The organism is Amycolatopsis sp. NPDC043887, from assembly GCF_056435665.1.
Window position 1 is genome coordinate 1 of the sequence record NZ_JBWKEB010000018.1, and the last position, 55555, is coordinate 55555.

The 55555-nt window shown below is 67.5% G+C and carries 58 protein-coding genes and 2 pseudogenes; 34 read left to right on the forward strand and 26 right to left on the reverse strand.

Going from position 1 to position 55555, the window contains the following annotated elements; genetic code table 11:
- Positions 1 to 314: 314 nt before the first annotated feature.
- Both AC069H_RS35375 and AC069H_RS35380 read right to left on the reverse strand, forming a co-directional pair.
- A complete protein-coding gene (locus tag AC069H_RS35375; RefSeq protein WP_478235233.1) occupies positions 315 to 1820 on the reverse strand; it encodes a PH domain-containing protein in 1506 nt (501 codons plus the stop codon).
- Positions 1817 to 2359, reverse strand: a complete 543-nt coding sequence (locus tag AC069H_RS35380) for a PH domain-containing protein (protein WP_478227351.1) — start codon at positions 2357 to 2359, stop codon at positions 1817 to 1819. The genes AC069H_RS35375 and AC069H_RS35380 overlap by 4 nt, the downstream gene beginning before the upstream one ends.
- Positions 2360 to 2435: 76 nt before the next feature.
- Between AC069H_RS35380 and AC069H_RS35385 the strand changes: the two genes are divergently transcribed.
- Entirely contained in the window at positions 2436 to 3032 is a 597-nt protein-coding gene (locus AC069H_RS35385) for a TetR/AcrR family transcriptional regulator (RefSeq protein ID WP_478227352.1), read from the forward strand.
- Here AC069H_RS35385 and AC069H_RS35390 read toward each other — a convergent pair.
- From AC069H_RS35390 to AC069H_RS35405, 4 genes are read right to left on the reverse strand one after another with little or no spacing between them, the layout of a single operon-like run.
- A complete protein-coding gene (locus AC069H_RS35390; protein ID WP_340683997.1) occupies positions 3017 to 3379 on the reverse strand; it encodes a winged helix-turn-helix transcriptional regulator in 363 nt (120 codons plus the stop codon). The two genes, AC069H_RS35385 and AC069H_RS35390, sit on opposite strands and share 16 nt — an antisense overlap.
- Positions 3380 to 3414: 35 nt before the next feature.
- Positions 3415 to 3996: a TetR/AcrR family transcriptional regulator gene (locus AC069H_RS35395; protein WP_340688768.1), complete on the reverse strand. Its 582-nt coding sequence runs from the start codon at positions 3994 to 3996 to the stop codon at positions 3415 to 3417.
- Between the two features lie 51 nt (positions 3997 to 4047).
- Positions 4048 to 4485: an SRPBCC family protein gene (locus AC069H_RS35400; RefSeq protein ID WP_478227353.1), complete on the reverse strand. Its 438-nt coding sequence runs from the start codon at positions 4483 to 4485 to the stop codon at positions 4048 to 4050.
- 30 nt (positions 4486 to 4515) lie between these two features.
- A complete protein-coding gene (locus AC069H_RS35405) occupies positions 4516 to 6309 on the reverse strand; it encodes a CocE/NonD family hydrolase (protein ID WP_478235234.1) in 1794 nt (597 codons plus the stop codon).
- A gap of 73 nt (positions 6310 to 6382) precedes the next feature.
- Between AC069H_RS35405 and AC069H_RS35410 the strand changes: the two genes are divergently transcribed.
- From AC069H_RS35410 to AC069H_RS35455, 10 genes are all read left to right on the forward strand, one after another.
- Positions 6383 to 6751 carry a hypothetical protein gene (locus tag AC069H_RS35410; protein WP_478227355.1) on the forward strand — a complete coding sequence of 123 codons (369 nt, stop codon included), beginning with the start codon at positions 6383 to 6385 and terminating at the stop codon, positions 6749 to 6751.
- The gene (locus tag AC069H_RS35415) at positions 6748 to 6912 is read left to right on the forward strand and encodes a hypothetical protein (RefSeq protein ID WP_340684001.1); all 165 of its coding nucleotides are present in this window, start codon (positions 6748 to 6750) and stop codon (positions 6910 to 6912) included. The genes AC069H_RS35410 and AC069H_RS35415 overlap by 4 nt, the downstream gene beginning before the upstream one ends.
- Positions 6913 to 6924: 12 nt before the next feature.
- Positions 6925 to 7614: a response regulator gene (locus AC069H_RS35420; protein ID WP_478227356.1), complete on the forward strand. Its 690-nt coding sequence runs from the start codon at positions 6925 to 6927 to the stop codon at positions 7612 to 7614.
- Entirely contained in the window at positions 7611 to 8960 is a 1350-nt protein-coding gene (locus tag AC069H_RS35425; protein WP_478235235.1) for a HAMP domain-containing sensor histidine kinase, read from the forward strand. The genes AC069H_RS35420 and AC069H_RS35425 overlap by 4 nt, the downstream gene beginning before the upstream one ends.
- Positions 8961 to 8964: 4 nt before the next feature.
- Positions 8965 to 9873 (forward strand): LysR family transcriptional regulator, encoded by a 909-nt coding sequence (locus AC069H_RS35430; protein WP_478235236.1) that lies wholly within the window; start codon positions 8965 to 8967, stop codon positions 9871 to 9873.
- Between the two features lie 186 nt (positions 9874 to 10059).
- Positions 10060 to 11217: a CaiB/BaiF CoA transferase family protein gene (locus AC069H_RS35435; RefSeq protein ID WP_478235237.1), complete on the forward strand. Its 1158-nt coding sequence runs from the start codon at positions 10060 to 10062 to the stop codon at positions 11215 to 11217.
- Between the two features lie 10 nt (positions 11218 to 11227).
- Positions 11228 to 11992 (forward strand): crotonase/enoyl-CoA hydratase family protein, encoded by a 765-nt coding sequence (locus AC069H_RS35440; RefSeq protein ID WP_478235238.1) that lies wholly within the window; start codon positions 11228 to 11230, stop codon positions 11990 to 11992.
- A 1-nt stretch (position 11993) separates the two neighbouring features.
- Positions 11994 to 12740, forward strand: a complete 747-nt coding sequence (locus tag AC069H_RS35445) for an acetoacetate decarboxylase (protein ID WP_478235239.1) — start codon at positions 11994 to 11996, stop codon at positions 12738 to 12740.
- Entirely contained in the window at positions 12737 to 13666 is a 930-nt protein-coding gene (locus AC069H_RS35450) for a 3-hydroxyacyl-CoA dehydrogenase NAD-binding domain-containing protein (RefSeq protein WP_478235240.1), read from the forward strand. The genes AC069H_RS35445 and AC069H_RS35450 overlap by 4 nt, the downstream gene beginning before the upstream one ends.
- Position 13667: 1 nt before the next feature.
- Positions 13668 to 14837, forward strand: coding sequence for an acyl-CoA dehydrogenase family protein (locus AC069H_RS35455; protein WP_478235241.1), 1170 nt, complete (start codon positions 13668 to 13670; stop codon positions 14835 to 14837).
- A 73-nt stretch (positions 14838 to 14910) separates the two neighbouring features.
- On the opposite strand, the gene AC069H_RS35460 is transcribed toward AC069H_RS35455, so the two are convergent.
- Positions 14911 to 16287 carry a neutral zinc metallopeptidase gene (locus tag AC069H_RS35460; RefSeq protein ID WP_478235242.1) on the reverse strand — a complete coding sequence of 459 codons (1377 nt, stop codon included), beginning with the start codon at positions 16285 to 16287 and terminating at the stop codon, positions 14911 to 14913.
- Positions 16288 to 16599: 312 nt separating this feature from the next.
- Here AC069H_RS35460 and AC069H_RS35465 point away from each other — a divergent pair.
- Positions 16600 to 17745, forward strand: a pseudogene (locus AC069H_RS35465) (DUF222 domain-containing protein).
- Between the two features lie 363 nt (positions 17746 to 18108).
- Here AC069H_RS35465 and AC069H_RS35470 read toward each other — a convergent pair.
- Positions 18109 to 19299, reverse strand: coding sequence for an LCP family protein (locus AC069H_RS35470; RefSeq protein WP_478227364.1), 1191 nt, complete (start codon positions 19297 to 19299; stop codon positions 18109 to 18111).
- Between the two features lie 174 nt (positions 19300 to 19473).
- Positions 19474 to 20217 carry an SDR family NAD(P)-dependent oxidoreductase gene (locus AC069H_RS35475; protein WP_478235243.1) on the reverse strand — a complete coding sequence of 248 codons (744 nt, stop codon included), beginning with the start codon at positions 20215 to 20217 and terminating at the stop codon, positions 19474 to 19476.
- Between the two features lie 100 nt (positions 20218 to 20317).
- Between AC069H_RS35475 and AC069H_RS35480 the strand changes: the two genes are divergently transcribed.
- Positions 20318 to 20944: a TetR/AcrR family transcriptional regulator gene (locus AC069H_RS35480; protein WP_478235244.1), complete on the forward strand. Its 627-nt coding sequence runs from the start codon at positions 20318 to 20320 to the stop codon at positions 20942 to 20944.
- An 87-nt stretch (positions 20945 to 21031) separates the two neighbouring features.
- Positions 21032 to 22546, forward strand: coding sequence for an MDR family MFS transporter (locus AC069H_RS35485; protein ID WP_478235322.1), 1515 nt, complete (start codon positions 21032 to 21034; stop codon positions 22544 to 22546).
- Between the two features lie 99 nt (positions 22547 to 22645).
- Here AC069H_RS35485 and AC069H_RS35490 read toward each other — a convergent pair whose 3' ends face one another.
- Positions 22646 to 22897 (reverse strand): WhiB family transcriptional regulator, encoded by a 252-nt coding sequence (locus tag AC069H_RS35490; RefSeq protein WP_478235245.1) that lies wholly within the window; start codon positions 22895 to 22897, stop codon positions 22646 to 22648.
- A gap of 188 nt (positions 22898 to 23085) precedes the next feature.
- Between AC069H_RS35490 and shbA the strand changes: the two genes are divergently transcribed.
- Complete coding sequence (gene shbA / locus AC069H_RS35495; RefSeq protein ID WP_478235323.1) at positions 23086 to 24261, forward strand: RNA polymerase sigma factor ShbA; 1176 nt, start codon at positions 23086 to 23088, stop codon at positions 24259 to 24261.
- Here shbA and AC069H_RS35500 read toward each other — a convergent pair.
- Positions 24248 to 25651, reverse strand: a complete 1404-nt coding sequence (locus AC069H_RS35500) for an MFS transporter (RefSeq protein WP_478235246.1) — start codon at positions 25649 to 25651, stop codon at positions 24248 to 24250. The two genes, shbA and AC069H_RS35500, sit on opposite strands and share 14 nt — an antisense overlap.
- Before the next feature lie 58 nt (positions 25652 to 25709).
- Between AC069H_RS35500 and AC069H_RS35505 the strand changes: the two genes are divergently transcribed.
- On the forward strand, positions 25710 to 26102 hold the full coding sequence (locus AC069H_RS35505) for a MerR family transcriptional regulator (RefSeq protein ID WP_340684016.1): 393 nt from the start codon (positions 25710 to 25712) through the stop codon (positions 26100 to 26102).
- Positions 26103 to 26110: 8 nt separating this feature from the next.
- On the opposite strand, the gene AC069H_RS35510 is transcribed toward AC069H_RS35505, so the two are convergent.
- Positions 26111 to 26641 (reverse strand): hypothetical protein, encoded by a 531-nt coding sequence (locus AC069H_RS35510; protein ID WP_478235247.1) that lies wholly within the window; start codon positions 26639 to 26641, stop codon positions 26111 to 26113.
- A gap of 199 nt (positions 26642 to 26840) precedes the next feature.
- Between AC069H_RS35510 and AC069H_RS35515 the strand changes: the two genes are divergently transcribed.
- The 5 genes from AC069H_RS35515 (at position 26841) to AC069H_RS35535 (ending at position 30538) form a co-directional block, all read left to right on the forward strand.
- Positions 26841 to 27110 carry a DUF3892 domain-containing protein gene (locus tag AC069H_RS35515; RefSeq protein WP_478235248.1) on the forward strand — a complete coding sequence of 90 codons (270 nt, stop codon included), beginning with the start codon at positions 26841 to 26843 and terminating at the stop codon, positions 27108 to 27110.
- Positions 27111 to 27490: 380 nt separating this feature from the next.
- Positions 27491 to 29110: a TROVE domain-containing protein gene (locus AC069H_RS35520; protein WP_478235249.1), complete on the forward strand. Its 1620-nt coding sequence runs from the start codon at positions 27491 to 27493 to the stop codon at positions 29108 to 29110.
- A 65-nt stretch (positions 29111 to 29175) separates the two neighbouring features.
- Positions 29176 to 29322 (forward strand): hypothetical protein, encoded by a 147-nt coding sequence (locus AC069H_RS35525; RefSeq protein WP_478227371.1) that lies wholly within the window; start codon positions 29176 to 29178, stop codon positions 29320 to 29322.
- A 305-nt stretch (positions 29323 to 29627) separates the two neighbouring features.
- Positions 29628 to 29843 (forward strand): hypothetical protein, encoded by a 216-nt coding sequence (locus AC069H_RS35530; RefSeq protein ID WP_478227372.1) that lies wholly within the window; start codon positions 29628 to 29630, stop codon positions 29841 to 29843.
- Positions 29843 to 30538 (forward strand): winged helix-turn-helix transcriptional regulator, encoded by a 696-nt coding sequence (locus AC069H_RS35535; RefSeq protein ID WP_478235250.1) that lies wholly within the window; start codon positions 29843 to 29845, stop codon positions 30536 to 30538. Before AC069H_RS35530 ends, AC069H_RS35535 begins: the two co-directional genes overlap by 1 nt.
- 282 nt (positions 30539 to 30820) lie before the next feature.
- Here the strand turns inward: AC069H_RS35535 and AC069H_RS35540 are convergent, their stop codons facing one another.
- A complete protein-coding gene (locus AC069H_RS35540; protein ID WP_478235251.1) occupies positions 30821 to 31381 on the reverse strand; it encodes a hypothetical protein in 561 nt (186 codons plus the stop codon).
- Between the two features lie 230 nt (positions 31382 to 31611).
- Between AC069H_RS35540 and AC069H_RS35545 the strand changes: the two genes are divergently transcribed.
- Entirely contained in the window at positions 31612 to 32823 is a 1212-nt protein-coding gene (locus AC069H_RS35545; RefSeq protein WP_478227375.1) for a cation:proton antiporter, read from the forward strand.
- Between the two features lie 21 nt (positions 32824 to 32844).
- Complete coding sequence (locus tag AC069H_RS35550; RefSeq protein WP_478235252.1) at positions 32845 to 33063, forward strand: hypothetical protein; 219 nt, start codon at positions 32845 to 32847, stop codon at positions 33061 to 33063.
- Positions 33064 to 33067: 4 nt separating this feature from the next.
- Here the strand turns inward: AC069H_RS35550 and AC069H_RS35555 are convergent, their stop codons facing one another.
- The 4 genes from AC069H_RS35555 to AC069H_RS35570 are packed head-to-tail and all read right to left on the reverse strand — an operon-like array spanning position 33068 to position 37020.
- Positions 33068 to 33925, reverse strand: a complete 858-nt coding sequence (locus AC069H_RS35555) for an SAM-dependent methyltransferase (protein ID WP_478235253.1) — start codon at positions 33923 to 33925, stop codon at positions 33068 to 33070.
- A 21-nt stretch (positions 33926 to 33946) separates the two neighbouring features.
- On the reverse strand, positions 33947 to 34609 hold the full coding sequence (locus AC069H_RS35560) for a potassium channel family protein (protein WP_478235254.1): 663 nt from the start codon (positions 34607 to 34609) through the stop codon (positions 33947 to 33949).
- On the reverse strand, positions 34599 to 35963 hold the full coding sequence (locus tag AC069H_RS35565) for a TrkH family potassium uptake protein (RefSeq protein ID WP_478235255.1): 1365 nt from the start codon (positions 35961 to 35963) through the stop codon (positions 34599 to 34601). The genes AC069H_RS35560 and AC069H_RS35565 overlap by 11 nt, the downstream gene beginning before the upstream one ends.
- 34 nt (positions 35964 to 35997) lie before the next feature.
- Positions 35998 to 37020 (reverse strand): ion channel, encoded by a 1023-nt coding sequence (locus tag AC069H_RS35570; protein WP_478235256.1) that lies wholly within the window; start codon positions 37018 to 37020, stop codon positions 35998 to 36000.
- A gap of 264 nt (positions 37021 to 37284) precedes the next feature.
- Here AC069H_RS35570 and AC069H_RS35575 point away from each other — a divergent pair.
- From AC069H_RS35575 to AC069H_RS35590, 4 genes and pseudogenes are all read left to right on the forward strand, one after another.
- Positions 37285 to 37638: pseudogene (locus AC069H_RS35575) on the forward strand (NAD(P)-binding protein); the annotation flags it as partial.
- 210 nt (positions 37639 to 37848) lie between these two features.
- Positions 37849 to 39867: an APC family permease gene (locus AC069H_RS35580; RefSeq protein ID WP_478235324.1), complete on the forward strand. Its 2019-nt coding sequence runs from the start codon at positions 37849 to 37851 to the stop codon at positions 39865 to 39867.
- A 157-nt stretch (positions 39868 to 40024) separates the two neighbouring features.
- Entirely contained in the window at positions 40025 to 40519 is a 495-nt protein-coding gene (locus AC069H_RS35585; protein WP_478235257.1) for a helix-turn-helix domain-containing protein, read from the forward strand.
- A gap of 27 nt (positions 40520 to 40546) precedes the next feature.
- Positions 40547 to 42988 (forward strand): PEP/pyruvate-binding domain-containing protein, encoded by a 2442-nt coding sequence (locus AC069H_RS35590; protein ID WP_478235258.1) that lies wholly within the window; start codon positions 40547 to 40549, stop codon positions 42986 to 42988.
- Between the two features lie 6 nt (positions 42989 to 42994).
- Here the strand turns inward: AC069H_RS35590 and AC069H_RS35595 are convergent, their stop codons facing one another.
- From AC069H_RS35595 to AC069H_RS35610, 4 genes are read right to left on the reverse strand one after another with little or no spacing between them, the layout of a single operon-like run.
- Positions 42995 to 43477, reverse strand: a complete 483-nt coding sequence (locus AC069H_RS35595; RefSeq protein ID WP_478235259.1) for a DUF6653 family protein — start codon at positions 43475 to 43477, stop codon at positions 42995 to 42997.
- A gap of 13 nt (positions 43478 to 43490) precedes the next feature.
- Positions 43491 to 44759, reverse strand: a complete 1269-nt coding sequence (locus AC069H_RS35600; RefSeq protein ID WP_478235260.1) for a glycosyltransferase — start codon at positions 44757 to 44759, stop codon at positions 43491 to 43493.
- The gene (locus AC069H_RS35605; RefSeq protein ID WP_478235261.1) at positions 44756 to 45367 is read right to left on the reverse strand and encodes a TetR/AcrR family transcriptional regulator; all 612 of its coding nucleotides are present in this window, start codon (positions 45365 to 45367) and stop codon (positions 44756 to 44758) included. The genes AC069H_RS35600 and AC069H_RS35605 overlap by 4 nt, the downstream gene beginning before the upstream one ends.
- 57 nt (positions 45368 to 45424) lie before the next feature.
- Entirely contained in the window at positions 45425 to 45871 is a 447-nt protein-coding gene (locus AC069H_RS35610; RefSeq protein ID WP_478235262.1) for a CBS domain-containing protein, read from the reverse strand.
- Positions 45872 to 46084: 213 nt separating this feature from the next.
- Here AC069H_RS35610 and AC069H_RS35615 point away from each other — a divergent pair, with 213 nt between their 5' ends.
- Both AC069H_RS35615 and AC069H_RS35620 read left to right on the forward strand, forming a co-directional pair.
- Positions 46085 to 47581 carry a SulP family inorganic anion transporter gene (locus AC069H_RS35615; RefSeq protein ID WP_478227389.1) on the forward strand — a complete coding sequence of 499 codons (1497 nt, stop codon included), beginning with the start codon at positions 46085 to 46087 and terminating at the stop codon, positions 47579 to 47581.
- Positions 47578 to 48069 (forward strand): beta-class carbonic anhydrase, encoded by a 492-nt coding sequence (locus AC069H_RS35620; RefSeq protein ID WP_478227390.1) that lies wholly within the window; start codon positions 47578 to 47580, stop codon positions 48067 to 48069. Before AC069H_RS35615 ends, AC069H_RS35620 begins: the two co-directional genes overlap by 4 nt.
- On the opposite strand, the gene AC069H_RS35625 is transcribed toward AC069H_RS35620, so the two are convergent.
- Positions 48070 to 48516 (reverse strand): CBS domain-containing protein, encoded by a 447-nt coding sequence (locus AC069H_RS35625; RefSeq protein ID WP_478227391.1) that lies wholly within the window; start codon positions 48514 to 48516, stop codon positions 48070 to 48072.
- Positions 48517 to 48987: 471 nt separating this feature from the next.
- Here AC069H_RS35625 and AC069H_RS35630 point away from each other — a divergent pair, with 471 nt between their 5' ends.
- Positions 48988 to 50280, forward strand: coding sequence for an ArsB/NhaD family transporter (locus AC069H_RS35630; protein ID WP_478235263.1), 1293 nt, complete (start codon positions 48988 to 48990; stop codon positions 50278 to 50280).
- Between the two features lie 94 nt (positions 50281 to 50374).
- Here AC069H_RS35630 and AC069H_RS35635 read toward each other — a convergent pair whose 3' ends face one another.
- The gene (locus tag AC069H_RS35635) at positions 50375 to 50530 is read right to left on the reverse strand and encodes a hypothetical protein (RefSeq protein ID WP_478227393.1); all 156 of its coding nucleotides are present in this window, start codon (positions 50528 to 50530) and stop codon (positions 50375 to 50377) included.
- A 189-nt stretch (positions 50531 to 50719) separates the two neighbouring features.
- Between AC069H_RS35635 and AC069H_RS35640 the strand changes: the two genes are divergently transcribed.
- The 4 genes from AC069H_RS35640 (at position 50720) to AC069H_RS35655 (ending at position 53841) form a co-directional block, all read left to right on the forward strand.
- Positions 50720 to 51229 (forward strand): hypothetical protein, encoded by a 510-nt coding sequence (locus AC069H_RS35640; RefSeq protein ID WP_478235264.1) that lies wholly within the window; start codon positions 50720 to 50722, stop codon positions 51227 to 51229.
- 97 nt (positions 51230 to 51326) lie between these two features.
- A complete protein-coding gene (locus AC069H_RS35645; protein WP_478235265.1) occupies positions 51327 to 52007 on the forward strand; it encodes a response regulator in 681 nt (226 codons plus the stop codon).
- On the forward strand, positions 52004 to 53386 hold the full coding sequence (locus AC069H_RS35650; RefSeq protein ID WP_478235266.1) for a sensor histidine kinase: 1383 nt from the start codon (positions 52004 to 52006) through the stop codon (positions 53384 to 53386). The genes AC069H_RS35645 and AC069H_RS35650 overlap by 4 nt, the downstream gene beginning before the upstream one ends.
- Positions 53387 to 53625: 239 nt before the next feature.
- A complete protein-coding gene (locus AC069H_RS35655) occupies positions 53626 to 53841 on the forward strand; it encodes a hypothetical protein (RefSeq protein WP_478227397.1) in 216 nt (71 codons plus the stop codon).
- Between the two features lie 162 nt (positions 53842 to 54003).
- On the opposite strand, the gene AC069H_RS35660 is transcribed toward AC069H_RS35655, so the two are convergent.
- From AC069H_RS35660 to AC069H_RS35670, 3 genes are all read right to left on the reverse strand, one after another.
- Positions 54004 to 54387, reverse strand: a complete 384-nt coding sequence (locus AC069H_RS35660) for a hypothetical protein (protein ID WP_478235267.1) — start codon at positions 54385 to 54387, stop codon at positions 54004 to 54006.
- Positions 54388 to 54543: 156 nt separating this feature from the next.
- Positions 54544 to 55071 carry an SRPBCC family protein gene (locus AC069H_RS35665; protein WP_478235268.1) on the reverse strand — a complete coding sequence of 176 codons (528 nt, stop codon included), beginning with the start codon at positions 55069 to 55071 and terminating at the stop codon, positions 54544 to 54546.
- 99 nt (positions 55072 to 55170) lie between these two features.
- Entirely contained in the window at positions 55171 to 55542 is a 372-nt protein-coding gene (locus AC069H_RS35670) for an SPW repeat domain-containing protein (protein WP_478227400.1), read from the reverse strand.
- Between the last annotated feature and the right edge of the window lie 13 nt (positions 55543 to 55555).

Here is a 55555-nt window from a genome sequence, read left to right on the forward strand (position 1 = left end):
ACGCCGCTGCCCCACCCAGCCCACCTCTCACCGAAGATCAACGAGACACGGCATCAAACCACACCCCAAAGGTCATTCTGTTAGGACCCCTTAGTGCCATATGCGCGGTTTCGCGTGGGGGTCGTGAGTGGCGATTCGTGTTCTAACCCGAATCGTCACTCACGACCCCCACGCAAAACCCACCCAAGGCACCCCAATCGGTCACCTTGTCCTAACGCGATGTCCCTTATGGACAGTCATGAACACGCCAGGCCAACCGCTCCCGGCGAAGTTGCGAAAGTGGCTTTCGCAACACGGTCGCCCACCTTGAAGCGTCAGGCCCGTTCCAGGAAGGGCGTCAACAGCTCCGGCACGGACTCCTCCGCGAAAAGCAGGCCCTGCTCCTCTCCCGCGTCGTACACGGAGTACGCCCCGGCACCGGCGGCCGTGGTCGCCACGACGGTCAGCAATCCCTTGCGCCGCTGGAAGATCGATTGTTTCACCGTCCAGCCGATCACGCCTTCGCGTTCCAGGGCGAACGTGCTCCGCCGCACGGTCCCGTGCCGTCCGACGAGGTACCGCCCGGTGATCCCGTGCCCGAGGTTGCGATAGGCGTCCAGCGCCAGCAGCACCGACGCCGGCAGCAGCACGACGCCGAGCGCGGCGCCGATCACCAGGAGGACGTCGGTCAACAGGAAGCCGAGGAGCGCGAAGATCGCCAGCAGGACGACCACCGAACCGACCCACCAGCGCAGCAGCCGTCCCCGCGCGGCGCGGGGGTGTCCGGTGAGCCGGACGGCTTCGGTCGGCGAGACCGGTTCGCGCAGGACTGACGCGGCGACCCGGTTGGCCGTCACGACGGGCGCGGCGGGCAAAAGCGTGTGGTAGTCGGTCTTGTCCTTGTCGTCGCTTTGCCGCATGCCGGTGGCGATCGCGTCGACGCGCGCCGCGCCGGAGATCCGGTTCCCGAGCGGCTCGACGAGGTCGATGCCGCGCATCCGGCGTTCCTCGATCGAGATCGAGCGCGTGGTGAACAGGCCTCGGCGCACCCGCAGGGTGCCGCCGGGTTCACGGTCGAGCCGGAAGTTCCACCACATCTCGATCCACAGGCCCAGCGCGCCGATCAGGCCGACGACCATCGCGATCGCCAGCAGGATCAGGATCGCCACCACCAGCGGGATGCCGCGGAACAGGCCGATCACCCAGTCGATCAGGCCTTTCTGCAGTCCCACCCATTCGGAGACCTGCATCAGGCCGCCGCCCGCGGCCAGCCCCAGGGTCGGGGTCAGGAACGACATCGGTGCGTAGCGGATCCAGCTCCGGTCCAGCTCGGCGAGCGGCGCGTTCTCGTCGGCCTCCGCGATTTCCGCGCGGCGCAGCAGGTCGGCGCGCAGCCGTTCGGCCTCGGCGCGTGAGACGGGGTTGAGCTTGATCCGGCCCTGCCCGCCCGACTCGTGCGACCCGGTGCCGATGGTCACCACCGCGACGCCGAACAGCCGGTGCAGCGGGTTCGCCGTCAGGTCGACGTTGCGGATCCGTTCCCGCTGCAGGGATTTCCGCGACCTGAAGACCAGGGTGAACGCCGTCTCCAGCCGGTCCGGCGTGACCCGGTAGCGCACGCCCTTCCAGTAGAAGAGCTCCACCAGTACGCCGCCGCCGATGAGGACCACCCCGCCGGCGACGACCCAGACGAGCGCGACCCAGAAACTTCCCCCGCCGCTCACGATCGCGGCCGCGGTCGGGATCGCGGCACCGACGGCCGCGCCGGTCATCATCAGCGCGGTGACGGCGAGCGTCCGTTTGTCGAGTGTGTTCCAGCCCTCGAACTCGCCCGAGGTCATGTCGCGTCCCCCGGCGTCGCCTGCGTCGTTTCGGTGAGCTGCTCCGCCAGGCTCGCGGCCAGTTCGTGGTCGAGCCCGCGGATCTTGACCGCGCCCCGCGCCGACGCCGTGGTGACCGTGACGGTCGCGAGCTTGAACAGCTGCTGCAGCGGACCGCGCAGGGTGTCCACGGTCTGGATCCGCGACATCGGCGCGACGCGCCACTCCTGCCAGAAGAACCCGGAGCGGGCGTACACCGCCGTCTCCGTGACCTCCCAGCGATGCACCTTGAACCACCACAGCGGCATCGCGATCACCCAGACCAGGCCCAGCACCGCGAATACCGCCGCCGGTGTCAGCAGCCAGAAGCGCGCGGGCGTGATGAGCAGCCCGAGCACCACCAGTACCAGCACCGGCGCGCCCCAGAAAAGCGTTCCCTGCAGCCTCCACCAGCCCACGACCCGCTGATCCAGCGCGTTCCGCGGCGGCCTCAACCGCACCTTCCCCCGTTCGGCTTCCACCGAAATCACCCCCGACGAGCGTTTACAATGCGATCGCATCGTAATAGCGTCGGACAGTAGTGGCAATGCGATCGCATGGCAAACAGCGGAACGGGCGGTGAAGGTGCCGAAGCAGGTGGATCACGCCACGCGACGAGCGGAGATCGCCGAGGCGCTGACGCGGCTGACGGCCACGCGAGGCCTCGAAGGAGTCAGCCTCCGGCACGTCGCCGCCGAAGCGGGCATGTCGATGGGTTTGGTGCAGCATTACTTCAAGACCAAGGACGAGATGCTGCTGTTCGCCGTCGAACGCCGCTCACAGGTCTACGAAGAGCGCATCAAGGCCCAGCTGGAAGCCGGCGAACTGCCGTCGGCACCGAAGGCCATCATCCGCGCGATCATGACCGAGATCCTGCCGCTCGACGAGCGCGGGCGCGGCGACTGGCTGATGGGCGTCGCGTTCTTCATCCGCGCGATCTCCGATCCGTCGTTCGCGGCCGCGTTCACCGACGGCGTCCCGCAGCTGTTCGAACTGTTCGCCGTCCTGATCCGCCAGGGCCAGGAGGCGGGCGATGTCGACAAGTCGGCCGACCCGATGCACGAATCCGCGATCCTCTGGGCACTCGCCGATTCGCAGGGCACCAACATCGTGATGAACCACCGCACGCCCGAGGAGGCGCTGTCCACTGTGGACTACTACCTCGACCGGCTGTTCGGTCAGGCCGAGAGCTGACCGTCGTGGTTCTTGCGCGCGTCGAGCACTTCGCCCATGTGGACACGAGCCCACTGGTCGAGCATCTCGAGCGGTTCGGCGAGGTTGCGGCCGAGCGCGGTCAGCTCGTACTCGACGTGCGGAGGGATCTCCGGGTACGCGGTGCGCGTCAGGATGCCGTCGCGGACGAGGCTGCGCAGCGTCTGGGTGAGGACCTTCTGCGAGATGCCGCGCACGCGTTTGCCGATCTCGGTGAACCGGAGCGGACCGTCGCCGAGCACGCCGACGATCAGCACGGTCCACTGATCGCCGATGCGGTCGAGCAGCGCGCGGGTGGGGCAGTCGGGGTCGTACGGGTTTCCGAGCACGTGACCTCCTCACTCTCCTGAGGAGAGTAACACGCCTAGTGAGAGGGAGTGGGCCGCATCAGCGCCTCGAACAGCAGGATGAGATGACGGCGGCCACGCTCCCAGCGCGCCTCCAGCTCGGTCTGGTCGCGGGTCGCCCAGCTGGCGATGAGGATGCCGCGGACGACGTCCATCGCCGTGTACACCGCGTGCAGGAACTCCGGATGCGCCGAATGGTCCGGCAGCAGCGCCTTGCCGAACTCGACCAGGCTGCTCGTCGCGATCGGCTCGACCACCGCCATCTGGGCGCGCAGTTCCGCGTCGGTCCGCGACGCCACCCACAGCTCAACCGTCGCCGAGAAGACCGGCCCCTGGTGCATCTCCCACAGCAGTTGCAACGCGTCCCCGACCGGATCCGCCGAGGCCTTGAGCCGGTCGATCTCCGCCATCGCGACCTCGGTGCGTTTGGCCGCGAGATGCCGGATCGCGGAGGTGACGAGGTCGGTCTTGGTCGGGAAATGGTGCACCTGCGCGCCGCGGGTCACCCCGGCGCGATCCGCGACGCGGGTGGTCGTGGTGCCCGCGTAGCCGTATTCGACGAGACAGTCGATCGTGGCGTCGAGCAGCCTGACGCGCATCGCGGCGCTGCGTTCCTCCTGGGTGCGTCGTGGCGCTGCCATGCGCCTACTTTATGGTGCGCCACGCGAGGCGCGCGCCACGAGGCTCTCGACCATACGCCCGATGAAGTGGCCGAGGAACCGGCGATAGAACCAGCCGGTGCCCGGGATCTTGGCGGTGAACGTGGAATGCCAGTGGATCGCGGTGCCCTTCCGCTCGGGAGTGAGGTCCACGTAGGCGCGGTAGTCGCGCAGCGGGAGCCCCTTCTTCAGGGCGTAGCCGAAACGCTTGCCGGGTTCGAGCGCGATGACCTCTTCGCAGCTGTGGACGCCGTTGGTGCTGAAGACGCCGACGGCACCGAGGCCGTTCTCGTCCCCCTTCTGGAGCAGGCGGAACGCGCCCATGGGTGACCAGTCGGGCCAACGCTCGCGGTCTTCGAGGAGGGCGTAGACGGCTTCGGGGCTCGCGCTCGTGTGACCGTGGACGGAAATGCGCTGGATCTTCGCCATCCGTGCTCCTTCTCTCTCGCATTCAGAGGACTAAATGCGCCCGGCGACCGGCACCGAGAGCGAAGTCGCGCCCAGCTCGAAGGTCACCCGGGCACCGAGCGCGGGCAGCGCCGGGTCGAACATGTCCCCGTCGGTCCCGCCCAGGACGAGGGCCAGCCGGTGCCCCGCCGGGACGACGTGGTCGAGGCTGCTCAGCCGGAAGGTCATCGTGTACGCCTTGCCGGGAACGAGCGGTTCGCCCCGCCACAGTGAGCGGTGGTGGCCGAGGTCCGCCCAGCCGGTCGCCACGATCCGTTTGTCCACAGTGGTCAGATCCGCGACGGTGTCGAGGAAGCAGCCGGTGTCCGCGGCGGTGCCCGCGCCCCAGCAGGAGCGGGTGGTCAGGTTCTTCGTACCGAGCGCGGGGAATTTCGTGTTCCGCGCGGTCGCGGGGCCGTAGTCGACCAGCACCGCGCCGATCCGTGCGGCGGGTTTGTCCGAGCGGGCGGTGACCGTGACGGTGGCCGTCCCGGCGACGCGGGTATCCGCCCGCACTGGCTCACCTGCGAAAACGACCCGATCCGGACTCGCCTCCGACGGGTTCTCCACCCACTGCGACGCTCCGCGCGCCGGATCGTCGGTCACCGCGGCGGAACCTGACGAAGGCCGGTTCCCCAGCCCACCCGACACCGTGGGCCACAGGGTGCGTGACCGCGAGTCCGGGGGCCAGCGGCGTTCGTCGGTCCAGCGGTCCGGGGTGTGCTCGATCCGGATCGCGGGCTCGGTCTCGACACCGTTGCGGACGCCGAGCAGCCAGCGGTCGAACCAGCGGTGCAGCGTCCGCACGAACCGCGACCGGTCGAGGTCGAACGGGTCGACGTGCGCCGCCTGGTGCAGCCACGCCTTGCGCGGCACGCCGTGCGCGTTCAGCGCCTCCCACCAGGGTCCGAACTGGATGGGGTTCACGTTGAGGTCGTGGAAGCCCATCGACGCGAAAACGCTCGCACGCACCTTGCCGGTCTTCGCCACGTAGTCGAGCTCGCGCCAGTAGTCGTTGAAGTTCCCGTCCGTCCCCGCGCGGCGCGCGTTGTCCTCTTCGAACGGACGGCACAGCTTCCCGGCACGCTCGTTGTAGAAACCGGGGCCGCCCGCCCAGCCGAAATAGGCGCCGTGCGAGTTGTGGACCTCGTAGTACGAGCTGACCCCGGCGATCGGCACGATGGTCTTCAGGCCTTCGATCCCGGACGCGGCCATCCCGATCGCGGTCGCCCCGTCCTGCGACTTCCCGATCGCGCCGACCGCCCCGTTCGCCCACTCCGCCCGCACACGCTCGAGGCCGGACGGCGTGCGGAAAGCCTGAGCGCGCCCGTTGAGCCAGTTCACGACGCCGTTGCCGGACGCGACGTCGTCGAAGCACCCGGACGAGCGATTGGTGCCCCCGACGTCGACCAGCACGACCGCGTATCCGCGCGGGACGAAGTAGTTGTCGTAGAAGAGCGGGAACTGCGACGGCGTGCCGTCGGGGAGGTACGTCTTCGGCTGACGCTCGTTGCCGCGCCCGACCTTCTCGTAGTACGGGCTCACGTCCATGATCACCGGAACGCGCTGACCGCGCGCGGCCGGTTCCGCCGGGCGGATGATGTCGGCGGCGACCCGGTCGGTCCGCCCGTCGCGGTCGAGGTCCTGGCCGGTCTCGACCCAGGCGGTCTCCCGGATGGCCTTCTCGTAGGAGAACACCGGCTCGCTGACGCCGTCACGCAGGACGAACGCGGGTGACGCGACGGCGGGTGCGGCGGTGAGCAGCAGTGTCGCCACGACGGTGGCGGTCAAGGTCTTGAGCCCCATCGTCCGAGTATCGCTTACGAAACCCGAACATTTCCCCCACATTCCTCGTATCCGGCCGCGCGACGCTCTTCGCATGCTGAAACACACCATCGCCGTCTGCCTGACCGCGGCCGGCCTCGTCGCTCTCGCTCCCGCGGCCTCGGCCCAGGCACCGATCACCCTGAGCCCCGAAGAGTCCCAGCAGTTGTGCGCCGAATGGCTGCCGAAGCTCACCCAGCGCACCACCAAACTCACCGAACGCATCAACGGTGGCCCCGAGATCCGCGGTTCGGTGGCGAATCTCAAGGCCAGGGCCGAGGGCCAGCGTAAGAAGGGGCACAACGACGCCGCCGACAAGCTTCAGAAGCGCGCCGACAAGCGCAACGGCAGGCTGCCCGAGCTCACCGCGGCGAAGCAGAAGCTCGACGCGTTCGCGGGCGCGCACTGCAAGGCGGGCAAGTGAAACGTCTCCTGGCGGCCGGTTTGACCGCGCTCGCGCTCTTCGGCGCGGTCGCGTGCACCGACGACGAACCCGCTTCGAGCCCGGCGCCGGGTGAGCTGAGCGACGTCCAGCACACGCTCGACTCGATCGAGCAGGACATGGCAGGCGACCCCGCCCCGTGACAGGATCGGCCGGTGACGACACAACCGGGACGCGGGCTGGTGCTGGTCGTCGAGGACGACCCCGCGATCGCCGAACTCGCTTCGCTGTACTTGCGGCGGGACGGGTTCGGCGTGCACGTGGAGGCGGACGGCGGCGCGGCACTGGCCACGATCCGGCGGCTGCGCCCGGTCGCGATCGTGCTCGACATCGGACTGTCCGGAATGGACGGTATCGAGATCTGCCGGACGCTGCGCGCGGACGGCGACTGGACGCCGGTGCTGTTCGTGACCGCGCGCGACGACGAGCTGGACCGCTTGCTGGGCCTGGAGATCGGCGCCGACGACTACCTGACGAAACCGTTCAGCCCGCGTGAGCTCTCGGCAAGGGTCCGGACCGTCCTGCGCCGCGCCGCCGGAGCGCCTTCGCGCGCCGAGACCTACACGGCGGGCGGCGTGCGCGTCGACGTCACCCAGCGTCGTGCCTGGGCCGCCGATACCGAGATCACGCTGACGTCGACCGAGTTCGATCTGCTCACCCATCTGGTGCGACGGCCCGGTCAGGTGTTCAGCCGCGAGCAGTTGCTCAGTTCCGTCTGGGGCTACGCGGCGTCGGCGGGCACGCGGACCGTCGACGTCCACATCGCCCAGCTGCGCGGGAAACTGGGCGAGCACAGTCCGATCAGGACGGTCCGCGGGATCGGTTACGCGGCGGACACCGGATGAACCGGACCTCGCTCGCGTTGCGGATCACCGTGATGTGCCTCGCGGTCGCCGCGGTCGCGGTGGTGGTCGCCGGGCTGGTCGCGGCCCGGCTCATCCGCACTACGGGCAGCGACGTGCTCCGGCAGTCGCTTTCGGCACAGGCCGACGTGGTCGCGAGCCAGCTCGACGAGACCGGGATCGGCAACCGGCTCCGCGTCGGGAGGGCCGCGGAAGTCGTTCGGGGACAAGGGATCGACGTCGTCGTCCGCCGTCCGAACGGGACGATCGACGGCGACGGGACGGTCGCGGCCATCGCCGCCACCAAAACGGGGTTCACCCGCTCGGGCACAGTGGTGGTCGAAGGCAGGCAGTACCTCGTCGAAGTCCGCGCGGTTGGCGCGAGAGGTGCCGCGTTCGCCCTGGTCCAGTCGACGGAGATCGGTGAAGCGCGCGGCAGGACGTTGGTGCGCAACACCGTGCTCGCACTCGGCGCCGGGCTGGCGGTCGCCGCGATCGCCGGGCTGCTGCTGAGCCGGATGCTGTCGCGGCCGCTGCGCCGGGCCGCGTCGGTGGCGAACGGGATGCGGGCCGGGCGCCGTGACCTGCGTGTTCCGGTGGAAGGGCCGTCCGAGGTCGCGGACGTGGCGAAATCGGTCAACGAACTGGCCGACGCCCTGCAGTACAGCGAGGCTCGGCAGCGCGAGTTCCTGCTTTCGGTGTCGCACGAACTGCGGACACCGCTGACCGCCGTCACCGGGTTCGCGGAGGCGATCGGTGACGGCGTGGCCGAAGGCGAGGACGCGCGGCGCGCCGGGAGGACCATCCATCGCGAGGCGGAACGGCTGGAACGACTGGTCAGCGACCTGCTGGAACTGGCACGGCTCGGCGCGGACGAGTTCCGCCTCGACCCGGCGCGCCTCGATCTCGCGGCGCTGCTCGACGAATGCGCGGACGTCTGGCGGCTGCGGTGCGCGCGGCAGGACGTCACGCTGCTGGTCGAGCGGCCGCCCGGCGAGGTCCCGGTCGTCGCCGATCCGCGGCGGCTCCGCCAGGTCGTCGACGGGCTGGCCGAGAACGCCCTGCGCGTGACCCCGGCGGGCGCGCCGATCATGTTCTCCCTGGTGGCGGCCGGCGGGCAGGCCCGGCTGGCGGTGCGGGACGGCGGGCCCGGTCTGGCGCCGGAGGACTACCCGGTCGCGTTCGAGCGCGGGGTGCTGAACCAGCGCTACCGCGACCGCCGCCCGGTCGGTTCGGGTATCGGGCTCGCGCTGGCGCACGGGCTGATCACCCGCATGGGCGGGACGCTGACGGCGGGCCCGGCGCCCGAAGGCGGCGCCGCGTTCACCGTGGCTCTGCGGTTAGGGTGAGCACGTGGAGATGTTGCACCTGCGGTATTTCGTGGCCGTCGCCGAGGAACTGAACTTCTCCCAGGCGGCCCGAAGACTGCATATGGCCGCCTCCCCGCTGAGCCAGCGCATCAAGGATCTCGAACACGAACTGGGTCACCGGCTGTTCGACCGCAGCACGCATCACGTCACGCTCACCGCGGCGGGCTCCGCGCTGCTGCCGATCGCGCGGGACGTCCTCGAACAGGTCAACGCGATCCCTTGGCGGTTGAAGGAAGCGGTGAAACCCCAGCGCAGCACCGTGTTCATCGGCATCCCCGCCGGCGTGCACCCGGCTCTGCGGGAACGGGTCAAACGCCTCGAAGAACGCTGCCGCGACCGCTTCGAACTCAAGCGCTGGCCGGGCACGACACCCGATCTGGTCGCCGCGGTGCACGAGGGCAAACTGGCGTTGTCGCTGGTCCGGATGCCGGTCGTCGATCCCGCGCTGGAGATCGTCCCGGTGCAGGTGGAGCGGCTCGGCGCCGTCGTCCCGGCGGACCGGTTCGCCGGACGGGAGACCGTCACCATCGCCGAATTGAGCGATCTGTCCTATATCCCGTCCGCATCGGAAAGCATTCCGGCCTATTCGGACGATATGGACCACACCCTGTCGAAGGCGGGCATCAGGAAAAGGCTCAGAGTCGGCGGAACCGAATATTCGGGCATTTCCGAGCTGGTCGCGAACGGTTCGTCGTTCTCGATCACGATGCTGGATCCGGCCAGCCCGATGCATCTGTTCCTTGTCGACGGCGCCACCATCCTCCCCTTCTCGGATTTCCGGCCCCAGCTGGAGACCGCACTGGTCTGGCGGCGCGACCGCGCCGAGGAGGGCGACCTCGCCGGACTGGTCGAAGCGGTCCGCGAGATCTTCGCCGAACCGCTTTCGACCTGAGGCGGCAAAGGTCCAGCTCGGGGCCCGTGAGTGGTAAGGACGGTTCTAACCGTCCTTACCACTCACGAGTCACGAAGAATGGTATGACCACCGCGGTCATACCATTCTTCGTTTCTTGATCATTCCCTTTCCCGCTATTCGCGCCTAACTTCGGTTGTAGAGCGAACAACGGCGAAGGGAAGCAAAATGACTCAGACCGCCACCGGCCCACTGGACGGCGTTCGCGTGATCGACCTCTCGACGGTGGTCATGGGGCCGTACGCCGCGCAGATCCTCGGCGACCTCGGCGCCGACGTGATCAAGATCGAGTCCCCCGCCGACACCGTGCGGGTGGGCAGGTTCCGCACGACACCGGGGATGACGCCGCTCAACCTGAACGTGAACCGCAACAAGCGCAGCGTCGCCCTCAACCTCAAGGACGAAGAGGAGCGAGAGCAGGCGCTCAACCTGATCGACACCGCAGACGTGCTGATCACCAATATGCGTCCCGGCGCGCTGAGCAGGCTCGGCATGAATTACGCAGACCTCGCCGCGCGCAATCACGGCCTGATCTACGCCCACGCGCAAGGGTTCCGCGGCGATTCCGACCGCGCGGGGCACGCCGCCTACGACGAGACCGTGCAGGCGTCGTCCGGGCTGGTCGACGTCGCGAACCGCGCACTGGGCAAGCCGGTCTACCTGCCGACGATCATCGGCGACAAGGTCTCCTCCCTGACCATCGCCTACACCGTGCTCGCCGCGCTGGTGCACCGTGACCGGACCGGCGAGGGCCAGCGGGTCGAGATCCCGATGACCGACACGCTGATCGCGTTCAACCTGGTCGAGCACCTCGCCGGGCACGTCTTCGAGCCCGCGGAGGGCCCGACCGGCTTCGGCCCGTCGCTGAATCCGGGCCACCAGGCGGTGCACACCAAGGACGGCATGGCCTGCGTGATCCCGTACAACCCGCGGAACTTCCGTGACTTCTTCCACGCCGCCGGACGGCCGGAACTGGCCGAGGACCCACGGGTCAACGACGACGCGATCGACGGCGCCGACCACGAGGCGCTGGCCGCGATGATCGCCGAATGCGCCCCGGCGCTGACCACCGAGGAGTGGACCGAGGTCTGCGCGAAGCACAGCATCCCGATGGCCCCCGTCCTCGAACTCGACAAGGCGCAGGACGACGAATACGTCCGCGACGGCCACCTGCTCGACGTCGTCGAGCACCCGAGCGAGGGCTCGATCCGCACCATCGGCATCCCGGTGAAGTTCTCCGCGACCCCCGGCTCCGTCCGGCGGCTGGCTCCCCTGCCGGGGCAGGACACCGAAGAAGTCCTGCGCGAACTCGCCACCACTCGCTGAGGAAGAAACCATGAGCACCGAAGTACGTACGGAACGGGTCGGCGGCACGCTGCTGATCACGATCGACCGGCCCTCGGCCCGCAACGCGGTGAACGCCGCCGTCGCCGCCGGTCTGGCCGAGGCACTCGACCTGCTGGAGTCCGAACCCGCGCTGCGGGCCGGAGTCCTGACCGGCGCGGACGGTTCGTTCAGCGCCGGGATGGACCTCAAGGCGGCGCTGAAAGGTGAATCGCCTGAGATCCCCGGCCGCGGGTTCGGCGGGCTGACCGAGGCCGAACTGTCGAAGCCCCTGATCGCGGCCGTCGAAGGGTGGGCCATGGGCGGCGGCTTCGAACTGGCGCTGGGCTGCGACCTGATCGTCGCCGCCGAAGACGCGAAGTTCGGGCTGCCCGAGGTGAAACGCGGGCTGATCGCCGCCGGTGGCGGCGTGATCCGGCTGCCGAAGCGGATCCCGCACCACCTCGCGATGGAGTTCCTGCTCACCGGCGAGCCGATCGGCGCCGCACGCGCCGGAAGCCTCGGTCTGGTGAACCGGGTCGTCCCGAGCGGCGAGGCCGCCGCCGTCGCTCTGCAACTCGCGGAACAGATCGCCGCCAACGCTCCCCTGGCGCTGGCCCTGGTCAAGAAGATCGTCCGCGCCGCCGACGGAGTTCCCGACGCGCAAGCGTTTGCCACCCAGCGTGCGGACCTCCCGGCGCTGATGAACTCGGCCGACGTCCGCGAGGGCATGCAGGCCTTCGCCGAGCGCCGCGCTCCACAGTGGACAGGTGAGTGAGATGAAACAGCAAGAAGTCCTCCGGCACGTGACCACGCCGCTCACGAATCCGGCGTACGCGCCGGTGGTCCCCCGGTTCACGAACCGTGAGTACCTGAACATCGTCTACCGCACCGACGCCGACGCCCTGCGCGCCATCGTGCCGGAGCCACTGGAGATCGACGAGCCGCTGGTGCGGTTCGAGGTGATGAAGATGGGCGACGTCAGCGGTTACGGGCCCTACACCGAGTCCGGGCAGGCGATCCCGGTGAGCTTCGAGGGCGAGCGTGGCGAGTACCTGCACGCGATGTACCTCGACAACTTCCCGGCCACCGCGTCCGGCCGCGAGATCAGCGCCTACCCGAAGACCATCGGCTCGCCGAGGCTGTTCGCCGAGAACGGCGCGCTAGTCGGGACGCTCGACTACGGCAGCCAGCGCGTCGCGACCGCGACCATGGGTTACAAGCACCACCGGCTGGACGTCCGCGAGGCCGAAACGCAGATCACCGTGCCGACGTTCATGCTCAAGACCATCCCGGACTACGACGGATCGCCCCGGGTCTTCGAGCTGGTCCGCACCGAGATCACCGACGTGGTGGTCAAGGAAGCGTGGACCGGGCCGGCGCGGCTGCAGCTGTTCCAGCACGTGCTGGCCCCGCTCGCCGATCTCCCGGTGCTCGAGGTCGTTTCGGCGAGCCACATCCTCACCGACCTGACACTCGCCCCGGTCAAGCCGGTCTTCGACTACTTGAAGGGAGCACGGTCATGACTTTTCGGAACGCCGCGGTGATCGGCGCGGGCACCATCGGTCTTTCGTGGACGGCGTTGTTCGCCGCGCACGGCATGGAGGTCCGGGTCTCGGACCCGCGACCGGATCTCGCCGACGCCGTCGCCGGCGCGCTGGAGGCGTTCGCCCCGCATCTCGGCCGGACCGTCGCTGACCTCGCCCCTCGCGTCCACCTCGCAGCGGACGTCTCCGAAGCGGTCTGGAGCGCGGATGTCGTGCAGGAGAACGGGCCCGAGAACGTCGAGTTCAAGAAGGACCTGTTCGCGACGCTGGTCCGCGAAGCGCCGTCGCACGCGCTGTTGCTCAGCTCGTCGTCCGCGATCCCCTCGACGGCGTTCGCCTCGGCACTGGACGACGCGTCACGCGTGCTGATCGGACACCCGTTCAACCCGCCGCACCTGATCCCGCTGGTCGAGGTCGTCCCCGGCGAGCGCACGAGCGCGGAGTCGGTCGGGCGGGCCGTGGGGTTCTACCGGTTCGTCGGCCGTACGCCGGTGGTGGAACGCAAGGAGATCCCCGGCTTCGTCGGCAACCGGCTGCAGAACGCGCTGAGCCGCGAAGCGATCTACCTGGTGGAACAGGACGTCGTGTCACCGTCCGAACTGGACGCGGTGATGACGAACTCGCTCGGCATCCGCTGGTCCACGGTCGGGCCGTTCCTCGGCTCGCATCTGGGCGGCGGCCCCGGCGGGTACCGGCACATGGCCGAGCACATCGGCAAGTCGATGAAGAAGATGTGGGCGGGCCTCGGCACGCCCTCGCAGACCCCCGAAGAACAGGAACGGCTCATCGAAGCCGTGGAATCCGCTTACGGCTCCTCCACGTACTCGGAACTCGCCGAGGCGCGCGACCGCAAGCAGCTCGCGGTGCTGTCCGCTTTGGACAGTGCCGACAAGGAGGAGAACTGACATGACCGCCGACTTCTACGCCTACGAGGACCTGCTGCCCGAGGAGGAGCGCAAGCTGCTGCTCAAGACGCGTGACTTCATGCGCGCCGAGGTCAAACCGTTCGTGAACGAGTACTGGGCAAAGGGTGAGTTCCCGCACGAACTCGTCGGCAAGTTCCGTGAACTCGGCGTCGCCGGGCTGCCCTATGAGGGCTATGGCGAGCACCTTCCGGCCACCAGCCACCTGCTCAACGGCATGATGGCGATGGAGATGACCCGCACGGACCCATCGGTGGCGACCTTCTTCGGTGTCCACAACGGACTGGCGATGTACAGCATCTATTCGGGCGGCGACCAGGAACAGCGCGACCGCTGGCTCCCGTCGATGGCCGCGATGGACAAGATCGGCGCCTTCGCGATGACCGAGCCGCTCGGCGGTTCCGACGTCGCGGGCGGCATGCGGACGACGGCGCGCCGCGAAGGCGACACCTGGATCCTCAACGGCGCCAAGAAGTGGATCGGCAACGCGACCTTCGCGGACCTCGTCATCGTGTGGGCCCGCGACGAGGAGGACAACCACGTCAAGGGTTTCGTGGTCGAGAAGGACTCGCCCGGGTTCGTGCCGGTCAAGATCGAGAACAAGTTCGCGTTCCGGATCGTCGAAAACGCCGAGATCACGCTGACCGACGTCCGGGTGCCGGAGGCCAACCGGCTGCAGGGCATCGACTCGTTCCGCGACGTCGCCGAGATCCTGCGCGCGACCCGCGGCGGCGTGGCCTGGCAGGCGCTGGGCGTGATGATCGGCGCCTACGAACTGGCGCTGGACTACGCCAAGGAACGCCAGCAGTTCGGCCGTCCGATCGCGCGGTTTCAACTGGTGCAGGACCTGCTGGTGAAGAGCCTCGGCAACATCACCGCGTCGTGGGGCATGCTGGTGCAACTGGCGAGGCTGCAGGACGCCGGGATCTTCAAGGACGAACACTCGTCACTCGCGAAGGCCTTTGTGACCTCGCGGATGCGGGAAGTCGTCGCCTGGGGCCGCGAGATCTTCGGCGGCAACGGGATCGTGCTGGATAACGACATCATGCGGTTCTTCACCGACGCCGAGGCGATCTACTCGTTCGAAGGCACGCGGGAGATGAACACGCTGATCGTCGGAAAGGCGATCACCGGCCAGAGCGCTTTCGTATGACCTGAGGGCCAAGTCCGTGAAGGCCTCCTTCACTACCTTGAGGGTAGGGAAGGAGGCCTTCACGGACTTGCGTCTAGCGGTACTTGTCGCCGCAAGTCCTTTGGCTGCCGGAGGAAAAGCCGTCACGGAAGGCGGCGACCCTGGCGAAGCCTGCCGGGAGTGTCCGGCCCCGGACGTCCGCGGCGATCAGGCTGTTCCGCGTCAGCATCTCGGCGATGGCCTCGTCGAGGTCGCCCGGTGACAACGTGAGCGCCCCGCCGTCCACGATGGTCGACGCCCAGAAGCCGGTGAGGCAGGCCGTGCGTTGCGCGGCCACCGGACCGTCGAGCCGGAACCCGCCCTCCTGCTGGACCGCAAGCGTGTAGCGCGACGCGACCTCCGCGAACGCGGCGAAGTCACCGATGCCGCCCTGCCGCCCCCGGCGCGGCGGGGTGCCGATGCGGACGAGGCCGTCGAGGTCGAGGTTGATCTGGTTGGACTCCGAGCAGTACGACGCGAGCGCGTCCTCCGCCGTCACACCGCAGGCCGCTCCGGTGGTGAGCGTCGGCGGGGTGGCCGCGAGCCGGAAAGCCTGCCGCAGACTGGTGGTGAGGTCGGCGAGTGCCTGACGATCGTCGAGGCGGACGTTCTCCCCGGCCGAACCGAATCCGCCTTGTGTGCTCCGGCCTTCGATTTCCCGCTCGTCGATCTCGGCGCACCGGGCGGGCCCGTCGGTGAAGCCGAACTGGAACGCGGAAACCCGATCGAACGCGTTGCCGTGCGCGTCGTCGTCGTCGAAAGCCACCCCGGCGGAGTCACGGATCTGGAACAGTGCTGTGAGCACCTCATTGAGCCCGCGGCCGGTGGAAACCTGGAACATCGGCGACCTGCCCTCGGCGACCCAGCGAAAGTACGCCCCGGTGTAGCAGTCGGCCTGCTGCTCCTTGACGATCGACGGGCTCGCGGCGGGCAGACCCAGCCGGAACTGGACGGCGTGGCCGATCTCGTGGGCGAGTACGGCCATGACCGCCGCCGGGCCGATGGAGTCGTTGAGTGTCGGCAGCAACTCCCCGCGATCCCACGCGACGACGTCTTGCCCCGAGCAGTAGAAGGCGTTCACCAGCCCGGCCGTCGAGGCCCCGCAGATCTCCCGCCCGCGACCCGCCGAATCATAGGAGACGAGAGTGGCCAGCGGCCGGAACTCGCGGTCGAAGGTCGCGGGCAGATACTCACGCCAGTACCGCTGGACGTCGGCCACGGCGTTGGCCGCGAGCCTGTCGATCTCCCCGCCGTCACCACCGTCGACCGGGAGACCGGCGTCGAGCACGCCGGGTTTGAGACCACTGGGGCCGTCGGTGATCTCGAGCCCGGCGACCCGGGTGGGATCCACCGGTTGCGCCACCCCGCCCACGGTCGCGGCACAACCGGCGAGGCAGAGGGAGAGACTCACCAGAATCGTCCAGCGCTTCATCACACCATCCCCGTCTCGGCGACTTCCCCGACGCCAGTGACACGGACGGCGGCGCGGCGCGGTTCAAAAGAATCTTGGGGCCGGTTTCCGTGGTGGCCGCCTCGTGCCCCGTCTTCGCAATTAGCCGGCTACTTGCTCCCGGCCTGCTCGCTCCCGGCGGAACGTGTGCGTCGTCCCGCGCAACTAGCCGACTAATTGCTTTAGGGTAGTCGTGGTTTCGCGACCGAATCACCCTTCAGTGTTGTTCGCGCGTTTCGCTTGTTGCTTAAAATTGCGAACGCTTGTTCGATTGTTTTGCGGTATTGTTGAGGGGTGTCCGAGGCTTTCCTTCCCGAGTTGCCGCAGGAGTTGTGGCGTGCCGGCAAGCTGGAGCTTGCGCATGGCGTGCAGCGGTCTGGCGGAGATCGAGTCTCGGGGCGTCAAGGACTTGTACGGGTATGGCCGCACGGCCAACTGGTTCGCCGATATCGCGGGGTTGTCGGTCGGTGAAGCCCGTTCGGTGGTGAACCGGGCCATCGCGCTGAATCCCACGCGTGCGTTGGACGGCACCGAGGTTCCTGCCGTGGCACCGGCTACTGCCGTTGTCGCCGCCGAAGGCTTGGTCGGGGACGAGCGGATCGATCAGATCCTGGAGTTCTTGAAGAAACTCCCCGCCGACACCTCCGCAGAGGATCGGGCGAGTGCGGAGAAGATTCTCGCCACCCTCGCCCGCGACGCCGGTCCTCGCCAGTTGGCGGAAGCTGAAGCGAATCTGCTGGCGTTGCTGGACCCGGACGGCAACGAGCCAAAGGATCCCGAACCCAAAGAGCCGCGCCGGGAAATCACCCTGGAGCGTCGCAAGGACGGGTTCTGGAAGCTGACTGGTCTGCTCGATGACGAGACCGGTGCCCGCACCGCCGCCGCACTGGGAGCCTACGCCCAGCCCCGCCCAGTCGACGAGTTCGGCCAAGCGGATCCGCGGATGAAGTGCGAGCGCATGGGTGATGCCTGGGCCGACATCCTCGACCTGGCCATCGCCTGCCCCGACCAGCCCGGCACCAGCGGCTACCGCACCCTCGTCAATGTCACCATCGGCCTCGACGAACTCAAAACCGGCCTCGGGACCGCGTGCCCGGACTTCGCCGGCACGATGACCGCCCGCGAAGCCCGGCTGGCTGCCTGCGATTGCCTGATGCTTCCCGTGGTGATGAGCGCCGCCGGAGAACCCCTCGATGCGGGACGGCTACGACGCTTCATCACGCCAGGCCAACGACGTGCGTTGAACATCCGCGACAGCTGTTGCGCATTCCCCGGGTGCCACCAGAAACCCAAGCACTGCCACGCCCATCACATTCATCACTGATCCACCACGGCGACTGGCAAGCCCGCATGACAGCCGACGGGCTACCGGAATTCATCCCGCCCCAATACCGAGATCCGCTCCGAAACCCTCGGCGTAACACCCTGCATCACCGCTGAACCCCGAAGAGCCCGCCAGCCACACCGGCGACGGGCCCCTCGGCATGTCCAAAGTTCAGACAAGCCCTCCGGCGGCGAGCTGAGCACCCAGACCATCACCGTCGACGGCCGGGCGCACCTGGTGGCTGAGGGCGGCATCGGATCACTCTTGGTCTACAGCACGATCTGCGAGCAATTCGCGGCGCTACATCCCGCCCGCAGCCCAGCGGAACCGATCGAAGCGATGACCGGCACCCGTGCGCTCCGGTATCCCGGGCCCTCGCGTCTCACGAGCAACCAGCGGCGAGATCGTGCCTGACACCCAGGTCAAGTTGGGCCCCGCGATCGTCGACGGCCGGACGAAACTGGCCGAAAGCTGACCGCTCAGTTCACGCAGCCCGCCATCGCGGCCGGTGTGGAAGACGAAGGCGGCGCTGCAACGGAAGAGGTGGCCGCGACCGGTTTGATCCCGATCCCGCCGGTCGGCTCCCCCACCGCGGCGACGCTCGTCGAGTTCAGCGCGGCCTTCACGAACGCCTGCACCTCGGCCGGATCCACCTTCACCGCGTCGCCGTCCGACGGCGTCGGCAGGGAGAGACTCTGGACCGGGATCGTCTGGAACTTCAGCGCCCCGGAACTCATCCCCCGCAATTGCTGCGCGAAGCTGAGCACGTCCCAGCCGCGGTCGAGCACGACCGAACCCTGCACCGCGCCGACCAGATCGCTCAGCTTGGTGGGATCGGTGAACGTCCCGGCGTCCAGGACGGTCTTGGCCATGCTCGAAAGGAACGCCTGCTGCCGCGCGATGCGGTCGAGGTCGCTGGGCAGCCCGTGCCGCTGCCGCACGAAAGCGAGCGCCTGCGGCCCGGAAAGCAGCTGTTTGCCCGCCGGGAACGACGCCCCGGAGAACTTGTCCTGCACCGCTTCGTTGAGGCAGACCTCGACCCCGCCGACGGCTTCGCTCAGCGCGGAGAACCCGGCGAGGTTGACCGCCGCGTAGTGGTTGATCGACAGCCCGGTGAACTGCTCGATCGTCCGGATCGTGAGTTTGGCGCCCGCCTCGTTGGCCTTGACCTCGAGCTGCGCACCGGAGAGCCCCTGCGCGCGCAGAGAGTTCATCGCGGCGTTCTTGCCGCGACTGTACGCCGAATTGATCTTGTGCTTGCCGAGCCCGCCCGCGATGTCCACATAGGAATCGCGCGGGATCGAGATGGCCGTCGCGCCCGCTCCGCCCGCCGGGATGTGGACCACGATCATGGTGTCGGTGGTGTCACCGCCGTCGTCGCTGTCCCCGGCGTGCAGCGCGTCGAGGACGTTCTGCGGCAACGGGTTCCCGTTCGTGTCGGTGCGGGAGTCGATTCCGACGAGCAGGATGTTCTGCGCCACCTTCAGCGGTTCACCCGCCGGCCCTTCGGGCACCTGGGCGGACGGCGCGATGACATCGGCCGTGACGATCGCTTGGTCCAAACGGCTCAACTGGGTCCACGCGAAACCCGTGACACCCAGTACGGCCGTCGACACCAGGCCCAGTGCGACGCGGCCGCCGATCCGCCGTCCTCGCGACGTGAGCAGCACGACTTCTCCCCGCTTCCGTGAATGATCCCCCGTGATCGAGGATCACCGCGTTAGCTGGGAATTACCTGAGAAACGTGTCATAACCGGGTCTTAAAGCCCGTTCGGACCAGCCGGAGTGATCAAGCAGACAACCGGCCGCGACACCGAGTGCCGGACCGACCGCGCAGCGCTCCCCTACCGGGGCATCCGGCGCCAGATCGCGCGTGGCACCACGCGCATCACCGAGAACACCAGCCTCAGAAGTCCCGGCACCCACACGGTTCCCCGGCGCTTCCGGAGCGCGGCGACCGTCGCGTCGGCGACCTGGTCCGGGGTGCTGGAGAACGGGGCGGGCGACATTCCCTCGGTCATCCGCCCGATCACGAACCCCGGCCGGACGAGAAGAAGGTGCACGCCGGTGCCGTGCAGGGCGTCGGCCAGGCCGCTCGCGAAACCGTCGAGACCCGCTTTCGCCGAACCGTAGACGTAGTTCGCCCGTCGGACCCGCACCCCGGCGACCGACGAGAAGACCACCAGGCTTCCGTTTCCTTGCTCACGAAGCACATTGGCCACATGCGTCAGCACACTCACATGAGCCACATAGTCCGTGTGCACGATCGCGACGGCGTGAGCGGCGTCCGCTTCGGCGCGCGCCTGGTCGCCGAGGATCCCGAAAGCGGTGACGACGACGTCGAGGGGCCCGTGTTCCGAGACGACCTTCTCGAGGAACGGGCCGTGCCCGGCGAGGTCGTCGGCGTCGAACTCGACGGCTTCGACGGTTTCCGCCCCCGCGGCAAGCAGTCGCCGGGACTCCGCGCCGAGGTCCGCGCTCCGTCGCGCGGCCAGCACGATCCGGCGCGCCCCGCCCTTGGCGAGCCGTTCCGCGACCGCGAGGCCGATCTCGCTGCGTCCGCCCAGTACCAGCACCGTTCCGCTCACCCGCCGCAGTCTGCCAGGCGACCCGGCGCCGTCCACCAGTGGCACGTTTCACAGACTGCAATTTTGCAGTATCTGCATTTTCGGGCGTATCGTGGTGCTCATGCCCGAACCCGTCAAAGGTCTCCGCGAGCGCAAGCGGCTGGAAACCCACCGCGCGCTGGCGACCATCGCCGTCCGGCTCGTCGCCGAACGCGGCCTGGACCAGGTGACGGTCGAGGACATCAGCGCGGCGGCGGGGGTTTCACCGCGCACCTTCTTCAACTACTTCGCGTCCAAAGAGGACGCTGTCGTCATCGCGCACGCCGACACCGCCGAGCGGACCCAGCGCACCATCGACAAATTCCTTGCCACACCGAAGGAAGTCAGCACTCCACGCGCCTTTGCCGACGCGTTGAAGGAAGACTTCGCCCAGGTCGACGAGAACCGCGAAGAGTGGCTCGGCCGCATGAAGGCCATTCAGGAGAACGCCACCCTGCATTCGCGCGCGGTGGCCATGAACCACGACACCATCGCGCCGCTGATCGAGGCGATCGCGCGCCGTACCGGCGCCGATCCCAAGGCCGATCTGTACCCGGCGCTGCTGCTGTCCACGCTCGGCGGCGCGGTGAACGCCGTGCTCATGCTCTGGTACCAGCACGACGGCCGGGTGTCCGCGCTCGACCTGCTGGACGACGCCGTCGAAACGCTTCTCGCCGGGCTCCCGGAGCCCGGCGGCCGCGCGCGCTGACGCGCACGGCACCACAGAACACGAAGGGGGACGACCATGTCCGTATCCATGACCGAACCACGGGAACCGGAGGCCCCGGCGGGCTCGATGGACCGCAAACAGGTCCTCGAAGCGATGTCGGGGCTGATGATGGGCATGTTCGTCGCCATCCTCGCCTCGACGGTGGTCGCGAACGCGTTGCCGCGGATCGTCTCCGAACTCGGCGGCTCGCAGGCCTCCTACACCTGGGTGGTCACCACCGAGCTGCTCGCGATGACCGCGACGGTTCCGCTCTGGGGCAAGCTTTCCGACCTGTACAACAAGAAACTGCTGATCCAGCTCTCACTCGGCCTGTTCGTGATCGGTTCGCTGGTCGCCGGGTTCGCGGGCAACATCGAGCTCCTGATCGGCAGCCGGGTCGCGCAGGGCATCGGCGCGGGCGGGCTCACCGCGCTCGCGCAGGTGATCATGGCCGCCATCGTCTCCCCGCGGGAACTCGGGAAGTACTCGGGCATCTTCGGTGCCGTGTTCGCCGTCGGGACCATCGCGGGCCCGCTGATCGGCGGCGTCATGGTGGACACCTCGTGGCTGGGCTGGCGCTGGTGCTTCTTCCTCGGCGTCCCGTTCGCGATCGCGGCGATCCTGCTGCTGCAGCGCACCCTGAACCTGCCCACGATCAAACGTGACGTGAAGGTCGACTACCTCGGCGCGTTCCTGATCATGGCCGGTGTCTCGACGCTGCTGGTCTGGTCGTCGCTGGCCGGGCACCAGTTCGCGTGGGGCTCCTGGTGGACGGTCGGCCTGGTGACCGCCGGCGTGGTCATCCTCGCCCTCGCCGTCTACGTCGAGTCGAAGGTGGCGGAGCCGATCCTGCCGCTGGGCCTCTTCCGCAATCACACGGTGGCCCTGACCACCCTGGCGAGCTTCCTCGTCGGTGTCGCGATGTTCGGCGGCACGGTGTTCCTGTCGCAGTACTTCCAGCTCTCGCTCGGCAAGTCGCCGACGGTGGCCGGACTGCTGAGCCTGCCGATGATCTTCGGCATCCTCGTGTCCTCCACGCTCTCCGGCCAGCTGATCAGCCGGACCGGCAAGTGGAAGAGCCACCTGCTGCTCGGCGCGGCGCTGATGACCGCGGGCCTGGGCTTGCTGGGCACCATCGACGCGAAGACGAACCTCGTCGTCCTCGGCGCGTACATGGTGCTGCTGGGCGTGGGCGTCGGCATGCTGATGCAGAACCTGGTCCTGGTTTCCCAGAACGACGTCGACGCGCACGACCTCGGCACGGCGACCTCCACGCTGTCGTTCTTCCGCAGCCTCGGCGGCTCCATCGGGGTGAGCGCGCTGGGCGCCGTGCTCGCGAACCGGGTCCTCGCGCTGATGAGCGAGAAGCTCGGGCCGCTGCCCGGCGGTGGCGACGGCGGCGCGGTGCCGAACATCGCCACGCTGCCCGAACCGGTCGCGAACGTCGTCCGCGAGGCCTACGGGGAGGCGACCAGCGAACTGTTCCTGATCAGCGCGCCGATCGCGCTGCTGGTCGTCGTCGCCGTCGCCTTCCTCAAGCACAAGCCGCTCAAGACACAGTCGGGCAACGAGCGGCTGGCCGAGGAGACCGCTGCCGCCTGACCACCATTGACAGAGGGGCCCGGTTCACGGAACCGGGGCCCCTCTTTTTTCGCGCGCACGAAGAACACGACGGAAATTCGATAACGCGATCAAACGCTTTCAGGCGGCAGAGCCGACGCGAATCACCTGGCGCCGCTCACTGCCGGTCAGCCCGCCGAAAATTCCATGGGCCAGCCCGTTTTCCACGGCGTAGGCCAGGCAGGCCGAAATGACCGGGCACCGTGCGCAGACGGCCTTCGCCCTGGCCGCCTGCCGTGCGCCGGGACCGGTTTCGGTGACCGGGAAGAACAGTTCGGGATCCTCACCGCGGCAAGCGGCCTCACTCAGGTCACCCGCCATCCTCATTTCCATTTTCCTATCACCTCCTTTTCCCGATTTTCCCTTCCTCGTCAAACGACTTCTCCCTCGACGCCGGGTATCCGGCCGGGCGCACCACGCAAACATCACCTTGACCGAATCGTTACACTCAGCGGCCCGCTCACTGCACCTGATCTGTGAGGGCATTCGCGTCAGGCGGCGGAGAGCGGTGAGTGCGGGTGATGGGCCACGAAGGGTTCGACGAGTTCTTCCACGCCGAATTTCCGCTGCTCACCGGCTTTCTGTGCAAGGCGGGCTTCGCGTTGGCCCCCGCGCGGGACGCGGCGGCGGAGGCGATGCTCAACGCCTACGAGGGCTGGCCGGGCATCACCCAGCCGAAGGCCTGGGTCCGCCGGGTCGGGCATCGGCGGGCGAAGGAACAGACAGCGGCCCGGGCCGACTGGGCCTTCGACGACGCCGGCCGGGAGGACAAACTCACCATCCTCGCCGACGAGGCGTCGTCCGTCCTGACGATGCTGGGGGAGCTGCCGAAACGTCAGCAACTCGGCATGGCATGGGCGCTGGACGGCTATTCGTCGCGAGAGATCGCCGGCGTGCTCGGCATCTCGGACGAGGCGGTCAGCGCGACCCTTCGCCACGCGCGTGACCGTCTGGCGGAGCACGACCCCGGCTTCGTCGACCGCCTGGACGGCGCCAACAGCGCCTTCATCGACGCGCTGAGGCTGGGCCTCGACGTCGACGACACCCTGTCCCGGATCAAGAACCGCGCGATGATCAGGGAACTCGCGCTGGTGGCGCCGGGCGCCCCGGCGGAGTCGGAACCCGAACAGGTGACGCCGTCGCGCTGGTACACCCTCGACGAACCCGTCGCGGCCGCCGGACGAGGTGACCAGCGGGCCCTGAACCAGCTGCTGACCACCATCCGCCCGCTCGTGATCCGGTACTGCCGGGCACGGATCGGCAGACAGGAACGGACTTACGCCTCGGCCGACGACGTCGCGCAGGAGGTCTGCGTGGCGATCCTCCGCGCGCTGCCGACCTATCGCGAACGAGGGCGGCCGTTCCTCGCGTTCGTCTACGGCATCGCCCACCACAAGGTCGCCGACGCCCGCCGCGCCGCCGCCCGCAACCGCACCGAACCCGTCGCCGAAGTCCCCGACGGGGTCTCGGAATCCGCCGGCCCGGAACAGCACGCGCTGCACAACGAATTGAGCGACCGGATGGGCGAACTGCTGCGGATCCTGCCGGACAAACAGCGGGAGATCGTCGTGTTGCGGATCGTCGTCGGCCTGTCCGCGGAGGAGACCGCCGGCGTGGTCGGCTCAACCGCGGGGGCCGTGCGGGTGGCGCAGCACCGGGCCTTGACGCGATTGCGGAAGATCCTCACGGCTGCCTGATTGGCAACTGAGCGCGGCGCTGGTCAGGCCGCCTGCCGGCGAGTACGGCGAGTCCACACAGTACCGCCACACCGATCACCGCGACCACGGCGAGCCCGGTCGTGAAACCGTGCCCACGCTGGACGAAGGTGCCGATGCTGCCGAGTACCGCGACCCCGAGCGCCAGCCCGAACTCGACGCTGGTCTCCGACAACGCCGATGCCGCACCTGCCCGGGCCGGTGGTGCCGCGCCGACCACGATCTCCGTGCTCAGCGCCATCACCGGCCCCAGACCGAGGTAGATGAGCATGAGACCGGCGACGAGTGGCGCGATCCCCTCTTCGGCCGGGGTCCAGGCCAGCACGGCGAAGCCGAGCGCCGACACCACCAAGGACGACGCGAACAGGCGGTGGACCGGGATCCGGCGAGCCAGCGCCGGAGCCGCGACCGACGTGAGGACCATCGCGACCGCGGAAGGCACCAGCCACATCCCGGCCACGATCGGAGACAAATCGGCTTCCTGCTGAAGATAAAGCGCGGCGAACAGATAGATCCCGGCGACGCAGGCGAGCGCGGCGAGGAGGATGAGCAGCGCGTTCCGGAACGGCCGCGCCGCGAACAGCCGGAGGTCGATCAAAGGCACGCTCAGCCGCCGCTGCCGCCGCAGGAACACGATTCCGGTGCCACCGCCGAGCAGCAGGGCGATCCCGCCAGGCACAACCGATCCTCCTTCCGCGAGATGCTTGATGCCGTAGACGATCGGCAGCACGGTCACCAGGGACAGGGCCACGCTCGCCACGTCCAGTTCGCCGGGCTCGGGATCGCGGTGCTCCGGCAGCAGGAACGGGCCGGCGAGCAGCAGCAGGAGCATCACCGGGACGGCCAGCAGGAACACCGAACCCCACCAGAACCACTCGAGCAGCAGCCCACCCGCCACCGGACCGAGCGCCACTCCGCCGGACAGGCCGGCGGACCACAGCCCGATCGCGACACCGCGCTGACGCGGATCACGGAACATGTTCCCGATCAGCGCGAGGGTGGACGGCATGAGCGTGGCGCCGGCGATGCCGAGCAGCCCGCGGGCGACGATGAGCAGTTCGGCCGACGGCGCGCAGGCCGCCAATACCGAAACGACCAGGAAGGCCGCCGCGCCGATCAGCAGGAGCCGTCGTCTGCCGACGCGGTCCCCCAGCGTGCCCATGGTGACGAGGAAACCGGCGACCAGGAAGCCGTAGGCGTCGGAGATCCACAGCAGCTGGCCCGGGCTCGGGGCCAGCTCGGCGGAGAGACTGGGAAGCGCCAGGTAGAGCACCGTGGCGTCCATGGACAGCAATGCGGTCGGCAGGACGAGCACGGCGAGGCCGAGCCATTCCCGCGGCCCGGCGGAGATTTCGAGGTGTCGATCGGACATGCCGTGACGCTAAAGTCTCACATAGATGTGAGAGTCAAGGGCGAGTCGCGGAGGGGCCGTGCGCATCAGCGAGCTGGAACGCAGGACCGGTGTCAGCCAGCGCTTGCTGCGTTACTACGAGGAACAAGGGCTGCTGCGGCCGGAGCGTCTCCCCAGCGGCTATCGCGTGTACGCCGAAGACGATGTCACCACCGTCGAGCACATCCGCAACCTGCTCGCCGCGGGACTGTCCACCACCACGATCGCCGATCTGCTGCCCTGTATGGGTTCCGCGGGCGGACAGCTCATCGCCGACTGCCCCGAACTGTTGCTGGACCTCCAGCGGGAACGCGCCAGGCTCAGTGCCGCGATCGCCGAACTGACCACTGCCCGCAGCACCCTCGACCAGGTGATCTCCACCGCGCCGCCCTCCGTCGAGCACGAGGCCGCCCGGTTACGTGGCCTCAGCTAGGGCGTTGTTCACGGGCAGCAACGTTCCGCGGTCGCCGCGGCCGTCTTCAACTCGGGAGCCTCCAGGATGGCCGCGACCGGGTCGAGCGCGCCGTAGGCGTCCTTTTGCGCGGCGATGAGCCCCTCGACGGCACGGTCCTGCACCGCCGTGTCGTTCTCGCCCGCCGCGTCCAGATCCGCCTTCGTTTTCACAGTCTTGTCGCGGGCCGAGGTGTACTTCGCGAGGAAGTCCTGCTTCGCCGTGTCTCCGGCGGGAACCGGCGCCGCGGGCAGTGCGCGGAGACCGTCGACCGTCTTGGCCAAAATCGCCGCGTAGTGCCCTAGCTGGTCACTCGTGCTCTTCTTGACGGCCTCGACGGTTTCGCCGCCCGCCGACGTCATCTTGTTGTTGCCTTCGATGAACTCCTTGACCGCGCCGCAGAATCCATTCATCCAGGTCACCGCGGCGGACGGCGCCGGATCGGGGGTGCAACCGGCCAGTGCCGTCGCGGCCAAGGCGATTCCCGCGATCCGGGCGAATGTCCTGTGGGCAGCGCGCATGTCCGTTCTCCTCTCCGCCGGCCGGTGTTCCCGCCGGCGCGAGGACTTTGACATGGCGGAACGAGCGCGGTCTGCGTCATCTGACTCAGAACGCTCGAACTCGTAACGTTCGAGGCACGGCGTAACAAGGCGCGGACAGGCGACGAGTACCGCATTACCCCTGTTCGCATCGAGGGCAGCCAGCCGAAGAAGTAGCACCATGGCCATCAAGATCATCGCAGCGCGGCTCGAAGGTGGGAAGTTCCACGAAAACATCACGAGGCTGCGCTGGATCAACCCCGGCAACGGCGAGAGCTTCGTTTCGGCGATCGTGGCGTGGATCGAAGACGATGACGGGAAAGCCTATGCGGACGAGGGAATCCACCGGGTGACCGTGGAGATCATCAAGCCGACCTTCGGCCCGGAAGTCCTCCGCACGCGCGCGGACGGGATCTGGAAGAACAACCTGCAGGAGCTCCCCCGCTTCTGAGACCCGGTAATTCCGGTGACGTGGGCAAGAACGCTCTGTTAGCTTGGGCGAGCACTCCCGGTGCGCAGGCAACGGTTACTTCCTCTTCCACAGGAGAGACGCGGGTTCGAATCCCGCCGCGGGCTCCGGCCGGCGTCGACCAGCGGCCCAGGTCACTACGTCACCGTCACCGATTATTTCTCGGGAGCCCACAACTTCAGATGTGCCCGGTGCGCAGGAGACGGCTACTTCATCGTATTCCAAGGGTCGCGGGTTCGAGTCCCGCCCGGCAGCCATGCTGCCGGTAGCTCAGTCGGCAGAGCATTGGACAAGCACCGTCACCGACTTTTCTCGGGCCGCATCCGGAGTCGAAGCTCCCCTCGAACGAAACGAGGGTTGAGGTGTCGAAGTTCAACACCGCCGGCACCCGCCCGGCGACCGGCTCACCGATCGCCGGTGAGCGAAGCCCCGGCGGCGTCACCCACGAAGGCGGCGACGGCTACCGGCGGGACACCAAGTCCGAACTGTTCCTGCTCGCGGTCACCAACATGGTCGGCGAGAACACCTTCTACGAGACGGGCGACGAACGCGACACGCGTTACGCCGACCTCGTCCGGAAGGCGTCGCTCGCCGACCCGGAATGGACAGCGCGTTTCCTGCGCTGGCTCCGCACGGAAGCGAACATGCGTACCGCCGCGATCGTCGGCGCCGCCGAATACGTCCGGGCCCGGCTTACCACCGCGACGGACGATCAGTCGTACGTCGCCACCACCGCGAACCGCGCCGTCGTCGACTCCGTGCTCCAGCGCGCCGACGAGCCCGGCGAGCTGCTCGCGTACTGGACCTCCTTGTACGGCAGGAAGATCCCGAAGCCGGTCAAGCGTGGCGTCGCCGACGCGGCCGTCCGGCTCTTCCACGAAAAGTCGTTCCTCAAGTGGGATTCCGACGCGCGCGCCTTCCGGTTCGCCGACGTCCTCGGCCTGGCCCACCCGGACCCGAAGGACGCGGTGCAGGACGCCCTGTTCAAGCACATCGTCGACGTCCGGTTCAACCCCGGCCGGGAAATCCCCGCCGAATTGGCGGTGCTCGGCTTCCGCGCGGAGGTCATGGCGTGGGACGAGGAGAAGCGCCGGGATCTGTTCCTCGGCCCCGAACTCGACACCGCGCGGTCGGTTCTCCGGCAGGCGGGCATGACGTGGGAGTCCCTGGCCGGCTGGCTCCAGGGGCCCATGGGCGCGCAGGCCTGGGAAGCCATGATCCCGTCCATGGGCTACATGGCGCTCCTGCGGAACCTCCGGAACTTCGACCAGGCAGGAGTGTCCGACAAGGTCGCCGAGCAGGTCGCGGCGCGCCTGGCCGATCCGGAGCAGGTGGCGAAGTCACGGCAGTTCCCGATGAGGTTCCTCTCCGCGTATCGGGCGGCGCCGTCGCTTCGCTGGTCGTACGCGCTGGAAAAGGCGATCTCCGAGTCGCTGTCGAACGTGCCTCGCCTCGCCGGACGGACCCTGATCCTCGTCGACACCTCGGGGTCGATGAACGCCGGTTTCAGCAAGGACGGCACGCTGATGCGCTGGGACGCGGCCGCGATCTTCGGGATCGCGCTCGGGGCCCGCTGCGAGACGGCGGATGTCGTGTCGTTCTCGAACGGCTACTACGGCGGCACCGGTTCGAAGGCCTTCGACGTGCGCGGCGGCGAGTCGCTGCTGCGCGCGCTCGACCGGTGGAAGAACGACGGCTACTTCATCGGCGCCGGCACCGACACCGTCGGTGCGATCCAGCGCCACCTGCGGCCGGAGCACGACCGGCTCGTGATCCTGACCGACGAGCAGCACTCGGCGGGCAACGTCGACCAGGCGGTGCCGAAGGACACGACGCTGTACACGTGGAACCTCGCGGGCTACCAGCACGGCCACTCGACGTCCGGCTACGGGAACCGGCATACCTTCGGCGGCCTGACCGACCAGGCCTTCCGGATGATTCCGCTCCTCGAAGCGGGGCGGAGCGCCGACTGGCCGTTCTGACCCACCGCGGCCGCCGGGGCGGACCGTCCTCGTCGGACGGTCGCTCTCGGTGGCCGCCTTGCCTGATGTGGCGGCTCGCGGCCTACCGGGCGTGGCTGCTGTCGCTCGTCACCTGCTCGGTCGCGGTCCGGTCCGGGGTGGCGGCCTTGTTCGGCTGGCTGGACGCGTTCATCGCCACCTGGACAGCCTGCGAACGCCTCCCCCGCGCGTAACGACAAGCTTGATCAACACGAGTCAGGTCCCAGCCACTTCGCTCGAGGAGACAATGATCAGCGCCGCGGCCAGTCCGGTGGCCGAGCCGGGTGAGCGTGATCTGAGCCGTGAATACGCCTGAGCGTCCACTGCCGACCAGGCTTCCCGGCGCGCCTGGGAAAAGGTACTTCCGCTACCCCGCCCGCACCAGGAGAATCACGCCGACCTTCGTGAGAGCGTGCCCGCAATTGTCAGGTAGTCGTCAGGTTCCCCACCGTGCCTAGCCGGAAGAATGAACCGAGGCCGAGAGCACGCGAGGAGAGCGATGAGTGTAGAGAGCCCGAGCGCGAACGACGTCGTCGAAGACGTGTCCGTCTGGTTGGCCAGCGAGTTCTCGACGAAGTTGTCTCCGGTCGCGGTCGGCGCCATCGTCCGCGCCACCCACCGCGACCTTCGGGAACAGATCGTCCCCGAAGCGCTCGGCGAAATGCTGCACCGGATGGCACGGCACCGGATCACCCGTCTTGTCCAGGTTCTGTGATGCGCTACGAGCAGCACTGCCCGATCGCGCTGGCGGCCGAGGTGGTCGGCGAACCATGGACGCTGCTGATCCTCCGTGAACTACTGCACGACAGCACTACTTTCGTGGATATCGCGAGAGGCGTGCCGGGCATGTCCACTGGGTTGCTGACCAAACGACTCCGGACGCTCGAAGCAGCGGGTATCGTCACCCTTCATCCGTCGGGGCGGCCAAGTAGCGCAGTGCTGACCGAGGCCGGCCGCGAACTGTCGGCGGTCGTCGAGCCCCTCGGCAACTGGGGTGCGCGCTGGTTGCCGCCACCTCGGCACGGTGACCTCAATCCGGCCTTGCTCCTGCGTGACATCGCGCGTGGGATCGACCGGTCCGGTTTGCCCCCGAACGCGGTGACGATCCATTTCCGGTTCGCCGAGTCGCCAGGACCGCGTTGGTGGTGGCTTGTTCTCTCGCAGTCCGTCGCCGCGCCGACGGTCCATGATCCGAGGCTGCCGCAAGCGATGCGGATCGACTGCACTCTGGGTGCGCTGGCCCGGGTCTGGCTCGGTCACACAGACTGGCTGGGAGCGCTGCGGGAGAAGGCCATCGTGATCACCGGACCTCGTGGATCGGTGCGCGAGGCCATCGCTTGGCTCGGCACGAGCCGCTTCTCCAGCAGCGGGAATCCTAGCGAGGTGGGCGCGCCGACGCTGTCCTCATAGGCCTGTTCGGTACTTGCCGCCGCGGAGCGGCCGTCGATGCCCACGACGTTCGCTGATGACTCCGAGACCGCGCTGAGACCCTTGGACGCGTCGATACCGAGGCCGGGCGGTTGGCCCAGGAATCGAACAGCAGGATGCACCCGGCGAAGACCGCGCAGGCGAGCCCGAGCAGCCACAACCCCTGAGTGGCCATCAGGACTCCGACCAGCACAGCGGGAACGGCGGCGAGCAGGCAGAAGGGATCCAGCCTGCCGAAAACAGGACGTCGGCCGTGACTCGAACTCATGGCACTCCCCTTGTCACTCCGGCCTGGGCCTCCAGTAACTCGGACGCTCGAAGCTCTGCGACTCTCGCCTTCTCCTCGGACTCTTCAGCGAGCTTTCGATGACGTATCTCCGCGAACGCGTCACCTCGGCGCCGGACGGCTTCTCCGCGCTCCCGCTGTCCCTCGGCGCGCCTGATGGCCGCGTAAGCACGCTGCACCTCGACCTCGTGCGCGATCGACCCGCGCGCGAACCGTCCTGCCCTGCCTCGGTACTCCGCCGCGATCGCGAGCTCGTCGTAGGCCATGTAGTGGCAGGCCGAGATCTCGGCGAGATCCCGTTGCTGTTGAGCCAATATCTGTTCGCCGTCTGCCACCAGTTCGGCAGCTCGCTCGAGGTACTTCCCCGCGACCTTACGCAGGCGCGCCGCGTCACACCGCAGCCGCTTCGCGCGCGCCACCCCGTCGTCGGCAGCACACCCGGTGGTCTGCGGTCCACTCAGGGTCATCGCCGGACGTCCGGTGGTCCCGTAAAGCAGCTCGGTGAGCGCCCTGCTCCGCAGCCTGACGGTTGGAGGCATCGCATCTCCTCATTCATGGACCCTGTGCGGCGCACACCGAGCCTGTCACGGAGATGCCAGAGCCCACCTGACGAAAGTCTTACGATCGATGCGGAGAACCGAGGGCCACGCCCTGCACGCGGTTTGCGTCCGCAGCGCCCATACGGCATCTTTACGCGCGGAGCGCCGGGAAGTCTGGTCGGCACGACCCATCCACGAGGGGTGGGTCGTTCGACGTGGACGGGGTTTCCGTGACACTTGCCTTGGCGTTCGGTCTGGTGCTGTTGATCAGCGTGTCGCTCTCCGGACTCGCGGCACGCACCGTGCTGTCGACCGCACTGCTGTTCCTGGTGGCGGGCGCACTGATCGGGCAAGGCGGATTCGGCCTCGTCGAGATCCCCTCCAATGGCGCCTTCGTGACCGGCCTGGCCGATCTGGCGTTGTTCACCGTGCTGTTCACCGACGGCCAGCGCGCCGGCCTGCCCTCCCTGAAGGAAGGCTGGCGGCTCTCCGGCCGCGCGCTGGGCTTGGCGATGCCCTTGACCATGGTGGGCATCGCGGTGCCGACGCATTTCCTCACCGGTCTGGACTGGACGACGTCGTTCCTGATCGGCGCGATCCTGTCGCCGACCGACCCGGTGTTCGCCTCCGCGATCGTCGGACGGACGGATGTGCCGCTGCGGCTGCGCAGGCTGCTCAACGTCGAATCCGGCCTTAACGACGGCCTCGCGCTCCCCTTCGTGCTGATCTTTCTCGCGACCGCCGCGAACCGGGACACCGACTTCGGCGGCATCGCCATCGAACTCGTCGCCGGTCTCGCGCTCGGCGTCGCCATTCCCGCGGCCATCGCGCTCGCCTGGCGGCTGAAAGTCCTCACCGCGGAACCACGACTACAGGCCTTGGGGCCGTTGGCGGTCGCGGTGATCCTGTACGCGACCTGCCACCTCACCCACGCCAATCCTTACCTCGCCGCGTTCGCGGCCGGCGCCACACTGGCCACAATGGACCGGGTATCGGCTGAGCACTTCGAGCATTTCGGCGATCTGCTGTCCGAGACGACGAAATTCGCCGCTCTCCTGGTGTTCGGCGCGCTCATCACGCCGGAACGGTTGTCCCACCTCAGCGTCGGCGACTGGGCGGTCGCGGTTATCGCGATCGTGTTGATCCGGCCCGCCGCGATGATGCTCTCGCTGATCCGCACTACGTTGCCCGCCCGGGAACGCTCGGCCGCGGCCTGGTTCGGCCCCAAGGGCTTCGCCTCCGTCGTCTACGGACTCCTCGCACTACAAGCCGGGATCCCGGCGGGAGAGCATGTCTTCGACCTTGTCGCGATCACCATCGCACTGTCGATCGTGCTGCACTCCTCCACCGACGTCCCCGTCGCCAAAGCACTGCGCATCGAACCACCGGACAACCTGCCCACCGGACAACCGGAAAAGCTTCCGCAGAAAGAGAATTCCTGATGGGAGGCATCACCCGCCCTCGTGTTCGCGTTGCTGTTCATGGTCCTGCTCGGCGTCATCCCCAGGCGTTACTGGTACCTGCGGCTGCCCGCCGTGCTCGGCTGGGTCCTGGTCTGGATCGACAGCGCGTTCACCGGTCACTGGACCGATTCGCTGGGCGTGACTATCACCGGCTTCAGCCTGCTCTGGCTGGCCTTGACTTGGAAGCGTGCCCGTTCTGGCACTGACCAGGACAGGTGACTCGTCAATGTTTTTCGGCGTGCACGGTTCGTTCCAGGTCTGAGACCGGCGTGGCCCGCCCGGACGGCCGGACGTACCGGGCGGTGAGTTCGCCGGAGCCCACTTGCTCGAGTTCACGCCAGCCGTACTCGGCGAGAAGCCGGTCGACGTCGTCCGGGTTCAACCCGAACCGCCAGATCCGGTCTTTCCCGACGAATTGCCGGTGCAGGGCATCGGCGCCGTACATCGCGGTTCCGTCGAGAAAGTCCTTACGCACGTAGGTGAACAGCAGCCGACTTCCGGAACCGGCCTTGGCCAGGACGTCGAGCGTCTTGCGGACACCGGCCTCAGTCAGATACTGGGTCACTCCTTCCCAGACGAACAGCGTGACACCGTCCAGCCGGTATCCGTGTCCACTGAGGACGGTCTCCAGGTCGTCGTTCTCGAAGTCGATCGGGACAAGCGTCACCGCGTCCGGCACCCGGATCCGTTTGCGTTTGTCCTCGATGTTGCCCGGGAGATCCACTTCGAACACCCGGGTCCCCGCGGGCACGGCCAGGCGATAGGCACGCGTATCGAGACCTGCCCCCAGCACGACCACGGCATCGACTTCTTCGCGCAGGTCCTCGGCGAACATCTCGTCGAGATAGCGCTTGCGGCAGGCGATGCCACCCCAGATCCCGGGCGCCTTCTTCTCCGACGCCGCGACCAGCAGATCCCGGATCACCCGCCACCTGGCCAACCCGGCCAGGAATCGCACCGCCGCGGGAAGAACCTGGATCGCCATCTCGTCCTGAACCAGGCGCCGCGGGGCGGGATGGTGCTGTTCCACCGCCGCGATCACCATCGGCCCCACCGCGGTCCCGGCCACTGTGCCCGTCATCGCCACTCCCCCGTCTCCTGATCAGGTCAAGTCCGCCACTCGTTCGACCTCGGCGGTCCGCCCGGCGACGATCAGCACGTCGCCCCGGTTCACCACGGTGTCCGCGGTGGCGTAGGTGAAGCCCTCACCAGGTCGTTTGACCCCGACCACTGTGACGCCGTACTTGGCCCGCAGCCGGCTGTCACCCAGCTGACGCCCGACCGCCTCTTCCGGCGCACGGGTCTTGACCATCGCGTAGTCGTCCTCGAATTCGATGTAGTCCAGCATCCGGCCGGTCACGAGATGGGCCACGCGTTCGCCCATCTCGTGTTCGGGCAGCACGACGTGGTGCGCGCCGATCCGTTCGAGGATGCGGCCGTGCTGCCGGCTGATCGCCTTGGCCCAGATGTTCGGGATCTCGAAGTCGACCAGCAATGCGGTGGTGAGAATACTGGCTTCCAGGTCGGTGCCGATACCGACGACGGCGCGGAAGAACTGGTGCACGCCGAGCTGGCGCATCACGTCCGGGTCGGTGGTGTCGGCGACGACGGCGTGGGTGAGGTCGTCGGCGTGGCGCTGGACGATCTTCGGGTCCGAGTCGATCCCGAGCACCTCCGACCCGCGCGCGACGAGTTCCGACGCGAGCGAGCTGCCGAACCGGCCGAGACCGATCACGACGACACGGGAAACCTGCTTATCCGACAATGGGTCGCTCCTCGGGATATTCATAGCGCCGCGCGCGTTCGCGCAGTGCCAGTGCGGACGCCAGCGTGATCGGGCCGAGTCTGCCGAGGAACATCAGCACCATCAGCACGATCTGGCCGGTGACGGGGAGCTGCGCGGTGATACCGGTCGACATGCCGACCGTGCCGAACGCGGACGTCACCTCGAACAGGACATCGTCCAAGGCGAACGAGGTGACCGACAGCAGCACCAGGGTGCCCGCCACGACGGCACCCACACCGAGCAGAGCGATCGTCAATGCCTGGCGCTGCACCTGATCGGTCAGCCTGCGGCCCATCACATGCACGGTCGGTTCACCGCGGATCTCCGCGTAGATCACGTATCCGAGCAACGCGAACGTGGTGACCTTAATACCTCCGGCAGTGCCCGCGCTGCCGCCACCGATGAACATGAGGATGTCGTTGACGAACAACGTCGACGGCTGGAGCTGGCCGACATCGAGGCTGTTGAACCCGGCGGTGCGCGGCATGACACCGTGGAAGAAGCCGACCAGCAGCTTGTGGTGGAAGTCGAGCTTGCCGAGGGTGTTGCCCCACTCGAACAACAGCGCCGCCACGGTCCCGATCAGCAACAGTCCGAAGTAGACGGGCACGGTGATCTTCGTGTGCAGTGACCAGCGCCGCCGGTGACGGCGCCGGATCACCTCGAACAGCACCGGAAAACCGAGCCCGCCGGCGATCACCGCGAACATGATCGGCACACAGATCCAGGGGTCGGTCGCGAAACCGATCAAGCTGTCGGTGTACAACGCGAAACCCGCGTTGTTGAACGCCGACACCGCGTGGAAGACCCCCAGATAGGTCGCGCGCCCGATCGGTTCACCGTAGCCGGTGGCGAACCGGATGGTCAGCGCGGTGGCGATGACCGCCTCGATACCAAGGCTGACGAGGATGACACCGCGGATGACCGTACGGACGTCACCGAGCCCGAGCGTTTTCGTCTCGGCCTGGGCGGTGAGCTGCATCCGCAGACCGATCCGTCTCGACACCAGCAACGTCAGCAGCGAGGCCAGGGTCATGATGCCGAACCCGCCGACCTGGATGAGGCCGAGCACGACGAGCTCGCCGAACGTCGACCAGTAGGTGGGGGTGTCCACCACGACGAGGCCGGTCACGCAGATCGCCGACACGGCGGTGAACAACGCGCTCACCACGCTCGCGGACTCACCGGACTCGGTCGCGACCGGCAGGCTGAGCAGGAGCGTGCCTGCCAGGGTCGCCATCCCGAAGCCGAACACGACCACCCGAGCCGGGTGCCGCCAGCTGGGCATCAGCCGCCGCCACCACGGCGAAGCACCGAGGAACGAGTTCACCACGGCCCACCGCGAAGCTCGATCGGTTTCCGGATAGTCACGAAGCCGCCATCGCGGCGGTGAGCTGGCCAGGCGTGATCGGTTGGTGCCCGACGTAGTAGAGCACCGTCCCAGCGGCGAGAGCGGTCTTCCACGGTGGGCTGATCAGCAGCTGGTCGGCGGTCCGGACGGCGAGCACGGTCGCACTGTGTCTCCAGCCGAACGCCGCCTGGCAATCGCCGAAGGTCGAGGGCTCGGTCAGCCGTAGCGTGTAGGTGTTGCCGCCGCCGTGGGTCATCAGCTCGGCGTAGACCTCGGTGATACCCGGTGCCTGGATCTCTTCGGTCACCATATGCGGGCTGTGCCATTGGACGCACCGGATTCCGTCGTTCACGTAACGGAAATGCGCCTCCTTGGCGAGGTCGCGAAGGGCGACCACGATATGCGCGCCTGCCGCGACATGATCGACGGTGACCGCGACGGCCAAGGCCTCGTTGTCGTCCCGCGCGTCGATCAGTACGCTGTTCGCCCGGTGCACACAGGCACGCCGCAGGACGTCGTCCTCGGCGAGATCACCACGGACGAAGCCGATACCGCGGTCCGCCATCGGGTGGGTGTCGACCTCGTCCCACGCGGCGAGCACGATCGGACGGTCCCCACCCGCTACCAGTTCATCGACGATGCGCTGGGTCCGTCCTGGCGAGTACCCGAGCACGACGACGTGGTCTTCGATGTCCAGCGTGACCGCCCCCTGCATCCGGCGCCCTTTCGTCTTCTCGATGATCTCCGCCAGCTGAGCGAACACGGTCGTCAGTGTGACGATCCCGCCCACGATGACATACACACCGATCACGTGCCCCCACGACGACTCCGGATAGAAGTCGCCGTATCCCACCGTCGCGGCGGTGACGACGAACCACCACCAGTAGTTCTCCGGTTCCGTGATCGGGTTGTCCGATGGCTCGGCAAGCAGCATCAGCGGCCAGCTCGTCGCGAAGACGAACACGATCACGACCAGCGGCGGCAACCCGGTCCGCAAGCGTACGAACTTCCGCAGAAGCCGCATGAGGATGATCGGCACGCAACTCTCCCACCAGCACGAACCCGCCCATGTCGTGGGCCACCGTAGCTCTTGTCCGGACGATCCGGACGTAACAACACGAAACCGCTCACCTCGGGGCCACCCGCAGAATCCGTCGGACTCCGCAACCGCACCAGAGCTATTCTTGCGATATTTTGACGACCATCGCGCGCTCGACCTGGGGCTATCAAAACCACGTCAGGAACCATCGACGCATGCGGACAATTCAGGCGTGTCTCACTAGGGGCCTCGCGGAGGTCCCGAATGCACGGTCAGACACTGGTGGTCGGGTTTGGTGTCACCGGCTCCAGCGCTGCTTGTCACTTGCTCGCCTGTGGCGCTGACGTCGCTGACCTCGTCGTGCTCGATGCCGACGCGGACGCCGTCCGGTCGGCCACCGAACTGGGCGCCAGTGCGTTCCAAGGCGACGGGACCGATCGCCTCGCGCTCGCGCGGGCGGCCTCCGTAGAGGTCGATCGGATCGTCATCGCCTTGGTACCGGATCAAACCGCGGTGATGTCGACGATGCTGGCACGCGAGCTGTGCCCGTGCGCGATGATCGTGACCGCTGTGCGCGCAGACGCACACGTGCCCATTGCCCGCCGCGTTGGCGCCGACCACGCGGTGGTCACCGCCGAGGCCGCCGGCGGCGCCTTGGCTGGAGCTTTGCTCGAACGTCGCCGTCCGGCGCGTACACCGTGGGCGATCGCTCAACGACCGGCCCGGGCATCCGAGGTGGGGCGCGAGCTTCGGGACAGCGACCCCACCGCGGTCGGACTGATCCGCGACGGCCGCCGTCACTGGGGCGCCCACGCAGCCGGACTACGCGTGGCGCCTGGAGATCAGATCGTGCTCCTGCGGACCCACACCCTCACAGAAAGCGATCGCCTGTCCCACACGCTGTTGCCCAAGCGGATCGCGTTGCCGGTGTTCGCCTCGGACCCGATGTCGAGCGTGGCTTACGCACCCGAAGAGATCCTGTTGATGCTTTCGGTCGCGGGGGCGTCGGCGTTCGTGTTCAGTCCCTGGATCGCTCTTCTGGTCGCCGTGGTGATGATCTCGGTCGTCGCCTCCTATCGGCAGAACGTCCGCGTCTACACCTCCGGCGGTGGCGACTACGAAGTCGCCACGGTCAACCATGGCCCCCGATGGGGTCTCGTGGTCGGCAGCGCCCTGCTCGTCGACTACGTGCTGACCGTGGCGGTGTCGATCGCCTCCGCCGCGGCCAACATCGGCTCGGCCGTTCCCTTCGTCGGGGAACACAAGGTCGAGTTCGCCGTCGGCGCGATCCTGGTGCTGACGGCCATGAACCTGCGCGGTGTCAGAGAATCGGGCACCGCGTTCGCCATCCCGACCTACGCTTTCGTGTTCGGCGTCCTCGCCATGATCGTCTGGGCGCTGGTGCGGGTTTTCGTGGTGGGTGACGAGATCCGGGCGGAGAGCGCCGATTTCACGCTGGTCGAAGAAGGCGGGCATCTCGCCGGTCTCGGCTTCGCTTTCCTGATCCTGCGCGCGTTCTCCTCCGGCAGCGCGGCCTTGACCGGGGTCGAAGCGATCAGCAACGGCGTCCCAGCCTTCCGTAAACCGAAGGGCCGCAACGCCGCGACCACGCTGCTGATGATGGGCGTGCTCGCGATCACGATGTTCCTCGGGCTGATCATGCTTGCCCGGCTCACCGGCGCCCAGGTCGCCGAAGACCCCGCGCACCAGCTGATCGGCGCTCCGGAGGGCTACGAACAGAAGACGCTGATCGCCCAGCTCGGCAACGCGGTGTTCGCCGGTTTCCCGCCGGCGAGCTGGTATGTCATCTTCTTCACCGGACTGATCCTGGTGCTGGCGGCCAATACCGCGTTAAACGGTTTCCCGGTGCTCGACTCGATCCTCGCTCAGGACCGCTTCCTGCCCCGTCAGCTCTACACCCGCGGCGACCGGTTGGTGTTCTCCAACGGCATCGTCTTCCTCGCTGCAGCCGCCATCCTGCTCGTCGTCGCCTTCGACGCCGAGGTCACCCGGCTCATCCAGCTCTACATCGTCGGCGTGTTCATGTCCCTCGTGATCAGCCAGAGCGGGATGATCCGGCACTGGAACCGGCGGCTGCGCACCGAAACCGACCCCGCCGCGCGCCGCCGGATGCGCCGCTCCCAGCCGATCAACGCCTTCGGCTTCTCCATGACCGCCCTGGTCCTCGTCGTCATCCTCGTCACCAAGTTCACCCAGGGCGCGTGGATCTCCCTCGCCGCCATGGCCGCGATCTACCTGCTGATGACCGCGATCCGCCGCCACTACCAGCGCGTCGGCGACGAACTCCACGACAGCGACGAGGACGAGCCGATCGTCCTGCCTTCACGCAATTACGCGATCGTCCTGGTGTCGAAATTGCACCGGCCCACCCGCCGGGCGCTGGCCTACGCCAAAGCGGTCCGGCCTGACGTCCTCGAGACGACAACCGTCAACGTCGACAACCAGGAAACCAACGAACTCCTCGACCGGTGGGCCAAACAACCCTTCTCCATCCCGCTCAAGGTCATCGAATCCCCCTACCGGGAAATCACCAAACCGATCCTCGACTACGTCAAACGCATACGCACCACCAACCCGCGCGACGTGGTCACCGTGTTCATCCCCGAATACGTCGTCGGGCACTGGTGGGAGAATCTGCTGCACAACCAGAGCGCACTACGGATCAAAGGACGACTCCTGTTCCAGCCCGGCGTCATGGTCACCAGCGTGCCCTGGCAACTCGACTCCTCCACCAAGGTCCGGCATAGGTCCGAACTCGCTCCCGGCTCGATCCGCCGCGGCCTCTGCACGAAGGACACCAACGGCGGAGACCGGCACAACCCGTGAGCCTATTGGCACACCGGGATTCGTCTGACCGGTCCAACGCCGTAGAGAAAGCATCAAAATACGGCGGTGCGGCAGCACATCGACCGTGCCCGTCGCGCCAGCACGCCTATCGTCTAATGCCGGCTATCCCAACGGCGGGAAAGGGGGCCCACGGCCGGTGCCCGACCACCCCACAGCAGAGCTGGCCTGGCTGGTCAGCCAACCCTGCGCGGTCGAGATCCTCGACGTCCTCGCCGAGGCGCCCCGCCCGCTCGCGGACCTGCACCGGCGGCTGAGGGCGACTCGCCGGACGATCCACTCGGCACTGCGCGTCCTCGCCGCGGCCGGGGTGGTCCGCCGCCGCGATCACTGTGGCAGCTGGGACAGCTTCCCCCCGCCCTCGACCCGCTATGAGCTCACCCCTACCGGCCGCGAATTCACTCGGCAGCTGAATCGGGTCGAGGTCTGGACCACGCTCTACGAGCACTATCTCGGTACTCCGACCACCAGGAAAAGGACGAAGACCATGTGGGCACCGATCTCCATCGTGCTTCTCCTCGCCTGCCTCGGAAACATGGCGCTCGGCCATGCCGGGCACGCGATCGTGTTCGGCATCGCGTGGCTGGTGCTCGTCGCCGCGGTGACGTATCGGGCAGGCCACCGGACCACCTGACCACCCACGCGGCGAGGGGGACGAGAGATGAAACTGCTTCGGCTGTCCGAGATCGATGCCTCGATGATCGATCTGGTGGGAGGGAAGGCCGCCGGGCTCGGTGAGATGATCAAGGCGGGCGAGCGTGTACCGGATGGCTTCTGCTTGACCGTCGAGGCCTATACGTCGCGAGTTCTCCCGAAGCAGGAGTTGCTCGACGCCTACGAGCGGCTCGGCGGCGGCCGGGTCGTGGTGCGTTCCAGCGCCACCGCCGAGGACTTGCCGGACGCCAGCTTCGCAGGACAGCAGGACACCTTCCTCGACGTCGACGGGGCCGCCGCACTCGTCGACGCCGTTCGCAAGTGCTGGGAGTCCCTGCATTCGGATCGGGCGGTGGCCTATCGGGCCACCGTCGGTATCGACGACGTCGCGATGGCGGTGGTGATCCAGCGGATGATCGACCCCGTGGTGGCCGGTGTCCTGTTCACCGCCAACCCGATCACCGGTTGCCGCACCGAGATGGTCGTCGACGCCGCCCCCGGGCTGGGGACCGCGATAGTCGAGGGCACCGTCGTTCCCGCTCACTACGTCTTCGGCCACCGTGCGCGGACCATGCCGCACCAGGACGAGGGATGCCTCGACACCCGGCAGCTCGAACTGCTCCGGGACGCCGGTCTGCGGCTGCAACGGCATTTCGGCTCGCCGCAGGACATCGAATGGGCGATCGATTCCGACGGCGTGCTGTGGCTGGTGCAGTCCCGGCCGATCACCACCCTGTTCCCGCTGCCACCGGACACCGGCGATACCCGGCTGTACCTCGAGTTCGGCCACATCCAGGGGATGCTCCGCCCGTGCACGCCGATGGGGATCTCCTTGCTCAAGACCGGATCGGCGATGTGGTTCCAAGCAAACGGCGTCCGAAGCGACCCACGGGATCCGCTACCCCGGCTGGTGCCGATCGGCGGGCGGCTCTACTTCGACCTGACCGACTTCGTCCGCAGCAAGGCCATGCGCAAGCGGCTGCCGACGTCCCTGCAGGTGTACGGACCGCGGGTCCAGGGCGCCGTCGAGCGCATGATGACCGATCCCCGCTTCGCCCCGCGGCGCGGCTTTCCGTTCCGGACGAGCAACATACTCAGGGCCACGGCGAAAGTGGCGCCGAGCGTGATCACGGGGTTCGCGGCGGGCTTGGCCCGCCCGGACGCGGCGCGCGCCCGCGCTTACCGGGCGGTGGAGGAGATCCGGTGCCTGACCGTTCCGCCTCCGGGCTCGGCGACCACTGCTGAGCGACTGAGATGGGTCATCGAGGACTCGCATCGAGCGATCATGAGCCACGGCATGCTGGGGCTCACCGGGCCGTTGATGGCCGGGATCATCCTCGGGATGGCGCCCTCCGGCCTGCTCAAGGGCATCGCCACGGACGAGGAACTGGACATCGTCCTTGGCGGAATGCCCCATAACGTGACCACCGAGATGGATCTGGCCCTCTGGGGCCTCGCGGTGAACGCGCGCGAGCACCGCGAGATATTCCTCTCCACCCCACCCGGCGAACTGGCCGCGACGTACCGCGCCGGGCGACTGCCCGACATCGGGATGGCCGGATTCCTGGACAAGTACGGCATGCGCGCCGCAGCCGAGATCGACGTCGGCATGCCCCGCTGGGAGGAGGACCCGGCGCCCCTGTTCGCCACGATCGCCAACTACCTCCGCGTCGACGACCCCGAGCAGGCCCCCGACCGGCGATTCCGCCAAGCCGCGCGGAAGGCCGAGGCGATGATCGAGACCCTGTCCCAGCGAGCGCGGCTCCGGCGTCCGGTCCGTGGCCGGGTCGCGACGTTCCTCATGCGCCGCTCGCGCAAGTTCACCGGCCTGCGGGAGATCGGGAAGTTCGCGTGGCTGCCCGCGATTCAAGCGGCTCGCCGGCAACTCCTCCTCGTCGGCGACGACCTGGTGTCACGTGGCCTGCTGGAACGCGGCGACGACATCATGTTCCTCACCCTCGACGAAGCACGCGCGGCCGTCCACGACGCGACCGACCACCGCCACCTGATCGCCGCGCGCAGCGCGGACCACCGGCGAGAACTACGACGGCACACTGTCCCCGGCGCCTTGCTCTCCGACGGGACCGACGTGGAAGCACTTGCCCCACCCGGACCCGCCGAAGACGGCGTACTGGTCGGGATGGCCGGCGCGGCGGGCCAGGCGACCGGGAGAGCGCGCGTGATCCGCGATCCAGCCGGCGCGTACATCCAGCCCGGCGAGATCCTCGTGGCACCGACCACCGACCCCGGCTGGACCCCGCTGTTCCTGACCACGGCCGGCCTGGTCACCGAAACCGGCTCACCGGTCGCGCACGGCCCCACGGTCGCCCGGGAATACGGCATCCCCGCCGTCATCTGCGTCCGCGACGCCACCCGCGAAATCACCACCGGCCAGCTGATCACCATCGATGGAACCGCGGGCACGGTACGGATGATCGACGACGACTGACGCCATTCACTCGGCCATCTTCTCTTCGGCCCGTTCCCAGAGCCAGCCGAACCGGTCGATGCGCCACAGCTGGGCCACGACGACCACCGTCGCGCCGTACAGGGTCGGCCAGAAGTCGAGCGCGATCAGGCCCCACGTGATGAGCCCGAAACCGGCGAGGCCGAGCACGACCAGGACACGCAGCACCGCGCGATGGTCCGGCGGCACCATGGATTTGTCGTGTGCCCAGACGCGTTCGCCATAGATGCCGCGTGCGGCCCAGCTGCGTGGTTCGACCGGCGGGAACGCCGACGGGTTGAGAAACAACCACACGACGACGGCCGCGATCGGCACGAGACTCCACCAGCCGATCCAGGTCCGGCTCCAGATCGCGAGCAGCATCAGCGGGATCGCGGCGAAGCGGGTCCATACGCTCCAGGGATTCGCGTGACGGCGCCAGGCTTCGTCGTCCATTCGGAAAGTCTTCGTCACCGCGTCGGTGAGTTCCATCGTGGTCTCCTTATCAGATCAGGTTTTCGAGGAGGTCGACAGCGACGGCCACGCCGTTCTCCTCGCTGATTTCCCGGCCGAGCCGTTCGGCCCGTTCGCGCATCCCGGCATCGCCGGTGGCTTGCCGCAGCGCCGCGGTGAGCCGGTCGGCCGTGAGTTGCTGCTGGCGTACCGGGGGCGGCGCGACGCCGACGGCGTGCATGCGGTTCGCCCAGTACGGCTGGTCGGCGACGAACGGGCACACCACTTGGGGCTTGCCCGCGGCCAGCGCGGCTCCGGTCGTGCCGCCGCCCCCGTGGTGCACGACCGCGCTCATGCGCGGGAACAGCCAGTCGTGCGGCGCGTGGTCGAGCACGAACAGATCGCCGGTTCCGGCGTCCGCGGCCATGCCGCCCCAGCCGGTCGCGAGCACCGCGCGCACGCCGGCCCGGCGGACGGCTTCCTCGACCACCGCGCGGGTGCGGCGTGAGTCCCTGCCCGCCATGCTGCCGAATCCGATGTAGACCGGAGCGGGGCCGTCGTCGAGGAAGTCCCGCAACGCCGCAGGTGGTTCCCACCCTGACGCGGCGGCGAGGTACCAGAAACCTGTGGTGTGCACCGAATCCGGCCAGTCCGAGGCCGAGAGGGTGACCTCACTGCTGAACGCCTGCAGGACCAGCCGGTCACGGCCCTCCGCGTCGTGCAGGATGTCGTGGCTCCCCCGGCGGCGCGGCAGCCCGAGTTCGGTCGTGCGCCAGGTAGAGGTGATCCCGGTGAAAGCGCGCAAGATCGCAGCCACCGCGAGATACGTGGCGCGGTTCACCATGCTCGGCAGACGGGGCAAGGGAATCATCGGGCACGGGAACTCGCCGGTGGGGATCCAGCCGGGTTGCAGCGCGACGACCACCGCGGGAACGCCGAGCATCTCGGCCGCGTGGTGGGCGGGCACTCCGGTCGTGTGCACGACGACATCCGCGCGAGATGCCTTCGCGGCCACACCGACGTGGTGCAGGACCTCCGCCATCATCGGTTTGACCCGCTGCGCCGTCCGCAGGGCGGTGATCTTGCCCCGGATGCCCCGGTATCCGCCTTCGATGGCCTCTTTCACCACAGGGTCGTCCATCAGCCGGTTCGCGCCCTCACCAAGCGGGGCGAACTCGATGTCGTACTCGCCGGCGGCATCAGCGAACGAGTCCGGCGCGGCCAGCACAGCCTCGTGCCCGCGAACGCGGAGGGCGACCGCGAGGGCGAGCATCGGCTGGACGTCACCACGGGTGCCGTGGGTGACCAGCAGCGCCCTCACTTCGACCGCTCCTGATCGTTGATGGCGGTGAACGCGGTCAGCCAACGGTCATCGGCGAACAGGCCATTGGTCAAGATCTCCAGCCCAGCCCTGGCACCCCGGACCGCGGTCGCGGTCTCCGCGGCGTCCCCGCCGAGCAACCGACCGACGTGGTCACCGAGCACGAGCGGTGCCAGCAGCCAGGACACGTAGACGACCGCGCGCGCCCGGGAGTCGTCCGACTGGTGCACCCAGCCGTCCCGCTCGCCGTCGGCGAGCCACCCTTCGGTGCGGTCCACGATCTCGGTGAACAGGGCGGACGCCCCGCTCGACCCGTCCAGAAACGCCCGGGCCAGATAACGCCGCACCGGCGTGGCCGCCTGCAGCACTTCCGCCAGCGCATCGTCGCCTGCCTCGCCTCCGCCCCGGATCGAGTCGAGCACATGCTCGTCACAGGCCTGCCGCAGCCCGTCCTTTGAACCGAAGTGGTGCAGCACCAAGCCCGGAGACACCCCGGCGTCCGCCGCGACCGCGCGCACCGAAGTTCCGGCGATGCCGTCGGCGCCGAACCTGGCCAGCGCGGCATCGCGGATACGGGCCCGCGCCGTCAGATCAGAGACTGAACTCATGTTCAGAGTATTGAACACTTGTTCAGTTCCGTCAAGGCGAGGCCGCTTGACGAGCAGTCAGTCCGACGAGAGCACGAGTTCCAGCAGCCGGGATGCCGTGATCACACCGATCATCGCGCCGTCACGCAGTACTGCGGCCAGCGGACAGCGCAGCCGGGCCATCATCGCGGCGACTTCCACGATGTTGTCGTCATGCTCGACAACAGCCAGTTCAGAAGGCCGAGTGGAAAGGACGTCGCGGACCGTCTTGCCGCCCAGCTTGTCCGCGGCCCGGTCGGCCATCGATTCGGAGAGCACCGCGGCCAGCGTGGGTGCCTCCTGGACGTAGGCGGGCACCAGGAATTTCACCACGTCCGAGGCCGGCAAGACCGTGTAGGGCCGCCCATCGGCCGCGGTGACGACGAGCCCGGGTAGCCGGTTCTCGGCAAGAAGCCGAGCCGCCTGCAGCGCGAGCGAATCGAGGCGCACTACCGGGAACTTCTCGGCCATGACGGCGGCGTGCATCTCCGCAGAGTACGGCAAATCGGTCATTTCAACCATGCCGCGGACGATCGAGCGTCGGTTAGGCCGTCGGCGTGAGGATCTCGACCGCAAGCCTTCTTTACTGGACCTTTACACTCTTTTAGGGCATCTTTACGCCCAGGAGTGCCGGGAAGTCTGGTCGGCGGCTTGGCCCACCGAGGGCCGGGTCAAACGCATGCCGACGAGCGGGGACCGATGCTCCAGCGTTTCGCCAGAGAACTCCTTGCCGGGCTGACCGTGGCCATCGTGGCGCTGCCACTGGCGATCGCCTTCGGCATCACCGCGACCGGCACATCCGAAGGAGCCCTCGTCGGCCTATACGGCGCGATCTTCGCCGGATTCTTCGCCGCGGTCTTCGGAGGAACACCGGCGCAGGTGACCGGTCCGACCGGCCCGATCACCGTGGTCGCCACCGGTGTCATCGCGGCGCACGGACTCGAAGGCGCGTTTCTCGCGTTCATCATGGCCGGCGCGCTTCAGATCCTGTTCGGCGTCTGCCGGCTCGGTTCTCTCATCCGCTTCATCCCGCACCCGGTGGTGTCCGGGTTCATGGGCGGGATCGCGCTGATCATCATCCTGGGCGAGCTCGACCAGGTGCAGAAGAGCTTCCTGGTGGTGGCAGCCACGATCGTGCTCATGCTCGTAGCCGCACGGGTGGTCAAGTCCATCCCGGCGAGCCTGATCGCGCTCGTGATCATCACCGCCGTTTTGTCGTTCGCGGGGCCCGTGCTGCAGAACCTTCGGATCGGGCCGGTTTCCCTCAACGGCACGGTCGAGTACATCGGCCAGATCCCCGAATCGATTCCCTCCCTCACCATCCCGGAGTTCAGCGGTTCGCTGATCCTCACCCTCGTGTTGCCCGCCCTGAGCATCGCGCTGCTGGGCTCGATCGACTCCTTGCTGACCTCGGTCGTGATGGACAACATCACGGGCCGTCGGCACCGCAGCAATCGCGAACTGGTCGGCCAGGGTCTCGGCAACATGGCCAGCGGGCTGTTCGGCGGCTTGGCCAGCGCGGGGGCGACCGTCCGGTCCGTGGTCAACGTCAGAAGCGGCGGCAGCACCGCGGTGTCGGCCGCGACCCACAGCGTCATCCTGCTGGCACTGGTGGCCGGTCTCGGCGCGGTCGTCCAGTACATCCCCCTCGCCGTGCTGTCGGGGATCTTGATCCTGACCGCGATCGGCATGTTCGACTGGGAAAGCCTCCGCAAAACCCATGTCGCCCCCAGGGGCGATGTCGTCGTGATGTTCGCGACGATGATCATCACCGTCCTCGTCGATCTGACCGTGGCGGTCGCGGTCGGCGTGGCCGTGGCGCTCATCGTGCACTTCGTGCAATCGCGCCGAAGCAGGGCTTCGGTCATCTACGACGAGACCGGTACCTACCACATCGAGGGCCCTCTGTCGTTCCTCTCCATAGACCGCGTCTTGACCAGACTGCGCGACGACGAGCCGAAACTGTCGCTCAGCCTGCAGCACGTGAGCTACATGGACATGTCCGGAGCCAAGGGACTGCTGACCTTCATCGACCACTCCCACAGATCCGACGTGGAACTCGACTTCAAAGACCTGCCGCCGCACGTCGAGCACAAATTGACCGCGCTCGCGAACGACGAACAGCGCGGCAAACTCACCGCCGTCATCAGGAACGCGCCCAGTGCCGCGAACCGGCCGAACGATGGGAAGTCATGACCGCGATCGACGTACTGCTCAAACGCAATGACGAACTCGGCGACGCGGTGCCAGGCGATCGGCGTTCGCCCCGGCCTTCCCTGCAGGTGACCATCCTGACCTGCATGGACGCACGCGTGCGGGTGTTCGAGATCTTCGGTCTCATCCAGGGCGAATCGCATGTGCTGCGCAACGCCGGCGGAGTAGTCACCGACGACGTGATCCGCTCGCTCGCGCTGAGCCAGCGGAAGCTGGGCACCCGCGAGGTCCTGATCGTGCAGCACACCGACTGCGGGTTGTCGCTGGTGACCGAAGACGACTTCAAAGACGAATTGGAAGCCGACACCGGACTGCGACCGACTTGGGCGGTCGAGGCGTTCCGCGAAGTCTCCGACAGCGTCCGCCGCTCGATGCAACGCGTGAAGCGGTCAGATTTTCTCCTGCACACCGACAATGTTCGTGGCTTCGTCTACGACGTGAAGACCGGAGCACTAACCGAGATCAGCTGATCATTGTGGGGCGAGCGCCAGCTCCAGGAGGCGGGACGCGGAGATCACGCCGAGCAGCGTCTTGTCCTGCATCACCGCGACCAGTGGACAGTGCAGCCTCGCCATGATCGCGGCGACCTCGATGATAGTGTCGTCGGAGTTCACCCGCGGCAGCTCGGCGGGCTCCTCCGGAAGCAACGACCGCACCTTGCGGCCGCCCAATTTGTCGGCGACACGATCGGCCATCGACTCGTTGAGGACACCGGCGAGTGACGGGTCGTCCTGCACGTAGGTCGGCACCAGGAAACGGACCACCTCTGAAGCAGGCAGGACCGATTGAGGGCAGCCACTCCGGTCGGTCACGACGATGCCGGGCAGGCGGTGCTCCGCGAGAAGCCGCGCCGCGTCGAGCGCGTCGGAATCCATGTCCACGACCGGGAATTCCTCGGCCATCTCGCTGGCTTGCATAGCGCAAGACTACGACCGTCCGGGCAGGTGTGCCCGGGTCATCCGTCGTTACTGTTCGATTCTTTACGGCCCGACGAGACTCCGGTGTGATTCGGCGATTCTCCGCGCCTCTGCCGCAGGTGCATGAGGCGGAGCGCGGCCATCAGGACGACGAACACGGCGATCAACGCGAGTGGACCGAGCAGTCCGGACATAAGCTCCCCATCTCACAACACTGTGTGACCACCGGCACAATCCAGAGTACAGGACGGCACCATCACCGAATCCACTGAACGGGGTCGCAATTGTCCGGGTTGCCTCTGCTTCTCGTTTACGGCATCTTGACGCGTGGAGCGCCGGGAAGTCTGGTCGGCATACCCGTCCCTGACCGGGTCGGGGCGGTCGGCACGGACAGGAATCGGTGAGAGTACAAGTGATCTGGCAGTGTCTTCGGCCGGTATTCGCCGTTGATCCCGTTCACGAGGACGTGGCATGAGCGCCACCGTCGCGATCATCGTGTTCGTGGTGGCGTACCTGTTCATCGCCACCGAGAAGATCCCGAAGATGGTCACCGCTCTCGCCGGCGCGGGCATCGTGCTCGGCCTCGGCGTGCTCGGCTCCGAGGACGCGTTCTACTCCCATGACACCGGTGTGGACTGGGACGTCATCTTCCTGCTGCTCGGCATGATGATCATCGTCGGAGTCCTCCGGAAGACCGGCGTCTTCGAGTTCACCGCGATCTGGGCCGCCAAACGCGCCAACGGCTCGCCACTGCGGATCATGCTTCTGCTGGTGCTCATCACCGCGGTCGCGTCGGCGTTCCTGGACAACGTCACCACAGTGCTCCTGATGGCCCCGGTGACCCTCCTGGTCTGCGATCGGCTCGACATCAAGCCGGTGCCCTTCCTGATCGCCGAAGTCATGGCCTCGAATATCGGCGGCGCCGCGACCTTGATCGGCGACCCGCCCAATATCATCATCGGCAGCCGAGCCGGCCTGACGTTCAACGACTTCCTCGTCAACATGGCACCGATCGTGGCCATCGAACTGGTCGTCTTCTGCCTGGTCCTGCCGAGGCTGTTCCGCGGTTCCTTCACCGTCGACCCGGAACGGGTCGCCGATGTCATGGCCCTCAACGAACGCGAAGCCATTCACGACAAGAAGCTCCTCGTCAAATGCGGCGTCGTGCTCCTGGCCGTTTTCACCGCGTTCATCGGCCACTCGATTTTCCACATCGAACCGTCGGTCGTCGCTCTGCTCGGCGCCGGAGCCCTCGTGCTCCTGTCCCAAGCCAAGCCGAAGGACTACCTAGCCGGCGTCGAATGGGAAACACTGCTGTTCTTCGCCGGCCTGTTCATCATGATCGGCGCACTGGTCAAAACCGGCGTCATCGGCGACTTGGCGAAACTCGCCGCCGACGCGACCGGCGGCAACGCGCTCCTGGGCGTCATGCTCATCCTCGGCGTCTCCGCGCTGCTGTCCGGCGTCGTCGACAACATCCCCTACGTAGCGACGATGAGCCCACTGGTCCTCGACCTCACCAGCAGCATCGCCGACCCCACCCATTCCGAAGCCCTCTGGTGGTCGCTCGCCCTCGGCGCCGACTTCGGCGGCAACGCCACCGCGATCGGTGCCAGCGCCAACGTCGTCGTCCTCGGCATCGCCGCCCGCGCCGGGAGTCCCATCTCCTTCTGGGAATTCACCAAGAAGGGCGCTCTCGTCACACTGATCACCGTGCTCGTCGCGGCGCCCTATCTGTGGCTGCGGTACTTCGTCTTCGCCTGAATCCGCTCACTCGAGTCGCTCCAACCTACGGGCCAGCCAGTCGAGCAAGCGCGCGCCATCCTGAGCGCCGAAGGAGACCGGGCGGCGGAGGTCCTCACTGGCGAACGACCGCGGAGCCCGACCACCCGGCGGCGCCCGATGGGTCGACCTCGCAGATCCTGGCGACCTGGTAGCGATGCCGCCGTTCGGGGTGTCCCGGCGATTCACGGACGTCGACGAGCGCAGCATCGCCCAGGCCTTCGACTTCCACCTCGTATCGAACTACCGGTCCTGCACCCGCTTGACTTCGACATTGACGGAGCATTTCCGGCGCCGAATATGACAACCAGGTTCTGACGGAGTACCACGATCGACCGGTTCACCGGTTCACCGGATCACCCGGCGCTCACGCGTTCATACCTTCTGTCGTCGCGGCGACCGGTGCTTCTATGCCAAACCGTTGTCACGACGGAAGGTCGCCGGTTTCCCCGAGCGAATCCACCGCACGGCTGTCCGCCTCGCGTGCGGCGACCTCGTGCCTTTGGGCAGCCGCTTCGTCTCCTGCGGTTCGAGCCGAAAACGCCGCCGCGCGTTCGTGATGTGCCTCGGCGCGACGGACAGCTGCGAAGGAGCGATCGATCAAGAGTCTCCATTGTGGAGACTCGCGGGGATGGATTTTCGCTCCGGTGCGGGCTTCGGCGGCGTTGGCGAGTTCGTGGTAGGCGAATCCGTGGTGTGCGGCCACTTCGCCGAGCAAGTGCTGCGCCTTCGCGCGGCGGAACGCGTCCGGCTCACCTCCTGCCTCGATTTCCGCGGCCAAGGTTCGATGGCCGTCCGCGATGGCCCACGCCCGATCCGCGTCATCGCGCAGCCGTCGCACCCTCGGATGAGTTTCCGTTCTGGGGGTGACTTCGGCGCGCGTTGTGAAAACGTCGGCGGTCATGGGCTTGGTCCTCCCGTGTTTCGGTGAGCGTGATTCCACCCTGGCATGAACCGGACCCCCTGAAACTGACGAGTGCCTTACGATCGGAGGCTGTTAGCCTGGCCGGCGGAAGGAGATACCGACTGTGTCCACCCGTGTTCTTCTGGTCGAGGACGACGTGATGATCAGCGAGGCCTTGAGCCTCGCGCTGGCCGACGAAGGCTTCGACGTCGAGTGCGCTGAAACCGGCGAAGACGGGCTCGAACTACTCGCGGACAGCCGATTCGACGTCATTCTGCTCGACCTCATGCTGCCAGGCATCGACGGCCTCACCGTGTGCCGGTCGGTGCGCGATCAAGGCCCCCTGCCGATCATCGTGATCACCGCCCGCGCGGACACCCAGGACGTGATCGCGGGCCTCGAAGCCGGCGCGGACGACTACGTCACCAAACCGCTGGTGGCCGGTGAACTCGCGGCCCGGATCCGCGCGCTGCTCCGCCGCACCGCACCCCCTCCCCCGACCCGGATCACCGTGGGCGGCCTGGAAATCCGGCCCGATGAGGAAAGCGTGCATCGTGACGGGAACCAGGTGCATCTGACCCGCACCGAGTTCCGCCTCCTCGCCGAACTGGCCACTGCCGTGGGAAAGGTAGTCACCAGAGAGCAATTGCTGCAGCGCGTGTGGGGACACGACTACTTCGGCGACACGAGGCTACTGGATGTCCACATCAGACGGTTGCGCCGCAAGGTCGAACCCGATCCCGATGATCCGAGCCTGGTGCTGACCGTACGCGGGCGTGGTTATCAAATCGCTCCGGGATCATGAGCCGGGTCGGGTTCCGGTCGGCGCTGCGGCGGCTTTCCCTGCGCTGGCGCGTGGCCGGCGCGTTCGGTCTCGGCCTGGCGCTGGTGATGAGCGTGCTCGGTGCCGCGACCTGGAACCTGACCACCGGTTACATGCTCGACCAGCGTGAACAGAGCACCTTGCGGCAGTCGGAAGTCAACGTCGACCTGGTCAACAAGGCACTGGCTGAACATTCCGACAATCTCAACGAGCTTCTGACCGGGCTCGCCAGCGGTCCGGACTCCTCGATTCTGCTGTCCCGCCCCGACGGCTGGCTTACCAGCGGACGGCAGATCGAGCCCACGGCCATCCCTGCCGCCCTGCTGAAAAGCGCGAGAGACGGTGTCGCAGCCCGGCAACGCTTCGCCGCCGACGGCATACCCGTGCTCGCCATCGCGACCCCGGTCGGCAACGGCGACAGCATCTACGTCGAGCTGTACCCGCTGCTCGAGCTGGATCGAACCTTCCGCTATCTCAGCATCCTGCTGATCACGGGCACCGTCGTGGCCGCGCTGTTCGGAATCCTGCTCGGCGCTTGGACCACCAAACGTGCCCTGCGCCCACTCTCCGCACTCCGCGGAGCCGCAGCCCGTGTGGCACGTGGAGATCTGACGACCCGGCTCCCCCACCAGAACGACCCCGATCTCGCCCCCCTCGCCACCAGTTTCAACACCACGACCGAACAACTCGAGCAACGGGTCCGCCGTGACAAGCGCTTCGCCGCGGATGTCAGCCACGAACTCCGCTCGCCTCTCACCACGATGGTCAACGTCACCGAGGTCCTGACCCGTCGCCAGGACACGATGGATCCGACCGCCCGCAAAGCCCTCGGTCTGCTCAGCTCGGAACTGCACCGCTTCCAAGGCATGGTCGTCGACCTGCTCGAAATCTCCCGCGCGGACCAGGACGACGGCCCAGCTGAACTGGTGGATCTCGACGCACTGGTGCACAACGTCCTCGACAGCAGAGGCAAGTCCGATGTACCTGTCGACGCCGCTCCCGACATCCCGCTCGTCTTCGCCGACCGCCGCCGCATCGACCGGGTCGTCACCAACCTGCTCGACAACGCCGACCGTTACGGCGGAGGCACTGTCGCCGTGACCCTTCGGCGGCGGGACGACCACGCGAGGATAGAAGTGGACGACGCCGGCAGCGGCGTCCCACCAGCCCTCCGGGAGCGCATCTTCGAACGCTTCGCCCGCGGCCTGCATTCCGGCCGCCGCGACCGCGACACCGGCAGCGGACTCGGGTTGGCCATCGTCGCCGACCACGTCCACCGGCACGGCGGCACCGTCTGGGTCGAAGACCGGCCCGGCGGAGGCGCACGCTTCATCGTCGAACTACCGGAGGCGACCGCGTGAAACTCCGTCCGATGATCCTCGCTATCACCGCCACCCTCTGCTTCGGCGGCTGCGGTGTGACCGACCAGGACGAACCCGAACCCATCACCCCCCTCGCACCAAGCACCACCCCAACGGTCTCCAGCCGGACAGCTCCACCCTCACCGCCCCTGAGTCCGACGCGATCGTCAGGCAGTCGTCAGGTGCAGACTCCTGCATCTCCAACACAATGAGGAAGTCGTCGAAAGGAGGAGAGGGACATGCCCGTCCGCGATCACCATCCCGACGACATCGCCGACGAAGTCCGCCAATGGCTTGCCCGCGAATTCGCGTCCTCGATGACCGAATCGGCCGTCAGCCAGATCGTGTGCTCGGCCCACGCCGACCTCGAAGGCCAGGTCGCACCCGATGCCATGGGAGAAACGCTGCATCGGCTGGCTCGGTTCCGTGTGCTCCGCACACTTGGCGGCCGATGAGAGCGCCGGCCGACCGGCATCGTGTCCGATCAGGACTGTGTACGCCCACACATACGACATTCATGCCACGAGCAGTTCCACCGGCATCGATTCGCTTCTCGCCGATCCAGCCGGCACCATCAACGGCAGGCTGGTCACGACGACGAAAATGGCGACAGCGACCTACCAACTCATATGCTGGTGAAAGGTCAGTTTCCAGCCATCGTCCCGGCGAACGTAAACACTGCTCACCCGCGCCGAGTAAGGCACCCCATCTTTGATGGCAGCGATGCGGTAGTTGACCGTGCCGACGGCGAGACTAAGCCTTGTCGCGCTCAAACCATCGAGGTTGCACGCCTTCCACCGCACCTCGCACAAGGCGGCCAAAGCCGCCTCACGCTCCTGGATGGGCCGCTGGTCGATCAGCAACAGCACGATGCGGTCATCGAGAACCCTCTCGTAGTACGACCGTGCGGCAACGGGTTCGGCCGCGAGCGCGCACCAGGCACGTTGCTCCAGACCCGTCAGCACATCCACGGCAGCCGCTTCACACTCCGGTGCGGCCAAGATCGCGACCAGAGTTCACCGTCTGGCCACCTCACGGTCCATACCTGGGCTTCGCCGATCGATCATCGCCGCGCTTTCCGAGCTGTCGCATACGCCCTCCGGCATTCGCCGGACGGCGACCAGCTTGCCGCAGAACTACGCACCTGAACCTGACAATCACCTTACGATTTCACCAGAGGCATACTCGGCAAGCCCTGTGGCGATCTTCGACATCGTGCGCTGGACCTGCCTCTCTGACGACCAGCGCCCCATGCCACGAGCTGAATACGTTCCCTGCCAACGGATCCGTGTTCCACCGCCAGGCACCTCGTGGAGGTCGATCGTCGCCTGGTGGTCGGCCATATGCGGACCCTCCAGCCCCTCGTATGCGAACCGCCGACCAGGCGTGAGGCTCGTGATCCGCTCCCGGATGACCGCCTTACCCGAGCGGAAGACACGGATGGCACCGACTCCGTCACGCCCGTCCGGGGAGAGGCCGCTCGAACTGCTGACGTCCAGTTCACCGGCGCGTGACCAGGCGGACCACATCCTCGGGTCCAGCAACAATGCCCACACGACCGCCGGTGGCGCCGCCGATTCGGCCAAGACATCGTACGACCGCACTGCAGAACCCTCCAAGAAAGGCGAATGTGACGACCCGGATCGTGCCACACGCCAGGCCCACCTGTAACTCACTTGGGCCACCTCGAATCCATCTGTCCACTATGGACCTAGAGCGAATTGGGCGTGCCCAACCGGCGTAACTGGCCGGAGAATGGCGGTGCGAGGAACCTGCGATATACCCTATAGCATTCGTTTCTCTCTGACTGCCCATAAAGCAAGCAGTGAGACCGCGGCTATTCCGGCGTCGAAACCGGGAAGAGTGTCACGGCCGAGCAGAAACGGGGCCAGGAGCAGCCAGCCCGCACTGACCGGCTGGATCGGCCACCAAACCCGCCTCGTGCCCGGCTCGGCGAGAGCAGCCGCACCGACCGCGACGAGAGCTGCACCAGCCACCAAACCGGTCAGCGGGTCGACCTCACCGACCGGATCGTCCGACGTGAACGGGGACAACAGCAGCCATAGGCCGATCAAGAACACGAGGGCGTCGGCGACGGCCAGTACTACACTGCGATTCTCGGCGATGGCCCGCACGTCGCGCGTCCAAGATTTCATCTCGTCAGCGCTC

Excerpts from the sequence above, each read along its gene's own strand:
- AC069H_RS35530 (WP_478227372.1), top strand. The coding sequence starts at position 29,628 with ATGAGTGTAGAGAGCCCGAGCGCGAACGACGTCGTCGAAGACGTGTCC.
- AC069H_RS35595 (WP_478235259.1), bottom strand. The coding sequence starts at position 43,477 with ATGGAACTCACCGACGCGGTGACGAAGACTTTCCGAATGGACGACGAA.
- AC069H_RS35425 (WP_478235235.1), top strand. The coding sequence starts at position 7,611 with ATGAACCGGACCTCGCTCGCGTTGCGGATCACCGTGATGTGCCTCGCG.
- shbA (WP_478235323.1), top strand. The coding sequence starts at position 23,086 with ATGGGCCACGAAGGGTTCGACGAGTTCTTCCACGCCGAATTTCCGCTG.
- AC069H_RS35440 (WP_478235238.1), top strand. The coding sequence starts at position 11,228 with ATGAGCACCGAAGTACGTACGGAACGGGTCGGCGGCACGCTGCTGATC.
- AC069H_RS35375 (WP_478235233.1), bottom strand. The coding sequence starts at position 1,820 with ATGACCTCGGGCGAGTTCGAGGGCTGGAACACACTCGACAAACGGACG.
- AC069H_RS35610 (WP_478235262.1), bottom strand. The coding sequence starts at position 45,871 with ATGCACGCCGCCGTCATGGCCGAGAAGTTCCCGGTAGTGCGCCTCGAT.
- AC069H_RS35460 (WP_478235242.1), bottom strand. The coding sequence starts at position 16,287 with ATGAAGCGCTGGACGATTCTGGTGAGTCTCTCCCTCTGCCTCGCCGGT.
- AC069H_RS35605 (WP_478235261.1), bottom strand. The coding sequence starts at position 45,367 with ATGAGTTCAGTCTCTGATCTGACGGCGCGGGCCCGTATCCGCGATGCC.
- AC069H_RS35590 (WP_478235258.1), top strand. The coding sequence starts at position 40,547 with ATGAAACTGCTTCGGCTGTCCGAGATCGATGCCTCGATGATCGATCTG.
- AC069H_RS35620 (WP_478227390.1), top strand. The coding sequence starts at position 47,578 with ATGACCGCGATCGACGTACTGCTCAAACGCAATGACGAACTCGGCGAC.
- AC069H_RS35450 (WP_478235240.1), top strand. The coding sequence starts at position 12,737 with ATGACTTTTCGGAACGCCGCGGTGATCGGCGCGGGCACCATCGGTCTT.
- AC069H_RS35615 (WP_478227389.1), top strand. The coding sequence starts at position 46,085 with ATGCTCCAGCGTTTCGCCAGAGAACTCCTTGCCGGGCTGACCGTGGCC.
- AC069H_RS35395 (WP_340688768.1), bottom strand. The coding sequence starts at position 3,996 with ATGCGCGTCAGGCTGCTCGACGCCACGATCGACTGTCTCGTCGAATAC.
- AC069H_RS35485 (WP_478235322.1), top strand. The coding sequence starts at position 21,032 with ATGGACCGCAAACAGGTCCTCGAAGCGATGTCGGGGCTGATGATGGGC.
- AC069H_RS35500 (WP_478235246.1), bottom strand. The coding sequence starts at position 25,651 with ATGTCCGATCGACACCTCGAAATCTCCGCCGGGCCGCGGGAATGGCTC.
- AC069H_RS35525 (WP_478227371.1), top strand. The coding sequence starts at position 29,176 with ATGTGGCGGCTCGCGGCCTACCGGGCGTGGCTGCTGTCGCTCGTCACC.
- AC069H_RS35455 (WP_478235241.1), top strand. The coding sequence starts at position 13,668 with ATGACCGCCGACTTCTACGCCTACGAGGACCTGCTGCCCGAGGAGGAG.
- AC069H_RS35435 (WP_478235237.1), top strand. The coding sequence starts at position 10,060 with ATGACTCAGACCGCCACCGGCCCACTGGACGGCGTTCGCGTGATCGAC.
- AC069H_RS35670 (WP_478227400.1), bottom strand. The coding sequence starts at position 55,542 with ATGAAATCTTGGACGCGCGACGTGCGGGCCATCGCCGAGAATCGCAGT.
- AC069H_RS35405 (WP_478235234.1), bottom strand. The coding sequence starts at position 6,309 with ATGGGGCTCAAGACCTTGACCGCCACCGTCGTGGCGACACTGCTGCTC.
- AC069H_RS35490 (WP_478235245.1), bottom strand. The coding sequence starts at position 22,897 with ATGGAAATGAGGATGGCGGGTGACCTGAGTGAGGCCGCTTGCCGCGGT.
- AC069H_RS35400 (WP_478227353.1), bottom strand. The coding sequence starts at position 4,485 with ATGGCGAAGATCCAGCGCATTTCCGTCCACGGTCACACGAGCGCGAGC.
- AC069H_RS35445 (WP_478235239.1), top strand. The coding sequence starts at position 11,994 with ATGAAACAGCAAGAAGTCCTCCGGCACGTGACCACGCCGCTCACGAAT.
- AC069H_RS35515 (WP_478235248.1), top strand. The coding sequence starts at position 26,841 with ATGGCCATCAAGATCATCGCAGCGCGGCTCGAAGGTGGGAAGTTCCAC.
- AC069H_RS35625 (WP_478227391.1), bottom strand. The coding sequence starts at position 48,516 with ATGCAAGCCAGCGAGATGGCCGAGGAATTCCCGGTCGTGGACATGGAT.
- AC069H_RS35380 (WP_478227351.1), bottom strand. The coding sequence starts at position 2,359 with ATGCGATCGCATTGTAAACGCTCGTCGGGGGTGATTTCGGTGGAAGCC.
- AC069H_RS35630 (WP_478235263.1), top strand. The coding sequence starts at position 48,988 with ATGAGCGCCACCGTCGCGATCATCGTGTTCGTGGTGGCGTACCTGTTC.
- AC069H_RS35510 (WP_478235247.1), bottom strand. The coding sequence starts at position 26,641 with ATGCGCGCTGCCCACAGGACATTCGCCCGGATCGCGGGAATCGCCTTG.
- AC069H_RS35535 (WP_478235250.1), top strand. The coding sequence starts at position 29,843 with ATGCGCTACGAGCAGCACTGCCCGATCGCGCTGGCGGCCGAGGTGGTC.
- AC069H_RS35650 (WP_478235266.1), top strand. The coding sequence starts at position 52,004 with ATGAGCCGGGTCGGGTTCCGGTCGGCGCTGCGGCGGCTTTCCCTGCGC.
- AC069H_RS35410 (WP_478227355.1), top strand. The coding sequence starts at position 6,383 with ATGCTGAAACACACCATCGCCGTCTGCCTGACCGCGGCCGGCCTCGTC.
- AC069H_RS35655 (WP_478227397.1), top strand. The coding sequence starts at position 53,626 with ATGCCCGTCCGCGATCACCATCCCGACGACATCGCCGACGAAGTCCGC.
- AC069H_RS35555 (WP_478235253.1), bottom strand. The coding sequence starts at position 33,925 with ATGACGGGCACAGTGGCCGGGACCGCGGTGGGGCCGATGGTGATCGCG.
- AC069H_RS35480 (WP_478235244.1), top strand. The coding sequence starts at position 20,318 with ATGCCCGAACCCGTCAAAGGTCTCCGCGAGCGCAAGCGGCTGGAAACC.
- AC069H_RS35540 (WP_478235251.1), bottom strand. The coding sequence starts at position 31,381 with ATGCCTCCAACCGTCAGGCTGCGGAGCAGGGCGCTCACCGAGCTGCTT.